The 55,047-nt window shown below is 60.0% G+C and carries 61 protein-coding genes, 1 tRNA gene and 2 pseudogenes (2 of these 64 running past the window's edge); 36 read left to right on the top strand and 28 right to left on the bottom strand.

Annotated features, from left to right (window positions below; all coding sequences use genetic code 11):
• Positions 1 to 576, bottom strand: the start of a protein-coding gene (locus IPP03_10600) for an ABC transporter ATP-binding protein/permease (protein ID MBL0353077.1). Its footprint begins 1,233 nt before the window's first position; only the first 576 of its 1,809 coding nucleotides appear in the window; it begins with the start codon at positions 574 to 576; its stop codon lies beyond the left edge, outside the window.
• 89 nt (positions 577 to 665) lie between these two features.
• Between IPP03_10600 and IPP03_10595 the strand changes: the two genes are divergently transcribed.
• Entirely contained in the window at positions 666 to 1,067 is a 402-nt protein-coding gene (locus IPP03_10595; GenBank protein ID MBL0353076.1) for an acyl-CoA thioesterase, read from the top strand.
• 41 nt (positions 1,068 to 1,108) lie between these two features.
• Positions 1,109 to 2,338: an outer membrane protein transport protein gene (locus tag IPP03_10590; GenBank protein ID MBL0353075.1), complete on the top strand. Its 1,230-nt coding sequence runs from the start codon at positions 1,109 to 1,111 to the stop codon at positions 2,336 to 2,338.
• A 9-nt stretch (positions 2,339 to 2,347) separates the two neighbouring features.
• On the opposite strand, the gene IPP03_10585 is transcribed toward IPP03_10590, so the two are convergent.
• Positions 2,348 to 2,674 (bottom strand): hypothetical protein, encoded by a 327-nt coding sequence (locus tag IPP03_10585; GenBank protein ID MBL0353074.1) that lies wholly within the window; start codon positions 2,672 to 2,674, stop codon positions 2,348 to 2,350.
• 41 nt (positions 2,675 to 2,715) lie between these two features.
• Between IPP03_10585 and IPP03_10580 the strand changes: the two genes are divergently transcribed.
• Positions 2,716 to 3,099 carry a RidA family protein gene (locus IPP03_10580; protein MBL0353073.1) on the top strand — a complete coding sequence of 128 codons (384 nt, stop codon included), beginning with the start codon at positions 2,716 to 2,718 and terminating at the stop codon, positions 3,097 to 3,099.
• 7 nt (positions 3,100 to 3,106) lie between these two features.
• Positions 3,107 to 5,146: an ATP-dependent DNA helicase RecG gene (gene recG / locus IPP03_10575; protein ID MBL0353072.1), complete on the top strand. Its 2,040-nt coding sequence runs from the start codon at positions 3,107 to 3,109 to the stop codon at positions 5,144 to 5,146.
• Between the two features lie 48 nt (positions 5,147 to 5,194).
• Here the strand turns inward: recG and IPP03_10570 are convergent, their stop codons facing one another.
• A complete protein-coding gene (locus IPP03_10570) occupies positions 5,195 to 6,409 on the bottom strand; it encodes an IS4 family transposase (protein MBL0353071.1) in 1,215 nt (404 codons plus the stop codon).
• A gap of 235 nt (positions 6,410 to 6,644) precedes the next feature.
• Positions 6,645 to 7,841: an acetate kinase gene (locus IPP03_10565; protein ID MBL0353070.1), complete on the bottom strand. Its 1,197-nt coding sequence runs from the start codon at positions 7,839 to 7,841 to the stop codon at positions 6,645 to 6,647.
• A gap of 711 nt (positions 7,842 to 8,552) precedes the next feature.
• Between IPP03_10565 and IPP03_10560 the strand changes: the two are divergent.
• The 3 genes and pseudogenes from IPP03_10560 to IPP03_10550 all read left to right on the top strand — a co-directional run bounded on the left by IPP03_10560 (position 8,553) and on the right by IPP03_10550 (position 10,554).
• Positions 8,553 to 9,769: pseudogene (locus IPP03_10560) on the top strand (IS256 family transposase).
• A 212-nt stretch (positions 9,770 to 9,981) separates the two neighbouring features.
• A complete protein-coding gene (locus IPP03_10555) occupies positions 9,982 to 10,275 on the top strand; it encodes a hypothetical protein (GenBank protein MBL0353069.1) in 294 nt (97 codons plus the stop codon).
• Between the two features lie 24 nt (positions 10,276 to 10,299).
• Positions 10,300 to 10,554 carry a hypothetical protein gene (locus IPP03_10550; protein MBL0353068.1) on the top strand — a complete coding sequence of 85 codons (255 nt, stop codon included), beginning with the start codon at positions 10,300 to 10,302 and terminating at the stop codon, positions 10,552 to 10,554.
• 31 nt (positions 10,555 to 10,585) lie between these two features.
• Here the strand turns inward: IPP03_10550 and IPP03_10545 are convergent, their stop codons facing one another.
• Positions 10,586 to 11,128 carry a flavin reductase family protein gene (locus tag IPP03_10545; GenBank protein ID MBL0353067.1) on the bottom strand — a complete coding sequence of 181 codons (543 nt, stop codon included), beginning with the start codon at positions 11,126 to 11,128 and terminating at the stop codon, positions 10,586 to 10,588.
• Between the two features lie 162 nt (positions 11,129 to 11,290).
• On the opposite strand from IPP03_10545, the gene wrbA reads away from it, so the two are divergent.
• Entirely contained in the window at positions 11,291 to 11,893 is a 603-nt protein-coding gene (wrbA, locus tag IPP03_10540) for an NAD(P)H:quinone oxidoreductase (protein MBL0353066.1), read from the top strand.
• Between the two features lie 184 nt (positions 11,894 to 12,077).
• Positions 12,078 to 13,169 carry an FUSC family protein gene (locus IPP03_10535; protein ID MBL0353065.1) on the top strand — a complete coding sequence of 364 codons (1,092 nt, stop codon included), beginning with the start codon at positions 12,078 to 12,080 and terminating at the stop codon, positions 13,167 to 13,169.
• 237 nt (positions 13,170 to 13,406) lie between these two features.
• On the opposite strand, the gene IPP03_10530 is transcribed toward IPP03_10535, so the two are convergent.
• The 6 genes and pseudogenes from IPP03_10530 to IPP03_10505 form a co-directional block, all read right to left on the bottom strand.
• Positions 13,407 to 14,486 (bottom strand): ADP-ribosylglycohydrolase family protein, encoded by a 1,080-nt coding sequence (locus IPP03_10530; GenBank protein MBL0353064.1) that lies wholly within the window; start codon positions 14,484 to 14,486, stop codon positions 13,407 to 13,409.
• Between the two features lie 93 nt (positions 14,487 to 14,579).
• Positions 14,580 to 15,455, bottom strand: coding sequence for a glutathione-dependent disulfide-bond oxidoreductase (yghU, locus tag IPP03_10525; GenBank protein MBL0353063.1), 876 nt, complete (start codon positions 15,453 to 15,455; stop codon positions 14,580 to 14,582).
• A 37-nt stretch (positions 15,456 to 15,492) separates the two neighbouring features.
• Positions 15,493 to 16,357 (bottom strand): annotated as a pseudogene (locus tag IPP03_10520) (IS30 family transposase).
• Between the two features lie 115 nt (positions 16,358 to 16,472).
• Positions 16,473 to 17,690 (bottom strand): IS256 family transposase, encoded by a 1,218-nt coding sequence (locus IPP03_10515; protein MBL0353062.1) that lies wholly within the window; start codon positions 17,688 to 17,690, stop codon positions 16,473 to 16,475.
• 496 nt (positions 17,691 to 18,186) lie between these two features.
• Complete coding sequence (locus IPP03_10510) at positions 18,187 to 19,572, bottom strand: IS4 family transposase (GenBank protein ID MBL0353061.1); 1,386 nt, start codon at positions 19,570 to 19,572, stop codon at positions 18,187 to 18,189.
• Positions 19,573 to 20,547: 975 nt separating this feature from the next.
• Positions 20,548 to 21,897 (bottom strand): hypothetical protein, encoded by a 1,350-nt coding sequence (locus tag IPP03_10505; protein MBL0353060.1) that lies wholly within the window; start codon positions 21,895 to 21,897, stop codon positions 20,548 to 20,550.
• Between the two features lie 289 nt (positions 21,898 to 22,186).
• On the opposite strand from IPP03_10505, the gene IPP03_10500 reads away from it, so the two are divergent.
• The 3 genes from IPP03_10500 (at position 22,187) to IPP03_10490 (ending at position 24,143) form a co-directional block, all read left to right on the top strand.
• Positions 22,187 to 23,326, top strand: a complete 1,140-nt coding sequence (locus IPP03_10500; protein MBL0353059.1) for an IS630 family transposase — start codon at positions 22,187 to 22,189, stop codon at positions 23,324 to 23,326.
• 45 nt (positions 23,327 to 23,371) lie between these two features.
• Positions 23,372 to 23,644 (top strand): hypothetical protein, encoded by a 273-nt coding sequence (locus tag IPP03_10495; GenBank protein MBL0353058.1) that lies wholly within the window; start codon positions 23,372 to 23,374, stop codon positions 23,642 to 23,644.
• A gap of 94 nt (positions 23,645 to 23,738) precedes the next feature.
• A complete protein-coding gene (locus tag IPP03_10490; GenBank protein MBL0353057.1) occupies positions 23,739 to 24,143 on the top strand; it encodes a hypothetical protein in 405 nt (134 codons plus the stop codon).
• Positions 24,144 to 24,347: 204 nt separating this feature from the next.
• Here the strand turns inward: IPP03_10490 and IPP03_10485 are convergent, their stop codons facing one another.
• The 8 genes from IPP03_10485 to IPP03_10450 form a co-directional block, all read right to left on the bottom strand.
• Positions 24,348 to 24,986, bottom strand: a complete 639-nt coding sequence (locus tag IPP03_10485) for a hypothetical protein (GenBank protein ID MBL0353056.1) — start codon at positions 24,984 to 24,986, stop codon at positions 24,348 to 24,350.
• A 42-nt stretch (positions 24,987 to 25,028) separates the two neighbouring features.
• A complete protein-coding gene (locus IPP03_10480) occupies positions 25,029 to 25,565 on the bottom strand; it encodes a hypothetical protein (GenBank protein ID MBL0353055.1) in 537 nt (178 codons plus the stop codon).
• Positions 25,566 to 25,569: 4 nt separating this feature from the next.
• Entirely contained in the window at positions 25,570 to 25,713 is a 144-nt protein-coding gene (locus tag IPP03_10475; protein MBL0353054.1) for a hypothetical protein, read from the bottom strand.
• Positions 25,714 to 25,716: 3 nt separating this feature from the next.
• On the bottom strand, positions 25,717 to 26,004 hold the full coding sequence (locus IPP03_10470) for a helix-turn-helix domain-containing protein (protein ID MBL0353053.1): 288 nt from the start codon (positions 26,002 to 26,004) through the stop codon (positions 25,717 to 25,719).
• Positions 26,005 to 26,014: 10 nt separating this feature from the next.
• A complete protein-coding gene (locus IPP03_10465; protein ID MBL0353052.1) occupies positions 26,015 to 26,215 on the bottom strand; it encodes an AlpA family phage regulatory protein in 201 nt (66 codons plus the stop codon).
• A gap of 197 nt (positions 26,216 to 26,412) precedes the next feature.
• Positions 26,413 to 27,018: a hypothetical protein gene (locus IPP03_10460; protein ID MBL0353051.1), complete on the bottom strand. Its 606-nt coding sequence runs from the start codon at positions 27,016 to 27,018 to the stop codon at positions 26,413 to 26,415.
• A gap of 96 nt (positions 27,019 to 27,114) precedes the next feature.
• The gene (locus IPP03_10455) at positions 27,115 to 28,329 is read right to left on the bottom strand and encodes an integrase arm-type DNA-binding domain-containing protein (protein MBL0353050.1); all 1,215 of its coding nucleotides are present in this window, start codon (positions 28,327 to 28,329) and stop codon (positions 27,115 to 27,117) included.
• 162 nt (positions 28,330 to 28,491) lie between these two features.
• Positions 28,492 to 28,567: transfer RNA gene (locus IPP03_10450), tRNA-Ala, on the bottom strand.
• 249 nt (positions 28,568 to 28,816) lie between these two features.
• On the opposite strand from IPP03_10450, the gene IPP03_10445 reads away from it, so the two are divergent.
• On the top strand, positions 28,817 to 29,434 hold the full coding sequence (locus IPP03_10445) for a hemolysin III family protein (GenBank protein MBL0353049.1): 618 nt from the start codon (positions 28,817 to 28,819) through the stop codon (positions 29,432 to 29,434).
• Positions 29,435 to 29,685: 251 nt separating this feature from the next.
• Here the strand turns inward: IPP03_10445 and IPP03_10440 are convergent, their stop codons facing one another.
• Positions 29,686 to 29,973, bottom strand: a complete 288-nt coding sequence (locus tag IPP03_10440) for a hypothetical protein (protein MBL0353048.1) — start codon at positions 29,971 to 29,973, stop codon at positions 29,686 to 29,688.
• A 102-nt stretch (positions 29,974 to 30,075) separates the two neighbouring features.
• On the bottom strand, positions 30,076 to 30,369 hold the full coding sequence (locus IPP03_10435) for a hypothetical protein (protein MBL0353047.1): 294 nt from the start codon (positions 30,367 to 30,369) through the stop codon (positions 30,076 to 30,078).
• Positions 30,370 to 30,487: 118 nt separating this feature from the next.
• Between IPP03_10435 and IPP03_10430 the strand changes: the two genes are divergently transcribed.
• Entirely contained in the window at positions 30,488 to 31,447 is a 960-nt protein-coding gene (locus IPP03_10430) for a LysR family transcriptional regulator (GenBank protein MBL0353046.1), read from the top strand.
• A 7-nt stretch (positions 31,448 to 31,454) separates the two neighbouring features.
• Here the strand turns inward: IPP03_10430 and IPP03_10425 are convergent, their stop codons facing one another.
• A complete protein-coding gene (locus IPP03_10425; protein ID MBL0353045.1) occupies positions 31,455 to 31,733 on the bottom strand; it encodes an ArsR family transcriptional regulator in 279 nt (92 codons plus the stop codon).
• Entirely contained in the window at positions 31,730 to 32,986 is a 1,257-nt protein-coding gene (locus tag IPP03_10420; protein ID MBL0353044.1) for a MarR family transcriptional regulator, read from the bottom strand. The genes IPP03_10425 and IPP03_10420 overlap by 4 nt, the downstream gene beginning before the upstream one ends.
• A gap of 297 nt (positions 32,987 to 33,283) precedes the next feature.
• On the opposite strand from IPP03_10420, the gene IPP03_10415 reads away from it, so the two are divergent.
• Positions 33,284 to 34,195, top strand: a complete 912-nt coding sequence (locus IPP03_10415; protein MBL0353043.1) for a hypothetical protein — start codon at positions 33,284 to 33,286, stop codon at positions 34,193 to 34,195.
• 96 nt (positions 34,196 to 34,291) lie between these two features.
• Here the strand turns inward: IPP03_10415 and crcB are convergent, their stop codons facing one another.
• Positions 34,292 to 34,699, bottom strand: a complete 408-nt coding sequence (gene crcB / locus IPP03_10410) for a fluoride efflux transporter CrcB (GenBank protein MBL0353042.1) — start codon at positions 34,697 to 34,699, stop codon at positions 34,292 to 34,294.
• 70 nt (positions 34,700 to 34,769) lie between these two features.
• On the opposite strand from crcB, the gene IPP03_10405 reads away from it, so the two are divergent.
• The 13 genes from IPP03_10405 (at position 34,770) to IPP03_10345 (ending at position 47,515) form a co-directional block, all read left to right on the top strand.
• Complete coding sequence (locus IPP03_10405; protein MBL0353041.1) at positions 34,770 to 36,569, top strand: glutamine--tRNA ligase/YqeY domain fusion protein; 1,800 nt, start codon at positions 34,770 to 34,772, stop codon at positions 36,567 to 36,569.
• The gene (locus tag IPP03_10400) at positions 36,569 to 37,153 is read left to right on the top strand and encodes a DUF924 domain-containing protein (GenBank protein ID MBL0353040.1); all 585 of its coding nucleotides are present in this window, start codon (positions 36,569 to 36,571) and stop codon (positions 37,151 to 37,153) included. Before IPP03_10405 ends, IPP03_10400 begins: the two co-directional genes overlap by 1 nt.
• A 4-nt stretch (positions 37,154 to 37,157) precedes the next feature.
• On the top strand, positions 37,158 to 38,342 hold the full coding sequence (locus tag IPP03_10395; protein MBL0353039.1) for a class I SAM-dependent methyltransferase: 1,185 nt from the start codon (positions 37,158 to 37,160) through the stop codon (positions 38,340 to 38,342).
• Positions 38,339 to 39,163: an orotidine-5'-phosphate decarboxylase gene (pyrF, locus tag IPP03_10390; protein MBL0353038.1), complete on the top strand. Its 825-nt coding sequence runs from the start codon at positions 38,339 to 38,341 to the stop codon at positions 39,161 to 39,163. The genes IPP03_10395 and pyrF overlap by 4 nt, the downstream gene beginning before the upstream one ends.
• 11 nt (positions 39,164 to 39,174) lie before the next feature.
• Entirely contained in the window at positions 39,175 to 40,062 is an 888-nt protein-coding gene (locus IPP03_10385) for a zinc metallopeptidase (GenBank protein MBL0353037.1), read from the top strand.
• A gap of 41 nt (positions 40,063 to 40,103) precedes the next feature.
• Positions 40,104 to 40,619, top strand: coding sequence for a protein disulfide oxidoreductase (locus IPP03_10380; protein ID MBL0353036.1), 516 nt, complete (start codon positions 40,104 to 40,106; stop codon positions 40,617 to 40,619).
• Positions 40,616 to 41,434, top strand: coding sequence for a peptidoglycan DD-metalloendopeptidase family protein (locus IPP03_10375; protein ID MBL0353035.1), 819 nt, complete (start codon positions 40,616 to 40,618; stop codon positions 41,432 to 41,434). Before IPP03_10380 ends, IPP03_10375 begins: the two co-directional genes overlap by 4 nt.
• Before the next feature lie 357 nt (positions 41,435 to 41,791).
• The gene (locus IPP03_10370; GenBank protein MBL0353034.1) at positions 41,792 to 42,940 is read left to right on the top strand and encodes an efflux RND transporter periplasmic adaptor subunit; all 1,149 of its coding nucleotides are present in this window, start codon (positions 41,792 to 41,794) and stop codon (positions 42,938 to 42,940) included.
• 63 nt (positions 42,941 to 43,003) lie between these two features.
• Entirely contained in the window at positions 43,004 to 43,753 is a 750-nt protein-coding gene (locus IPP03_10365; GenBank protein ID MBL0353033.1) for a methyltransferase domain-containing protein, read from the top strand.
• Between the two features lie 120 nt (positions 43,754 to 43,873).
• Positions 43,874 to 44,563, top strand: a complete 690-nt coding sequence (locus IPP03_10360) for an ABC transporter ATP-binding protein (GenBank protein ID MBL0353032.1) — start codon at positions 43,874 to 43,876, stop codon at positions 44,561 to 44,563.
• On the top strand, positions 44,550 to 45,758 hold the full coding sequence (locus tag IPP03_10355) for an ABC transporter permease (protein MBL0353031.1): 1,209 nt from the start codon (positions 44,550 to 44,552) through the stop codon (positions 45,756 to 45,758). Before IPP03_10360 ends, IPP03_10355 begins: the two co-directional genes overlap by 14 nt.
• Position 45,759: 1 nt before the next feature.
• Positions 45,760 to 46,959: an ABC transporter permease gene (locus tag IPP03_10350; protein MBL0353030.1), complete on the top strand. Its 1,200-nt coding sequence runs from the start codon at positions 45,760 to 45,762 to the stop codon at positions 46,957 to 46,959.
• A gap of 118 nt (positions 46,960 to 47,077) precedes the next feature.
• Positions 47,078 to 47,515: a MaoC family dehydratase gene (locus IPP03_10345; GenBank protein MBL0353029.1), complete on the top strand. Its 438-nt coding sequence runs from the start codon at positions 47,078 to 47,080 to the stop codon at positions 47,513 to 47,515.
• Between the two features lie 60 nt (positions 47,516 to 47,575).
• Here IPP03_10345 and IPP03_10340 read toward each other — a convergent pair whose 3' ends face one another.
• Both IPP03_10340 and IPP03_10335 read right to left on the bottom strand, forming a co-directional pair.
• Positions 47,576 to 48,637 carry a pseudouridine synthase gene (locus IPP03_10340; GenBank protein ID MBL0353028.1) on the bottom strand — a complete coding sequence of 354 codons (1,062 nt, stop codon included), beginning with the start codon at positions 48,635 to 48,637 and terminating at the stop codon, positions 47,576 to 47,578.
• Complete coding sequence (locus IPP03_10335; protein MBL0353027.1) at positions 48,634 to 48,978, bottom strand: FKBP-type peptidyl-prolyl cis-trans isomerase; 345 nt, start codon at positions 48,976 to 48,978, stop codon at positions 48,634 to 48,636. The genes IPP03_10340 and IPP03_10335 overlap by 4 nt, the downstream gene beginning before the upstream one ends.
• A gap of 126 nt (positions 48,979 to 49,104) precedes the next feature.
• On the opposite strand from IPP03_10335, the gene rplU reads away from it, so the two are divergent.
• From rplU to IPP03_10295, 8 genes are all read left to right on the top strand, one after another.
• Positions 49,105 to 49,416 (top strand): 50S ribosomal protein L21, encoded by a 312-nt coding sequence (rplU, locus tag IPP03_10330; GenBank protein MBL0353026.1) that lies wholly within the window; start codon positions 49,105 to 49,107, stop codon positions 49,414 to 49,416.
• A 20-nt stretch (positions 49,417 to 49,436) separates the two neighbouring features.
• Positions 49,437 to 49,700, top strand: coding sequence for a 50S ribosomal protein L27 (gene rpmA, locus IPP03_10325; GenBank protein ID MBL0353025.1), 264 nt, complete (start codon positions 49,437 to 49,439; stop codon positions 49,698 to 49,700).
• A gap of 65 nt (positions 49,701 to 49,765) precedes the next feature.
• The gene (gene obgE, locus IPP03_10320) at positions 49,766 to 50,830 is read left to right on the top strand and encodes a GTPase ObgE (GenBank protein ID MBL0353024.1); all 1,065 of its coding nucleotides are present in this window, start codon (positions 49,766 to 49,768) and stop codon (positions 50,828 to 50,830) included.
• An 18-nt stretch (positions 50,831 to 50,848) separates the two neighbouring features.
• Entirely contained in the window at positions 50,849 to 51,139 is a 291-nt protein-coding gene (locus IPP03_10315; protein MBL0353023.1) for a nucleotidyltransferase family protein, read from the top strand.
• On the top strand, positions 51,136 to 51,483 hold the full coding sequence (locus IPP03_10310) for a DUF86 domain-containing protein (protein ID MBL0353022.1): 348 nt from the start codon (positions 51,136 to 51,138) through the stop codon (positions 51,481 to 51,483). The genes IPP03_10315 and IPP03_10310 overlap by 4 nt, the downstream gene beginning before the upstream one ends.
• Positions 51,480 to 52,595, top strand: a complete 1,116-nt coding sequence (locus IPP03_10305) for a glutamate 5-kinase (protein ID MBL0353021.1) — start codon at positions 51,480 to 51,482, stop codon at positions 52,593 to 52,595. Before IPP03_10310 ends, IPP03_10305 begins: the two co-directional genes overlap by 4 nt.
• A 99-nt stretch (positions 52,596 to 52,694) precedes the next feature.
• Positions 52,695 to 52,961: a type II toxin-antitoxin system RelB/DinJ family antitoxin gene (locus IPP03_10300; protein ID MBL0353020.1), complete on the top strand. Its 267-nt coding sequence runs from the start codon at positions 52,695 to 52,697 to the stop codon at positions 52,959 to 52,961.
• Positions 52,948 to 53,229: a type II toxin-antitoxin system YafQ family toxin gene (locus IPP03_10295; GenBank protein MBL0353019.1), complete on the top strand. Its 282-nt coding sequence runs from the start codon at positions 52,948 to 52,950 to the stop codon at positions 53,227 to 53,229. Before IPP03_10300 ends, IPP03_10295 begins: the two co-directional genes overlap by 14 nt.
• A gap of 142 nt (positions 53,230 to 53,371) precedes the next feature.
• Here the strand turns inward: IPP03_10295 and IPP03_10290 are convergent, their stop codons facing one another.
• Both IPP03_10290 and IPP03_10285 read right to left on the bottom strand, forming a co-directional pair.
• The gene (locus IPP03_10290; protein MBL0353018.1) at positions 53,372 to 54,766 is read right to left on the bottom strand and encodes a porin; all 1,395 of its coding nucleotides are present in this window, start codon (positions 54,764 to 54,766) and stop codon (positions 53,372 to 53,374) included.
• A gap of 199 nt (positions 54,767 to 54,965) precedes the next feature.
• On the bottom strand, positions 54,966 to 55,047 hold the final stretch of the coding sequence (locus tag IPP03_10285; protein ID MBL0353017.1) for a tRNA (cytidine(34)-2'-O)-methyltransferase. The gene runs 383 nt beyond the window's last position; only the last 82 of its 465 coding nucleotides appear in the window; its start codon lies off the right edge, out of view; it ends in the stop codon at positions 54,966 to 54,968.

Below are 55,047 nucleotides of genomic sequence, written 5' to 3'. Positions count from 1 at the left end.
GTAGGTGACCAGCGAGACCACCGTGATCAGCACGAAGCCGAAGTCGTATTTGACGAACAGAATGCCAAGCACAAGACCCATCTCGACGAGGGTCGGCAATATCGAATACAGCGTGTAGGAGATCAGGCTGGAAATCGACCGGGTGCCGCGCTCGATGTCGCGTGACACGCCACCGGTCTGCCGCTCGAGATGAAAGCGCAGGCTCAGTGCGTGCAGGTGGCGGAAAACTTCGAGCGCCACTTGACGTACGGCGCGCTGCGTGACGCGGGCAAAGAGAAATTCGCGAAGTTCGGTGAACAAAGCGGTTGAAAACCGGAGGGCGCCGTAGAGAATGAGCAGCATCACCGGCAGCGCCAATACCTGGTCGGTAAGCGAAAGCTCGTCGATCATCTCCTTGAAGACAACGGGAACGCTGACATTGGCGACCTTGGCGCCGATCAGGCAGCCGAGCGCCACCATCACGCGCAGGCGATAGGTCCAGAGATACGGGAAGAGGAGGCGCAGCGTCGGCCAGACGTGAACTTCGGACACGGGGTGGCCAGGCGGCGGCTTGGGGAGGGTGCTTGCGCGACGCATGTTGGGGGGTACCTTGATTGTGTTTCCGTCAGTATATGAAAACCTGCCGCTTTCCGCGAAAATCAGCGTTATTTGAAATTGGGTGAAACATGGGTATCGGTCTCGTCAATCCTCCGCAAAAGCAGCCGGTTCTGCGCACTGTGCCGATGCCGGCGGATCTCAACCAGAACGGCGATGTCTTCGGCGGCTGGGTCATGGCCCAGGTCGACGTGGCGGGGGCGATACCTGCCATGCGCCGTGCACGCGGTCGAGTGACAACTGTTTCGGTCAATTCTTTCCAATTCAAACAGCCGATTTCGGTGGGTGACCTGATCAGCCTCTACGCCGAAGTCGTCCATGTCGGGAACACGTCGATCACCGTCAATGTCGAGGTCTATGCCGAGCGGAACTATGCCAACCCGGTGACGGTCAAGGTGACGGAAGCGCAACTAACCTACGTTGCCATCGACGGAGCCGGTAAAAAGCGTGCCGTCCCGTCGGAAAATACGTAAAATCAGAGAAATGCAAAACTCTGTACGAGTCGGGTGAGAGAATGAACAATATAACCATGCGTACCGTGCCGGCGCTGCTTCTGCTTGCATTCTCCGGCGCCACTTCGGCGGCCGGCTTCCAGCTCTGGGAGCAGAACGCGAGCGGCATCGCCACTTCCTACGCCGGATCCGCGGCTGTCGCCGACAACGCCAGTACGATCTACTTCAATCCGGCCGGCATGACCCGGCTTCCCGGGATTCAGCTCTCGGCCGGTGTTGTTGGGGTCAGGCCGAGCTTCAAGTTCAGCAACGAAGGTTCCAGCGGTCTGCTGGGATCAGGTGGCAACGGCGGCGATGCCGGCGGCTGGTCGGCGGTGCCCAACGCCTATCTCTCCTGGCAAGTCGCGCCGGACTGGTTCATCGGCCTGGGCATTTCCTCGCCGTTCGGGCTGGCCACCGAATACGACAATAACTGGATCGGCGGCTACCAGGCGATCAAATCCGAAATCACGACGGTCAATTACAACCCGTCGCTGGCCTGGAAGGTGAACGACAAGGTCTCGCTCGGCCTGGGGTTGAGTTATCAGACCATCGATGCCGAAATGACCAACATGACGCCCGTAGGCCTCTACCGGCTCAAGGGTGACGATGGGGCCTGGGGCTGGAATGCCGGGGCGCTATTCACACTGTCGCCGGCGATGCGCGTCGGGGTTTCCTATCGCTCGACGATGAGTTACACGCTGGACGGCAATCGCACGCTCGGCGCGGCGCCTTCAACTTCGGCCAGTGCCGACCTCAAGTTGCCGGATACCGTCATCCTCTCGGTCTGGCAACAGGTTTCGGATCGCTGGGAGGCGATGGGCGATTTGTCCTTTACCCGCTGGAATACGCTCGACAAGTTGAACGTTCGTTCCGTCACAGGCACCGAAACCGAGTCCTTCAATTATGACAACTCGTGGCGTATTGCCTGGGGTGCCGCCTACAAGGCCAGTGACGCATGGAAGGTAAAGTTCGGCATCGCCTACGATCGAACCCCGACGTCGGACGACAACCGTACGGCCCGCACGCCTGATAACGACCGTCTCTGGTTCTCGTTCGGCGGTCAGTGGAACGGCGGAGTTTACGGCCGGATCGATGCCGGCTACGCCTACCTGTATATGAAGGATCCGAGCATCAACCAGACCCGGACGTTCACGACACCAGCCGGTGCCCCGGTCGGCATCAGCAACCTTCGCGGCTCCTACAACGACAGCGCCCATGTGCTGGGCATACAGTATTCGAACGGTTTCTAGGACTCCCGTTCAGGCGCCTGGCGCCTTGCGCAGGCGCCTGGCGAAAACCTTCATTTCCTTCGCCGCCTGGATGTCGCCCCTGGCCTCGGCCACGGCGATGCCGCGTTCGTAAGCGGCAAGCGCCCCGCATTTTTCGCCAGCTTCGGCGAGCGCCTTGCCGAGTGCCTTCCACGCCGCCGAATACTGGCTGTCGCGGTCGACCGCTTCTTGGAAGCATTTTCCGGCTTTGGCTGGATCGCCCGCCTTCAGGTATTCGTTGCCGAGCGAGAAACGGAGCAGGGCGCCGTCGCGCGGGCCGTCAAGCATTTTTTCCAGGGATTCGATGCGTGGGTTCATCTAGAATTCAGGCTTCGTTCCAAGTTAAGGGAAAACAATCCATGGCCAAGACTATCATCGCCACCCCCAAAGCCCCGGTCGCCATCGGCACCTATTCGCAAGCCGTGCGCGTTGGCGGCACCGTGTACTTGTCGGGGCAGATCGGTCTCGATCCGGCTTCCATGCAGATGGTAGACGGTATCGACGCACAAATCGTTTGCGTCTTCGAAAATCTCAAGGCCGTCGCCGAAGCTGCTGGCGGCTCGCTGGCCGACATCGTCAAGCTCAACGTCTTCCTGACCGACCTCGGCAATTTCGCCAGGGTCAATGAAACGATGGCCCGCTACTTCAGCGAACCCTACCCGGCGCGCGCCGCCGTCGGCGTCAAGGAACTGCCACGTGGCGCGCTGGTCGAGGCCGATGCGGTGATGTTCATCGGCAATTAAGCGGCCGATGGCGGCCAGCGAGACATCCGGCTCGATCCGCGCCTCCGAGGCGCTACGCAAGAAACTCGCCAGGATCGGCCTCCATCGCGAGGCCGATTTGCTGGTGCACCTGCCGCTGCGCTACGAAGACGAAACCCGCATCACGCCGGTGGCTCGGGCGCCGTGGGGCGAGCCGGTGCAGGTCGAGGTCGTCGTTACTTCCTGTGAGGTGCAGTTCCGGCCGCGCCGGCAGATGGTCATCCGTGCGCTCGATGACAGCGGCGAGCTCACCATGCGCTTCTTCAGCGTCTACCCGATGCAGCAGGCAGCGCTGAGCGAAGGATCACGCGTGCGCGCCTTCGGCGAGGTGCGCGGCGGCTTCTTCGGCGCCGAGATGGTCCATCCGCGCTTCCACAAGGTGGCCGAGGGCGAGCCGCTGGCGACGGAATTGACCCCGATTTACCCGTCGACCGCGGGCGTTGCCAATTCAGGACTGCAGAAACTGATCGGCAAGGCGCTGGAGACGGCCGAGCTTGCTGACACCCTGCCCGACGACCTGCGACAGCAGCTCAAGCTGCCCGGCTTCGCCCGCAGCCTGCATTTCCTGCACACGCCGCCGCCGGGCACCGATCTCGACACCCTGCACTCACGCAACCATCCCGCCTGGCGACGCCTCAAGTTCGACGAAGTTCTGGCGCAGCAACTGTCCTTGCGCCGCGCCTACCTTGCAAGACGCGAAAAGGGGGCGCCGGTGCTGGTGGCTCGCGACGATCTCGGCGCACTCCTGCTCGACCGCCTGTCGTTTGGTCTCACCGGCGCCCAGTTGCGGGCGATGGCCGAAATCGGCGGTGATCTCGCCCAGCCCTATCCGATGCAGCGCCTGCTGCAGGGCGACGTCGGCGCTGGCAAGACCATCGTCGCCGCGTTCGCCGCCTGTCAGGCGATTTCGGCCGGCTGGCAGGCCGCCTTCATGGCGCCGACCGAAATCCTCGCCGAGCAGCATTATCTGAAGTTGAAGGACTGGCTTGAACCGCTCGGCGTTCGCGTGGCCTGGCTGTCCGGCAGCCTGAAAACCAAGGCCAAGCGCGAGCAACTGGCGGCGACGGCGGCCGACGCGCAACTGGTCGTCGGCACCCACGCGCTGATCCAGGAGGGCGTCGATTTCGCCAGACTCGGCCTGGCCATCGTCGACGAACAACATCGCTTCGGTGTCGCCCAGCGCCTCGCCCTGCGCAAGAAAGGTAACAATCCGCACCAGTTGATGATGTCGGCGACGCCCATTCCGCGCACGCTGGCCATGAGCTACTACGCCGACCTTGACGTCACCGTGCTCGACGAACTGCCGCCCGGCCGGACCCCGGTCAAGACCCGGTTGATCGCCGACAACCGGCGCGAGGATGTCGTCGGCTTCGTCAAAAAACACGTCGATGAAGGCCGCCAGGCGTACTGGGTCTGCCCGCTGATCGAGGAATCGGAAGCCCTGCAGTTGCAGACCGCGCAGGAAACCTTCACCTCACTTTCAGAAGAACTTTCCGGGTTGACCGTGGGGCTCGTCCACGGCCGTCTGAAGGCCGATGAAAAGCAGGCGGTGATGGCCGCCTTCGCCGCCGGCGAGATCAACGTGCTGGTGGCGACGACGGTCATCGAGGTCGGCGTCGATGTGCCGAACGCCAGCCTGATGGTCATCGAGCACGCCGAGCGTTTCGGTCTCGCGCAACTGCACCAGTTGCGCGGTCGCGTCGGGCGCGGCCAGTACGAATCGAGCTGCGTCCTGATCTACGCCGGCCCGCTCGGCGAAATTGCCCGCCAGCGCCTGAAGATCATCTACGAGAACAGCGACGGCTTCGAGATCGCCCGCCAGGACCTGCAGATCCGCGGCCCCGGCGAATTCGTCGGCAGCCGGCAAAGCGGGGTGCCCCTACTGCGCTACGCCGATCTGGAAATGGATGCCGATCTGGTCGAGATGGCGCGTAACGTTGCCGAGAAAATGCTGACTGGGCATCCCGATCTCGCCGAACGTCACCTGCAACGCTGGCTCGGGTCGCGGGAGGAGTTGCTAAAATCGTGATGGAAGGCGACTGCGGTCGCCGGGCAATCCTCTCAACTTAGTCCATAGTCATACGGCGGGTTTGTAAGCAAAGGACAGGTGAGGCTTTCGCTGGTTTGGCCGAGGTCGAGCACGATCAGGGATAAATTTCTGAAGGTTTTTGACGATTTCCGAGAAGATTTCCTTGGTAACTCGGGTGGTGATTTGCTGCACACCCGCCAAGACTCGGGGCAAGATACGACGTACGGTATTGAAGGCCATCGTCCGATTCACTCGCCATGGCGAATCGCTGGGCAGCCGCTCTTCCGCAGCCAGGTAGGTGGCCAGGGCATTGAGATTGTCACACACCATCTTGGCCCCAACATCCTGGCAGGCGGCCAGCCAAGTCAGGCCGGACGTGTGCTCCAGATTGAGCCGGTGTTTGATGCGCTTGAACGCCTCCTCGATACGCCAACGGCTGTGATAAAGGGCTGAGAAGCTTGTGGCCGGATACCGCGCGGTATCAAGCAAGGAGGTCATCAAGACCCGTACCTTGCCAGTCGGCGTCACCTGACGAATCAGGCGAACCATAGAAGGCAGACGCGGACACTCGTAATCAATGGCATCCTGACGATGCGGTGGCGGCAATGTCACCTGCGCCTCATCTTCTCCGGATCGCATGAACTGGGTGATGGCAGAAAAGGAAGCGGACGAATCACAGCGTATGCAAAAGGGGATACCTCGATGCAACAGCGCCGCGACCAACCAGGCACCCGGATACCCGCGATCAAGCACCAGCATGTCCTGAGCACCGAGTCGGTCAAGCCGCTCAAACAACATCTGACGTTCGCCGACCAGCGAACTGTGCAAAATCAGCGAGTCGAACAATTCGATCCCTGGCCGAAACAAACCGAAGATGGCCGCTTCTCGAATATGGCGGCGCCCTTCCAGGTCAAGCAAGGTCAGACGTACCTTCGATGCATCCGCCGCCAAGACCCGCAAGCCTTGCCAGTCCGGCTGCTGCGGAACGACCTCATCGACCAGGCGCAGCAATTCTGTATTGAGCGGCTCAAAGAGATTGGCGACCAGATGGCTGCGCGCCTTTGAGAAGGCACTGGCCGTGATCGCCCGACAAAGGCGGGTTCTTCCGGCAAGCAGGGCAAAGCAGGAATCAAGCTCCGCCTGAACTGCGCCGCGAATGCCGGTGAGCAGGAAAGCGATCAGATTCGTGAATGGCAATTCACGGTTTCGGGTGAAAAACCGAGGCTCGCGGCGGGCGGCGGCAAGGAAATTGGCGCCATGAATGTAGTCCGTTAGCCGTGAAACGATATTGGCATATTTAGGCCGTCATATAACGCCTATTTATATCAATTGGTTACATGCTCGATTATATCTTGGCGCGGCCAGATGGCAAAGTTGCCAAAATTAGATGACAGACCGCTAAGTCAAGAGGATTGGACCGCCACCCACCTGAGACGGATGGAAAAAACAAAACGGGCCGCTATAGTGGCCCGTTTTTCTTGCTGACAGTGAGGAAATGTTAGAACGACATCGGGACCCGCAATCCGAGTGTCACGTCCGGGCTGTCCCGCGTGACGCCGACGCCGACCGTAAGACCGACCGAAGTTGCAGGGCTCACCCGCTGGGAGTAACCGAGAAGCAGCGTTCCAAGCTGGACGCGCGTCGACAAGGTCTCCTGCTTGCTGATCTTGGTCTTGCCCACTGAAGCGCCATCGTAGCCGATGCTGAACGACGATTTTTCATTGAGCGCCAACCCCATCCCGAAGTTGTAGCCGATAACATCGCCCGGATCCACGGTACCCAGATCAATTGGCCCATTGCTCGTGTTCATTGTCACCCCGGAGCGCGAGAAATTGTACTGATAATTCAGGCCGCCAAAAAAGACCGCGGGGTCCGTCGGGTAAAGCACGGTCAATCCCGGTTGCAGCGTGTAGAAGCCCGAACCCGTTGGCAACTCGGCCTCGATCCGGTTGGTGCTCAACTCGGGCGACAAGATCTGGTTCGACAATACCTCGAAGGGGTCCTTGCCGGTGCGACCCTTGAAGCGCAAGGTACCGATATAGACCGGCTTGTCAACGCTGGTTTCGTTGAACTGGTAACGCGCCGTCGCCTCGATATCGCCCAGGCCATGACCGGTGCTATGGTCAAGTGTGTCATCAAAGGCAGAGCCTGTATTCCAGGCGCGTGCAATCTGATCGTCCGAGCGATAGACATACGGCACCCTGGCCTCGAGTTCCAGGCGGTTGGTCACGCCCCAGCGACCCGTCAAGTTGGCGGTAGTTGTATTGCGCTTGACTTCGCGCACATCGATAACGCCAATCGTAATAGCCGGAATGATGGTGTAGCCAACGAGGGATACCCGATTGTTCGACGAGTACGAGTACTGCAATCCGGCCTCAAACGAGAACTGTCCGGCAGGCGTTAGCACCCCCGGCTGTTCGAAGATCTGTGCTATCTGCTGGACACGCTCCGGGCGACTCTCCCCGACCGTAGCCGGCGGTTGCGCGGCTGCGGCAGCCTGCGGAACCGGCGCTACCTGGGCCACCTGCGTGGGCTGGGTGTCCTTGCCCTTAACCGGTGTGGCGGCGACTACGGTCTTGGCCGGAACGTCGACACCGAGAGCTTGCTGGATTCCCTGCAACTTGGCATCGGTGTCCGCCAGTTGCTTCTTGAGTGATTCCAGACGCTTGGCCTGCTCATTGACCTTGGCCTTCAAAGCCTTGGCCTCGGCAGCCGAGATCTCCGCCCCTTGGGCAAATCCGCTGAAGGCAATCGCCAAAGCTGCGGCGACGCCGGTTGCCCGGGACGGAATATGGGAATGAAGATTAACTTTCATTCTTAACCTTATTTATTTAATGGATAAATCAGGATACTCCCAATAATGCTGGCCTTTATCTGGTTTTATCTTTTCTTGGGGCTATGGTGTTGTAAATACAACAGTTATAGTCAAACTCATGTGTACCAGCACGTCATCCTCGGCATCATCAATTAGGCGGGTAATCTTCAAGGTACCGTGGTTGCTGACGGAGCTTGGCGACGAGTGTGAAACCTTTCTGGCCGAAGTGCATGTGGATCGGACGATCTATTTGAGTGATCCGCGCCCCGGAGTACCGGTGCGCACTTCCGCCAAGGGCAAGGCACCCACATGACGGCAAACGCAAGTAGCCGCGCCGACGGTGACGGCTTGGGCGCTGGCGCAACCGACTGCGGCCTGGTGTCGCCTGTCGGTACGCGAGGGTGAAACGGGTGGGGTCATTGCCGATTATCTGACGTGTCGGGTCTTTGTCTGGGATGGTCAAGCGGCACCGGCCCGGCGTTGGCATTTGGATTGAGTCCCTAAACTGCTGTAAATCGGGTGGCAGGTAGCCACCGCTTCGATTCGGTAAACTGACGTTGCGAGACGATCGATAACCGAAGGAGAGAAGCGATGACTGGGTATGAGGTTAGCGTAGGAACGGATTTGCTGCCAGGGCTTTTAAACGGGCAGGACGGGCTGGCGAAACTGGTGGAAGCGGTGCTCAATCAAGTACTGGAGGCGCAGGTGACGGAAACGCTGGGGGCGACGCGGCACGAGCGCACGGACGAACGGGCCGGCTATCGCAACGGCTACCGGCCCGCACCCTTTACACGCGGGTTGGGCCGGTGACGCTGCTGGTGCCGCAGACGCGGGACGGCAGCTTTTCGACGGACATCTTCAAGCGCTACCAGCGGAGCGAGCAGGCCTTCGTTCTGGCGCTCATGGAAATGGTCGTGCACGGTGTCTCGACGCGCAAGGTCTCGGCGATCACCGAAGAGCTGTGCGGCGCCAGCTTCTCCAAATCGATGGTGAGCGCACTGTGCGCCGGACTGGAACCGCGGGTCAGCGCGTTCAACGAACGGCGGCTGGACGGCGAGTATCCCTTCGTGCTGGTCGATGCCCTGTTCATCAAGAGTCGGCAAGAAGATCGTGGGGTTTCGCGTGCCGTGCTGACCGTCTCAGGCATCCGCTCCGATGGCTTCCGGGAGATTCTGGGCGTGCGGATCGGCGACACCGAGAGCTTCGCCACCTGGGACGAGACCTTCCGCTGGCTCAGAGGGCGCGGCCTCAAGGGCACGCAGTTCATCATCTCGGACGACCACGGCGGCCTGCGTGAAGCGGCAGCGCGGCACTTTCAGGGGGCCAGCTGGCAACGCTGTCAGGTGCATCTGATGCGCAACATTCTGGGCCAATGCAACACCCGCCACCGCGCCGAGGTGGCAGCTGCCGTCAAGCTCGTGCTGCAGGCGCCCGATTTGGTCGAGGCCAAGCGCCGCCTGGCGGAATTCACCGAGCGCTTCGCCAAGAGCGCCCCCAAAGCGGTGGCCTGCCTCGAAGCAGGATTCGAGGATGCCATGGCGGTAATGGTCTTGCCCGAGAAGTATCGCAAGCGGCTACGCACAACGAACATGCAGGAGCGGCTCAACGAGGAAATTCGCCGGCGGGAGCGCGTGATCCGCATCTTCCCCAACGACGAGTCAGCCTTGCGCCTGATCGGCGCTCTGCTGGCCGAACAGAACGAGGCTTGGCAGGAACGGAAGTACCTCGACATGGATGAATTCAAGGAGTGGGCGGCTTCCCGCGCCGCAGCTAGCGAGGGCAACAACGTTGTTGCCCTCGCTAGCTGAAAACCATTCGTCATTCATCGGATCGAAGAGTATTTACAGCAGATTTTGGACTTGACTGGCATTTGCTGGTTCGTCGGGAAATTGATGGCACGAAGCTGAAGTTCTGCCTATCGAATGCCAAGCCCCAGAGTTCGCTACGCCGCTTGGCCGATATGCAGGTGGCCCGCCACTTGGTCGAACGCGCCTTCGAGGATGCCAAGGGCGCCTGCGGGATGGCCGATTATCAGGTCAGGAGTTGGCAGGCCTGGCATCATCACATGGCGCTCGTCATGGTGGCGCTGATGTTTCTGGCCAAGGAACGACTGGCTAATCGTGAGACGGCTACGCTGCTTTCCTGCAATGACCTGGTCGATATCTTGCGCCACAAGCTACCGTCCAGGATCGAGACAGATGCTGACCTCGCCACCATGATCGCAAATCGCCATCGACGGCGCCAGAAAGCCATGGATTTCGCTTATCAAAAACAGGCCGCTACCCTGAAGGCATTACGTTGTTATGGAATCTGACAAAGTAGAACTATGCAAGCACGATTGGACGCCTCGAAAGTCGCCCCTGACGTATACAAGGCAATGCCTGCTCTGGAGATCTGCGATAACCAAAGCGGCCTAGAATCGTTGCTATTGGAATTGGTTAAAGCCTGCGCTTCGCAGATTAACAACTATGCCTTCTGCCTCACCATGCAGACCAAAGTCACTCTTGCGGACTTTCAGACAGAGCAGCGCCTTTACAGTTCCGGTCATGGCGGCAGAATCAACAGGTTTTCGATTGGAATGATGGCTGACTGACTGATTTCTTCGGCGGTCCGGTCCATGAACACTAAACGTCCGGCGGGAGCTTGGACGCCATCATCTTCTTCCGGTCAATTTTGCGTCCGTCGACAATAAATGTTCCGTCACCAACCGCGTGAACCGTACGTTTCTCTTTGCGTGCGCTATCGATGTATGCGGCAACCGCTTCTAACACAACAATATTGTGCTTTTTGACGATGTCGATGACCTTGCATTCGATGTTGGCGAGGCACTCCTTGATCAAGGGCGGCTTGACGAGCTTGGACTGCACTGGCGTGAGATTGAACTTGGCAAACTTGTCCGTATCGGCCCCAGAGCACGTCCCTATTCCAACCACCTTATCCAGTAGCTCGACGGTGGGAATTGCAATGACACACTCTCGATTCTTTCGCAATGCCGCGAAGGAGTAATTCCATGCACCTGTGGTGATCGCAAATACCGGAGTGAATTCCATCACCATGGTCCAGGAGATAGTCATGATGTTGGCCTTTTTCCCATCACGAGTTGTTACGAGGATCACAGGCCCTGATTCCATCAGAGTAAAGGCCTTGCTCAGTTTCAACTGATGCATGAAATTCCTCCGAGAACCATGCCTAGGTTGCAGGCTAGATGTTACACGCGAAACAATTGAATTTTCTCCCCTCGATTGGCACAAATCATTACCATTTGATACTTTCAATATCGCGATGCTGCCGGCGACTCAATTGGCGCAACCCTCGTCGTAGGAGTTCATATGTCAAAAATTCTGGTGTTGTATTACTCAACCTATGGGCACATCGAAACCATGGCGCAAGCTATTGCAGAGGGGGTCCGTTCAACCGGTGCAACAGCCGATATCAAGCGGGTGCCAGAGACCGTTCCGAACGAAATAGCCACGTCGGCTCATTTCAAGCTTGATCAGGCGGCGTCTGTGGCAACGGTAGCGGAATTGGAAACTTACGATGCCATTATCATTGGTTGTCCAACACGGTTTGGCCGGATGCCATCACAGATGGCAAGCTTTTTGGATCAGGCCGGTGGCCTGTGGGCGCGTGGCGCGCTTCACGGTAAGGTAGGGGGTGCCTTTACATCGACTGCGACACAGCATGGAGGGCAAGAAGTCACCTTGTTCTCTGTCATTACGAATCTTCTCCATTTCGGCATGATTGTCGTTGGCTTGCCCTACAGCCACCAAGGCCAGATGACCCTGGACGAGATCGTCGGGGGCAGCCCTTACGGTGCGACGACGATTGCCGGAGGCCAAGGCCAACGCCAACCGAGTGCCATTGAGCTGGAGGGCGCCCGTCACCAAGGCAAGCTCATCGCCGCAACGGCCAACAAGCTCTTCGATCAGTAAGCGGGTGTAGCCTTGGCCTGATCGTCAAGGCTGTAATCGACAGCATCTCGCAAAAACTGAACACAAACCGCAAAATTGCCATCGTCGGTACAGGCGTCACTGGCACGGGTTGAGCGTTACACTTTTTGGCCTATGGATTAAGGGTATTGACGACTGACGGCGATCTGCGGAGGGCTGCTGGTCAATGAACTGGCGAGGTTGGGAGCGATTTCAGGCACTGTTGCGACGGGAAATACTCCACCTGACGACCGTCAACCGCAGCGATCGGCGCTGGCAGATGCCGTTCTGTGCCGGGCTGGCTATTGGTCTGCCGCTCTTGGTCGGCGCCTATTTCGATCATCTCGAATACGGTCTTGTCTCGTCGCTCGGTGGCTTGGTCTTCCTTTACGTTCCCAACACACCGCTGCCGCACCGCATGGTGTCGCTGATGGTCTCTTCCTTTGGCATGAGCGCCTGCTACACCCTCGGCGTGATGTGCCACTTCCTGCCGCTGTTGCTCGTCCCAGTGCTGACTTTCATCGCTGTCGTGGTCGTGATGGTTTGCCGTTTCTTTGCGCTTGCGCCGCCGGGGAGCGTATTTTTCATTATGGCCGCGGCGATCGGCGCTTTTACGCCAATTGGTGTGTTGCAGGTGCCACTTTTCGTCGGTTTGCTGACGATGGGCGGTTTGCTCGCTTGCCTGATTGCTTTTTTCTACAGCCTTTACATCTTGCGTCTGCAGGCGCCGCAACCGGTCAATCCATTGCCGCCGCCAACCTTCGACTTTGTTGTTTTCGACTCGATAGTGATCGGCTTGTTCGTCGGTATTTCGCTGGCTTTGGCCCAGGCATTGCAACTGGAGCGGCCCTACTGGGTACCGGTGAGCTGCCTGGCGGTGATCCAGGGCGCCTCGTTGCGCGCCGTCTGGACCAAGCAGGTGCACCGGATTGCCGGCACTGCGGTCGGCCTGCTGCTGGCGTGGGGCTTGTTGCTCATGCCGCTCGACGAATGGAGTTTCTCGCTGCTGCTGATGCTGCTGGCCTTCATCACCGAGACGCTGGTGGTCCGCCATTACGGCCTGGCGGTGATTTTCATCACCCCGCTGGCCCTCCTGCTCGCCGAGGCCACCCATCTTGGCCATGGTTCCCCTGATGCGATGCTGCAGGCGCGCTTGTTCGATACCGTGCTCGGCTCGGTCGTCGGTCTGCTGGGCGGGGTTTGTCTGCATAGTCCCAGCTTTCGCTTGCATCTGGGGCGGCTGATTCGCCGACTGTTGCCGGCACGTCTCCCGTTATAACAGCATGCCGCCGACGTGATGGGCGGCACTCAGGTCACCACGAATTTCGCTGGCAAGATCGTGGCCAGCAGCCCGGTGCTCTGTTCGGAAAAGCACAGGAGCAGTTTCGGTTCGATCAACTCCAGTTCCGTCAGGCAGTCGCTTCTTCGGCCAAAGCGGAAACGACCGGAACGGCAAAGCCGTCATGCAGTAATGACGGCCACAATGCTGACAGTAATCGGGAGTTTTAACGACTGGCTAGTGAATAATCTGTTTAGCCAGTCGCCCTGCCAAATCCAGCAACTCGCCACTATTCTCCAGGCCACTAAGGAAGCGCTGAGGAATCCCCGAGAGTCCGGTTTGAGCTCCGGTAAGGGCGCCGGCCAGAATGGCGCGGGCCTGATTCTGACCGCCACCATTGACCGCATGGAGCACAGCAGACTCGAAGTCATCATGAAACCGGGCAGCAAGATAGTAAGCGGCTGGAAACTGATGATAGACAGCACAGGGCATGCCATACACAAGAGAAACCTTCCAGGCGGGCTCAATACGAATATCGGGATCGAGCGCTGCGAGGGCAATCGAGGATTGGCTAAGCAGGGCGTCCGGCGAAGGAAAACGACCGGCAGTTGGTGCTTCCGCCTGATCTGGTTGCGGTGCTTGCAAATTGCCACTGGTGACCGCGTGGAATGGCAGTTCCCCCGAATTGACCCGTGCCATCAGTTTGCCCGAGATGCTTGAATCGAAGGGCTGCCCTTCAACCAGCATGCCAAGTAGCGCGCCGAAGGCGACGGTCATTGCGACTACCGTGCCATCTGTCTGCGTCAGCAGCGTATTGCGGGTGATGGCCAACGCGAGTTCAGCCGGCTGCATCGCGTAACGGATAGCGATGGCGAGAATGCGCTCAGCGGCTTCGGTGGTATCGGCGTTTCCTGCCACCTGCCCCCACGGCAATCCGGCGCCAACCCGCTTGCGCCACGCCTCCCGGATTGACTGGCTGGTGTAGCCACCTGGTCCGTTCATCGGTGTCCCGTCAAGCAGCGGGAAGAATTCCGTGTCCATACGACGGCAAAAGTCGGCTTCATCGTAGCTGCCGCAATCGACCAGTGACTGCACGGTCAGGCGCAGCAGGAATCCTGATTGTGACAGTTGCCCTGCCTTCATGTCGGCATGATAGCGCCCCGGTTTGGGTGTGCTGTAGTCGTTGATCCACGCTCCATAATCGGCATGAAGTCGATCCAGGTCGTAGTACCAATGAGGGCCAAGCGCGAGGGCATCACCAATGAAGCCACCCATCAAGGCCCCCATTGCGCGATCTTCAAGAGAGTGTGCGGGCATCATGGCTCCGTTCGAATTTGGGAATTAACTTTTCGATCGACAGGTTGCATTTGCTACGGGAACTGGGCACTGTTACTCAGTCGCCGCGTGGGATCATGACCCGGCCTGCAGTTTGTCTTGTGTGCTGATCTCGAAGTCTCTCGCATCGTGGCGCTCCTGCAGTTGGCTTTCCAGCGGTCCCGTCACCCGGTTGACCATGCGGCCCCGTTGCACTGCCGGGCGCTGACCAATTTCATCAGCCCAGCGAATCACGTGGGTGTACTCGTTTACCTGTAGAAACTCACCCGCCTCGTACAGCTGACCTTTGGCCAAGGCTCCGTACCATGGCCAAATGGCCATGTCGGCGATCGAGTACTCATCTCCACCGACGTAGGGGCTTTCGGCTAGCCGTCGGTTGAGCACATCCATCTGGCGTTTGACCTCCATGGCAAAGCGGTCAATCGCGTATTCGATTTTTGTTGGCGCATAAGCGTAGAAGTGGCCGAAGCCACCACCCAGAAAAGGCGTACTGCCCATCTGCCAAAACAACCACGACAGGCATTCGGCGCGTCGGGCCGGTTCGGTAGGCACAAAGGCCCCAAATTTCTCGGCCAGATAGAGAAGAATCGATCCCGATTCAAACACCCTTACGGGTTTCGGGCCGCTGCAGTCCAGTAGCGCTGGAATCTTGGAATTGGGGTTAACCTCGATAAAGCCGCTACCGAACTGATCTCCCTCGTTGATTCGGATTAGCCAGGCATCGTATTCAGCGCCGGTCTGACCGAGTGCCAGCAACTCTTCCAGCATGATCGTAACTTTGACACCATTGGGCGTAGCCAGCGAATGCAGCTGTAGCGGGTGCTTGCCACGGGGCAGCGCGTGCTCATGGGTTGACCCGGCGATGGGCCGGTTGATGTTCGCAAACTGGCCACCATTGGCCTTATTCCAGACCCAGATTTTTGGGAGTAGATAACTGTTCGCGTCAGACATAAACGGGCCTCCTGCTGATTTCTATTGGTGGGCGGTTTCAAGTTCGAAGTGCAACAAGCTGATAATGATGCGCAAAGAAGTCGAAGGATTCTGGCATAAATAGTTCAGTGGGGCAGCGAAAGTTGAGGCTCTTTCGAGGTCGCGTATTGAGTTGCCAGGCAACGGCATCGAGTTCGGCCTGAGAGAATCCAGAGAGATCGGAACTCTTGGGGAAATACTGGCGAAGTAGGCTATTGGTATTCTCATTGATGCCGCGCTGCCAAGGGCTGTGCGGATCGGTGAAATACACGGCAACGCCGGTGATTTCGGAAAGCCGCGCATGCTGCGCCATCTCACGCCCTTGCTCGTAGGTCAGGGAAAGACGTCGTTGCGCATCGATCCGATTGAGGACAGCGCCAAAGGCAGCGGCCGCCGTTTCGGCGGTTGCGTTTGCCATTTTGACCAAGGTGACGAAGAGCGTGGTCCGCTCGACCAGCGTGCCGATGGACGAGGCATTGCGTGCTCCCTTGATCAGATCGCCCTCCCAGTGGCCTGGAATGAAGCGCTTATCGATATCCGGTGGGCGCAGATGGATGCTGGTCATATCAGGAATCTGGCCCTGGCGATCTTCGCCTTGGGCGCGCAGCAGGCGTTCGACATGCGCCCAGAGCGGACCGTCCTGGGCCAGCCGAGAGGGACAAACGTGCGGTCCTCGCCAACGTACTGGCGCGCTGCTGCGCGAGCGGCACTCGATAGCCGCCTGCGACCAACGGACGCCCGCGTTTCCTGGGTGCTGTGGCCGGATTGCTCCAGCCGTTGCGGTTCAATTCACGACTGATCGAACTTGGCGTGCAGCTCTGCTCAAGCCCCAACTGGATCATCGTGCGCTCTTCACGACTCAGGTGTTCGTATTTCCTTCCCATCGCAACGCATTACCTCCCGGAAAGTGATGCACTTTAGATTTGGGCGCAGCCTTGCTTAAGTCAAGTCCAAAATCTGCTGTAAATACTCTTCGATCCGATGAATGACGAATGGTTTTCAGCTAGCGAGGGCAACAACGTTGTTGCCCTCGCTAGCTGCGGCGCGGGAAGCCGCCCACTCCTTGAATTCATCCATGTCGAGGTACTTCCGTTCCTGCCAAGCCTCGTTCTGTTCGGCCAGCAGAGCGCCGATCAGGCGCAAGGCTGACTCGTCGTTGGGGAAGATGCGGATCACGCGCTCCCGCCGGCGAATTTCCTCGTTGAGCCGCTCCTGCATGTTCGTTGTGCGTAGCCGCTTGCGATACTTCTCGGGCAAGACCATTACCGCCATGGCATCCTCGAATCCTGCTTCGAGGCAGGCCACCGCTTTGGGGGCGCTCTTGGCGAAGCGCTCGGTGAATTCCGCCAGGCGGCGCTTGGCCTCGACCAAATCGGGCGCCTGCAGCACGAGCTTGACGGCAGCTGCCACCTCGGCGCGGTGGCGGGTGTTGCATTGGCCCAGAATGTTGCGCATCAGATGCACCTGACAGCGTTGCCAGCTGGCCCCCTGAAAGTGCCGCGCTGCCGCTTCACGCAGGCCGCCGTGGTCGTCCGAGATGATGAACTGCGTGCCCTTGAGGCCGCGCCCTCTGAGCCAGCGGAAGGTCTCGTCCCAGGTGGCGAAGCTCTCGGTGTCGCCGATCCGCACGCCCAGAATCTCCCGGAAGCCATCGGAGCGGATGCCTGAGACGGTCAGCACGGCACGCGAAACCACACGATCTTCTTGCCGACTCTTGATGAACAGGGCATCGACCAGCACGAAGGGATACTCGCCGTCCAGCCGCCGTTCGTTGAACGCGCTGACCCGCGGTTCCAGTCCGGCGCACAGTGCGCTCACCGTCGATTTGGAGAAGCTGGCGCCGCACAGCTCTTCGGTGATCGCCGAGACCTTGCGCGTCGAGACACCGTGCACGACCATTTCCATGAGCGCCAGAACGAAGGCCTGCTCGCTCCGCTGGTAGCGCTTGAAGATGTCCGTCGAAAAGCTGCCGTCCCGCGTCTGCGGCACCAGCAGCGTCACCGGCCCAACCCGCGTGTAAAGGGTGCGTGGCCGGTAGCCGTTGCGATAGCCGGCCCGTTCGTCCGTGCGCTCGTGCCGCGTCGCCCCCAGCGTTTCCGTCACCTGCGCCTCCAGTACTTGATTGAGCACCGCTTCCACCAGTTTCGCCAGCCCGTCCTGCCCGTTTAAAAGCCCTGGCAGCAAGTCCGTTCCTACGCTAACCTCATACCCAGTCATCGCTTCTCTCCTTCGGTTATCGATCGTCTCGCAACGTCAGTTTACCGAATCGAAGCGGTGGCTACCTGCCACCCGATTTACAGCAGTTTAGGGACTCAATCCTTGCTTACGGATCGACTTGTCACTAGTTAATAAAACATTCCTAGTTCCACTACCCCCCAATAGACGAACAATACGAAATAGTCCGCCGTGTCGAACAGCTGTTCACCTCGCCGACCGCCTTGAACCTCGTCTCGCCACCGCTCGCCAGCAGGCTGGACAGCTAACGCCAGCCCTACTCGCCAAGGTTTTTCGCGGCGAACTCGTGCCGCAAGACCCGGCCGACGAGCCGGCGACAGAATTGATCAAACGACTGGCTGCAAGCAATCCACCAAAGGAAAAGGCGAAGCGGCAAAAAAAGGCTGGGGTGCCGGCCCAATAGGAAAAGTCGAGGCTGCATTCACAGTCTCGGCTTTTTCATATAAAGCTTGGAAGCGTATCCTTGCCCGAATGGCACTTACTTAAGCTTTTTTGGGTGCCCATGGCGCTGGATATCCTCCCGTGCCATAGGGCGTGGTCTCATCAATAATGGGTAGGCATTGCGGCGTCGCTTGAGGGCACGAGGCTCGATGCGGCCTGGGCGATTGCCGACGGTTTGCTGGGCAATGAGGGCGAAGAGTTGGCTGGGGTGTGCGATGCCACCATGATAGGCATGAGGCGCCCAGGCGAGCCAGACTTGCACGGCATGCTTGAAGCTCAACTGACGGGGCAAGAGGCCGCTTTGTAGCGCCGCTTGAGCCATCATCAAGCGGATCAAATTGTAGGCGAGCAGATAGACCCAGATTTCCTTCACGGCCATGGCTGGCGTTTGGCAGCCCAGTTGCTCCATGCCCAAGGTGGTCTTGATGTTGCGCAGATCAAGTTCAACATGCCAGCGATCCCGATACAGGCGTTTGATGGCCTCCTTGGATGTTTGCTTTGGACACAGAAAGGTCGTGACGAGTGTCTTGCCCCCCGCCCGAAGCTCGCGAACCGTGACACTGGCCGGTGCCTGCGCGTAATCCTCCTGAGACATCCAGTCTGGCTTGATGCCTGGTTTGGATAAAACCAGCAGGTGGTCACGCTCCCCCAGTCGCTGGCCGAGGCAAAAATCGGTGGTGCGTTGGCGTGATCCGTGTTGTTCAAAGACGGCATCAACCCCTCGCTCGATCAGCGCGCAGAGCAGGAAGTAGGTGGCAAAGAACGCATCGCCCACCAGCACATCGCCGCGCACCAAGGTGTCGATCTGGCGGCGCAGCAAGGACTGCTCGTCGCTGCCTTTGCCGCGACAGGCGCTGATCGCGGCATTGAGCACAGCACCGCTGCCCAGGCAGATCAGGCCGACGATCCGGCATTGCGGGAATCCCAATCCAGCCTTCTGGCTACCGGGCTGCGGGAAGTCGGCCTGATTGGCGTCAGTATCGGGCATGATCACCGTGGCCCCATCCACCAATCGTACCGGACGCCCCCGCCAGTGCCATGCCGCCGGGGCATGGGCCGTTAGCCATTGCCCGGTCTGATGGGTCAAGGTACTGACCATCGACGTCGGCACGCGTTGGCGAGCCCGGCAGTAGGCGCCGGTATGGGTGCTGCAGGGCGTGAGTCCGGCGATCAGGCGCTTGATCGCCCCTTCATTGACGGCGCGTTGGCAGGAGCGGTCGGCGCTGAGGGCTTGCGCCAAAAACATCGATAGCGTTTCAGTGGGCGGAAACAGTCGCTCTCGGTGCGGCGGCAAGGCCAACTCCACGGCATCGAAGAGTTCCGGCCCAGTCAATAGATCGAAAAACGCGTGGGCATCTACGCTGTTGGCCTTCGCCGAAATCGCGTGACGTTGCCGGGTGATGGCTTTGTGAGTAGCATGCATTGGGGCTGATTCCTCGGGTGACAGTCGGGTGTTTGGCGACTCCAACTTATCACGCGTCGATTCAGCCTGCTTTATCAATTACATCAGTATGTTGGGGCTTAAGTAAGTGCCATTCTATCCTTGCCCCACTTAATTGGAATCATATTCTTGCCAAAGCGGCAAGGTTTTGCTTCGCGGGACACTGGGAAGGGTTGGGCGTTGAATTTTGGTGGGAGGAGGTCTATCGAACTAACCGCCGAATCGATTGCGCTGCAACGATCTGTGATTTTTACATTTTCAAGTTACCGCCAAAGTTACTGTCATCCGTGCGATGCTGCCCTTCTGAAAAAGAAAACCCCGCCTCGGGGGCGGGTCTGATCGACGTCGGTCGGCGATGGGAATCGAACTAACCGCAGAATCGATTGTGCTGCAATGATCTGTGTTTTTGCAATTCCTGATATGCCCCCAAATATGCCCCCAGCCGATTGCTGCTGCCTCTATAGTTCGCCGTAGATTCACCGTGTCCAGAAATTCAAATATCTGACAATTTTAATTCCTACATTCTCGAACAGACCGCCAAAGACAAGGCTCTTGCAAGACTATTTGGAGAGTTTGGCTCCCAAGGTAGAGGGTTCGATCCTGTGTACACCACGGGGCCGTCACCCATTCTGCCTGCGTGCCAAGTGAAGAATACGGTTCGACTTTTTTCGCCGATGCAATCGACTTCTTGTTGCCCCTTCTGAGAGGCGTATCGACGGCCGCTGCGCTCTGAATGCTGCTCGGATTTGTAGTCGTACATTACCCATACGAGCAAACCCTCGGCATTGTTCGATGTAACCGGCTCGTAGTACGCAATCAAACGGTCATTCTCTGCGAACTTGATCCAAGCGGAAAATGCAGATGTGCTGAGGCTTGCCAGTGACGTAACAAGAAGAACTCGAAGAATTAGGTGCATACGAAGGGGGTGATGGCTTCCAAGTTGAAAAACAAATATTTCTAGGGAGTCAATTCATAGCATTCACGGAAAAGTGTAAATCCTTTTCCTTGGCCTTTAACTAAAAGGCCGTCATGCCTAGATAAATCCGGGCGGCATATCTTGCCATCGTTGATGTCAGCTATTTGGTACATAAACCCCAAGAAAAGCGCGTATCCATCTGGCCATCCTGCTTTGGAAACCAATAGATACCTCCAATTCTCAACACCATTCATTGCCTTTGGATAGTCATCTAATTTGCGTAAAAGAGCGACTAGCCTTCCTTCCCCCCATGCGCGAACGTCTGGCTCACTTTGTGTTCCACCAACGCCGGCATCACGCATGATTCGAGCCTGATCAATTAGGTCGTCGAACGCTCCAGTTTTTTTCTCCGTCCCGGCTGGTATTAGGTCGTCGAACGCTCCAGTTTTTTTCTCCGTCCCGGCGGGGGTGAATTGTGACCAATCAACGGGTGGAGAAGAACGCTGTTCCGTAGGCGCTACCGGTGAAGCTACAGAAGCTTGTGCCGCTTTTTCCTTCGCAACCTGTAGCTGCGACATGATAGCGATGGCAAAAAACAACCCCGTTACAACATAAGAGGCGGTCTTGAGTCGCTGCGCGTCATCCCTGCGCATAGTCCAAGCGAACGCCACCAGGGCTGGAATAGCGCATACACCGAGACTTCTGGCAAAAGCGGTCATCGAGAACCCGTACTTCGATGACATTGCAAAAACACTGACTACGTACAGGGCGCCTATCAGCAGGTTGGGAAGTGCCAGTATTGATTTTGATACCGTGGCACTTGGTTGCTGCTGTTGTGAAAGGGGCGGGCGCTGGGCTGCACCCTGTAACTTCTCAACCCGCAACCGAACGTAATGGGCCTTGGTCTTCGCCGTATCCCCGTTTTCAAGGGCGAAGGCTTTCATCCATAGTGCCTCATCCTTCTGGTTCGCAGCTAACTCCCGCGCTACCCGAAGAAACACCTGATCATCTATAGAAGTCTCCGTCACTGACGGCAGGGTTTCCTCCGCAAACTTGCTGGCTGATTTCTTGGCGAAATGCAGATAGATGACAGCCACGCATGCCGGGACTATGAGGAGGTAGAAGGCCATGGCCTCATTTGTCTTGAGGAATAATGCGCCAACCCCCGCAGAAGTATTCATGGCAACAATGCGAAAAAGCGCACCCCCGAGAAGCGCGACCGCACATCCAAATGCATGGGACGCCTTGGGAATTTCGGGTATCTGCCCATCCTTTAGCCGGTAAATCAGCAAAGCGAAACCATAGGCGAGTACGGCTGCAGGAAGGGCTTGAATGATTAGCTCGCCAAAATAAACCCCAAACATTGCCATCTCCCATTTTCGATTGCCCATGCAAATCTTAGAGCATAATGTGAGCCACAGAGGGGGATTTATGAAAGCCAGTCTGTTGTTACTTCTCACGCTTGTCACACTATCAGAATCAGCCCACGCCGACGCGATCAAGTGCCGGATGCCAAATGGCAAGGTTGTTATCACTGATGGTGCTTGTTCTGGGGGAGCAAGCGTGGAACAGGTTCGCCCAAGCGAATATCCGACATGACTAGTAGTACGTTCCATTAATATATTTACAAACGTGCCGTTAATTGCCATGATTGTCTTAGCATTTGACGTGGAGGTGATCATGGGACGGACAAGCGGGCGAGCAGCACTGTTGCTGACAGACGAGCAGAGGTCCAGGTTGTCTGAATTGGCGGCGTCGCGAACGGCGCCGTTGCGCGAAGTGGAGCGTGCCGGCGTGCTGCTCAAATACGCGCAGGGCGTATCGATCACCGAGATTCAGCGGCAGCTGGGCGTCAGCCGGCCGATGATCTACAAATGCATCGACAAGGCACTTGCGGCGGGCATTCAAGCCGGATTGAAGGATACCTACCACCGGCCTCACGCCCCGGAGATTACTGAGGAGGCCAAGGCTTGGGTGGTCAGCGTAGCGTGCACCAAACCAAGGGAGCTTGGACTGGCTGCGGAGTTGTGGAGCATCTCGGCGCTGGCCCGCCATGTGGCCAAACAGGCAGCGGCATCGGGCTTCCCACGGCTTGCCGGTGCGGGCAAGAGCACGGTCTGGCGGATTCTTGATGCAAACCAACTCAAACCCCACAAGATCACCTACTACCTGGAGAAACGGGATCCCGACTTCGACCGGAAGATGCATGAGGTGCTGATGGTCCACCGGGACGTTTCCCTCTACACCGAAGGCGCCGTTCATGATGGACGGCCGAACCCGATTTACACGGTCAGTGTCGATGAAAAGCCCGGCGTTCAAGCGATTGGCTTGACGGCGCCTGACCGGCCACCGGTTCCCGGCAAAGCGCCGACGGTGAGTCGGGATTACGAGTACGTCCGCCATGGAACCGTATCGATCCTGGCCGGCATCGACTTGCACGCCGGCCATGTGTTTGCCCAAGTCGAAGACCGGCACCGCAGCTGCGAATTCATCGGTTTGCTCCGTTCAATCGATGCGTACTACCCGCCGGAGGCCATTATCCGTGTCGTCCTCGACAATCACTCGGCCCACATCTCGAAAGAGACGATGGCTTACTTGGCGACGCGACCCGGACGTTTCGAGTATGTTCATACACCCAAGCATGGTTCTTGGCTCAACTTGATCGAATGCGCTTTCTCGAAAATGGCCCGGACCTTCCTCCGCCATATCCGCGTCGCCTCGATTCATGAACTCAAAGCGCGCATCCTGAAAGGTATCGATGAAATGAACGCCACCCCAGTTGTCTTTCGCTGGAAGAAATTCGACCTTGAAATCGCATAATACGTAATTATATTGATGGAACGATATACTAGTCTCGAACAAGTATTGGCCGAAGTTCAAAAAAACAAACGGGTTTGCCCACAGCCGCAAAGATGGCTGCAACTCTTCGACATGCTGCCTGACAAAAAGCTCAGTGGAGCAGGCCGGGAGCCGTCCCTTCCACTCATACTCGCCGCATGGTGGGACACTCCTGCCATGTCAAAAATGCTCCGCCTGCGCGAGCACATTGAGTGGGCTGCTTCTCACGGCTGCCTTGAAGAGGTCAATATGTTCTTGCGTGGGCTGCCGGAGGATCAGTGGCACCACATTGGCGAGTAGTACGCGACGCCCAAGTCATTGTTCCAAGGGACGCTGCGCGATGAAGTCGCGGAGCGCCAATTATGTCAGGCGTTTGGCCTCAAAGGAGGAGAGGATGAATGCGTTTTTAGGACGAATAATTTGTGCGTTGTTGCTTTTAAACTGCGCTCATCCCGCGTGGGCAGCCGACTCCATAGAAACACAGCTCAAAAAAATCGCGGATCAAACAAGAAAGAGTCTTCCCATGATGGTGAGCGAAAATGTACAGGCTACGAACATAGCGGCAGTCGGCAAGATTCTGATGAACCGCTATAGTTTCACAAAACCAAAATCGGCAATTGGAAACGTGAACGGTTTGAAAGCGGAGTACTACAACAACAGCGTGAATGCCGCGTGTACAAATCCAGACACGTTGAGGGCGCTTAACAACGGTGTTTCTTTTGACTACCAGTACTTCGACTCAACCAACCAATTCGTTATGCAGTACGCCGTTGATGCGAGCACATGTCGAGGTAGGTAGCCAAATGAAATGAGGTGTAGAAGTTGCAACTTGATCTGACAGTTCTCCGTCTCGCCAGCGCCGACTTTCTACTCGATGCGCTTCAACGTCTCGACTTGCTCTCGCAGCACCTTCACCAGTTCCCGGAGCATGGGCCGCGTACCGCCTTTGTCGGGGTTCCGTGCCACCTTCGCCTTACCTGCGTCCGACTTCGGCCCGGTCGACTTATCCCACGGTCGCCATTGCCGAATCAGCGCCGATTGTCGTGCCCTGCGTTCCGCTGTCCAGCCGTTGCTCATGTTGTTGCTCCAAAAGTTTGTTTGGCTCGATTGCGTTTTTCTCGCCTGCGGGGGCGGGCAGGGTACCGTTATTCACCTGCTGCGGCCCGTGGGCGATGTTCGCCTGCTTGGCGTAGATCACGGGCGGGTTCTTGATCGCCGCCAGCGTTTCCAGAGTTGCCCGACATTGGCTCTGCGCCTTCAGCGCGAGCCGCAGGTACCGCTCGAAGGCATCCATGTACTCGCCCATGTTCGATGCTGCACGGCGTGCCAATTCGTTGAATATGGCGTCCAGAGTATTCGCCTGGGTCATCAGCAGACTATCGGTGCGTGACAGGTCGCCGCTTCTGACCTTTTTGTTTTCGTCGCTTAACAGGTGAATCAAGGCATTGAGATTCGTCTCGCCATAGGACTTGCTGAAAGCCTCCGTAGTGACGGCGCCGCGCACTGCCGGCGAGCAAGCGAGTTTTGCCGTGTACATTTCCTTTTCTTCGGCAGACTCAGCCTTGACCGCCAAGTTATCCGAGCCAGGATTTTTGGCCTTCGCCGCAGCCGGTGTTTTGCTTCGTGGTTTCGTTGCACTCATGTTCCATGTTCTCCGTTCATATCCGTTTCCGGCATCCATCCATCAGTAACCATTGCTGGCTCGTTCATAGTCAGTAAGCCAACCATCTTGAGCAGGAACAGAACCTTCTATTGATGGCTGGGTTTTACTGGGTTGAACTGAACTTGACTTAACTAAGGAGCCGCGAGATACCCGCGGGATACCCGAGTCATCGTCAAGCCCTTGTGCCACGGGCTTTTCAGGCGGGTTACGCTTGCGATTGGTGATTGCTGCACCACGTTTTCCACCTTCGGCTTTCTTGTCGTGAATCGCCTGCAAATGAGCGCGGTAATCTTCAAGCTCCGGGCAGATCAGGAAGCCATTCTCGATGACAAAAAACGGCATGATCGCGGGTAGTGCCTTCTTCACGTCGTCACCAGAAAACCCCAAGATTCTCCCAAGGGTCTCAGCATCCAACGGCAGCCGGATATTCACCCAGCACTCCAGGCGCATCGTCATCAGCAGGCCGCGCTGGGCCAGGTTGAGAATGCGGTAGTCGGTGCGTGCCATCATGCTTGCCGCGTATTCCTGAAATGCCGGGGGCGGTCGATTCTGCGACATGGCCTTAACCCTCCGCGATGCGCCGCAGGAAGCAGTAGACGCCCCATGCTTCGCAGATTGAAAGCGCCGCAAGGTCAGGTACTACACCAAGCCCTTGAAAGCGATAGGCGAGCGCGTAGAGGCTTTCCAGCCATTCATCGTTCGCCATGATTTACGCTCCCGTCAGTAGAACGTATTGCGCGATGCTGTGCAGCTTGCCGCAGTCCGTTTCCTGTCTCGTTCGCAAGGTCTGAATGTTGTACCCGTGCCGGTGCTTCAGTTCATGGACGCGAGCCGCAGGCATCAGGATGTCCAGATTACGCCGGGCCTCGATTGTCGTTATCGGGCCACAGCGCAGGGCATCGAGCAGGCGTTTGCGTTGAGCAGCAGCGGAAATGTCGGCATAATGCGAGGTGAGTGTTTTAGGGGCTGCCTTCGGGTGGCCTTTTTCTTTTTCCATGATCGCCCCCTTATCCGGCAATCAGGGCGCGAATGTCAGACACGCGCCATGCGGTTGTGCGAGGGCCGAGCTTTACAGGTTTTGGAAAGCGTCCAGACTTAACGCCTGCCCACCACGTTGAACGGGAAACAGGAAAAGCGGCTAGGATTTGTGGAAGGCGTGCGTAGCCTTCTGGGGGAAGCGTTGTTGCTTGCTGGATGGTGTTTGCCATGTTTGCACCTCTTGGGCGTTGTTTAACATGGCCGTATTAAATAGATCAGAGCGCGCCCAAAATAGCCGGGCGGGTTCGGATAACTCACCCTTAAAAATGGCGGTTGGGTGGGTAGGTTTTCTGAGGCAGGGTGGATGGGTTCAATGTGGAATTGATCTGAAAACCCTGCATTGGCAAGGATTTCTTGGGTGGGTAGGTTATTCGCCGGGTGTCTTGGGTGCTCCGCCGCTAGGCTGCCAGTTTGCAACCTTCGCCGTCTCCTCTATTCCGGTTTCGTTCGGCTTCCCCTCGTCATCAGTCATGCCGAACTCTGCTGCATGCTCCCTTAGCCATTTCGCAAGAGCCTGTTTCGGTGTCTTGCCGTTCAGATCGGTAACTACCTGCCACGCCCGTACCGCTGCCGCTAATTTTGGAGCGTACCGTGAATTATTAGGATCAAGGTAATCAGGGGCGTTCGTTCCATTCGGAAAGAAAAATCCGGCAGTTATCCCTCTGCTAAATAACCATTTCCGCAGCGATTCAACCTCGACTCTTGAATCAAGGCTCACAGTACCCTCGATTGGAAAGTCGTGGTCACACTCAGCAAATATATTGCCCTTTATCAAGTTACGCCGAAGTGCAGATTTTATAGCGGTCTGGGCGGCCTCAAGGTTGGTTATGTACTCGGCTTGCGCCCTCGGCAGTAACTCGCTTCCGTTTGCGGCCATTGCTTCAACTTCGCCTGGAACCATTCCGATTATTAGATGTGCAGCTTGGTCAATGCTTAATTCATCGCATAACCGCCAGTAGTCTAACTGTTCCATAGCGTCCCTTTCACGCTCCGCCCTCAATTCAGAAGCCACGCCAGCCGGGTAAGGGCACCCGGTCTTCGCTCCTTCGAGCTAGGCGCGGCAAACTCGTTACGCTACGTTTCCGTGCAGCGGTATGACTTCCGCCCCCACCTTCAGTTTGTCGAGATAGTCAGCCCACAACTGCATCATGGCCTTGCGCTCTTTCAGGAACTTGGTGCGGTTGTATGCCGTGCCAAGAGCATCGGAAACGCTATGTGCAAGCTGGTGCTCGATCACTTCCGGTTTCTGGTGCAACTCTTCGTGCAGAATCGTCCGCGCCATCGCCCGGAAGCCGTGCCCGGTGATTTCCGTTTTCGTGTCATATCCCATTCGACGCAGGGCGGCGTTCACGGCGGCTTCGCTCATGGGCTTCTGCGGATCGCGTCCGGGGAAGACGTAACGCCCGTGTCCGGTCAGGGCATGTAGCTCTTTCAGGGTCGCCACCGATTGCGATGCGAGTGGCACAAGGTGTTCCGTTTTTGTCTTTGTCACCAGATAGCGCCACTCGGCTTTGTCGAAGTCAAACCCTGCCCATTCCGCCTTGCGTAGCTCGCCAGGACGCACGAACAACAACGGGGCTAGGAGCAGCGCCGACTTGACTACGAACGTGCCCCTGAAGCCGTCTATGGCCCTCAGAAGCTCGGCAACCTGTACCGGGTCGGTGATGGCTGCAAAGTTCTCATGGCGCAGTGGTGGAAGCGCGCCACGTAGATCAGGGCAAGGGTCGCGCTCTGCTTTGCCGGTGGCGATGGCGTAGCGCATCACTTGGCTGATATTGCTCTTTGCCCGGTGCGCCGTGTCGAGTGTTCCGCGCTCGTCGATTCTGCGAATGACAGACAGCACGTCGGGGGCGGTAATCTCGGCAATGGCCTTGCCGCCAAGCCAGGGGAATACATCATTTTCCAGGCGTGCGATGATCTTGTCGGCATGGCTCGCTGCCCACGTCGGGCGCATCTTTGCAAACCACTCGCGGGCGATGACCTCAAAGGAGTTTGCAGCCCGCTCCACTTTTGCCGACTTCTGCACCTTCCGGTTCTCGCCGGGGTCAATGTCATTGGCCAGCAACTTGCGGGCAACGTCCCGACGTTCGCGGGCATCCTTCAGCCCGACGTCAGGGTAGACGCCCATCGATAGCGTTTTGCGCTTTCCGGCATAGCGATAGTCGAACCTCCACCACTTTGAGCCGTTGGTGTTGAGCAAGAGATAAAGCCCGCCATCGTCAGAGAGTCTTACCGGCTTATCGGTTGGCTTCGCCTTGCGGATGGTCGTATCGGATAGCGCCATGACAGTAACTCATTTCTGGAATTGGTCAGTTACTGTCAAAGTTACTGCTGTTTTGCGTGGATTGCAATAGCCTATATGGGACTACTATGGACGTAAAAAAGGCCAGAACCCTTGATTTTATTGGAGTTTCTGGCCTTCTTTGGACTTCAAAAAACTTGTTGTTGGTGGAGAGGAGGAGGATCGAACTCCCGACCTCCGCATTGCGAACGCGGCGCTCTCCCAGCTGAGCTACCCCCCCAAGGCCGGCCATAATATATCATACGGCGCCTTTGGCAACTCGCTGATTGTGAACGACTATTTCAGGCGGCGCACGAAGTTGGTATTCATGCGATTGTTCTGATGCAGTAAGCTTTGGCGCTTGGTGCGCTGATCCTTGATGTAAGCTACCTGGTCGGACCATTGACTCCGTAAACATCGATGGTTTCGGTTGTCCGCCGGAATGCTTCGTGGCGGGGCAGGGCAGAAACGAGAGGACGATCGGCAGCGCATGTACCACGGAGAAAAATTCAACGCCTGGACCCATCTGGTCGGTGCCTTGCTGGCTCTGGGTGGCGCGGTCTGGCTGCTGGTGCTTGCTGCGGCCAGCGGCGACTGGCTGAAGATTTTCGCCATCGCCGTTTATGGCACGACGCTGGTTCTGCTTTACAGCATTTCGACCATCTATCACAGTGTGCGCGGACGGGCCAAACGGGTGATGCGCAAGCTCGACCACCTGTCGATCTACCTGCTGATCGCCGGCAGCTATACGCCGTTCTGCCTGATAACGCTGCGCGGGCCGTGGGGCTGGTCGCTGTTCGGCATAGTGTGGACGCTGGCGCTGATCGGCATGCTGCAGGAAATCAAGCCGCGTTCGGAAGCACGGGTCATGTCGCTGGTCATCTACGCGGTCATGGGCTGGATCGTTCTCGTGGCGGTCAACCCCTTGCTGGCCAGCCTAGGCGCCGCCGGCTTCATCTGGCTGGCGGCGGGTGGTGTGTTGTACACGGTGGGGATCATATTCTTTGTCTTCGACGAGCGCTTCCGCCATTGGCACGGAATCTGGCACCTGTTCGTTATCGCCGGCAGCCTGATGCATTTCATCGCCATTCTGTTCTATGTGCTGTGAACGGGCGACAACGGCCAGGCTTCTTGAATGACAAACCCACTCGCCGCCATGCGCTGACGTGGGAGGATCCTCCTGATGAGGCCATGCCGGCCATCCGGAAGGCGGACTCCGCCTATTTCGCCTGAGTGTTCGATGCCGGTTTCGTGTTCCGAGTCATCTGCTTGCTGCTTCTGGTCCGACACGTCCGAACGCGCGCTGTAGAACTCCTGGAAATGCCGGTGATGTGAATACCGGCCGGGCCGGGTTTGTGATCAGGCCTTGTCGCCGGTCTGCTCGTTGGCCAGAGCCTTTTCGGTTATTTCCTTGTAGAGCCCCACCACCTTGCCCGCGATTTCCTGGTGTTCAGGATGTCGTTCGATCAATGGCTCGATTTCCTGAGAGTCGGTGAGGACTTCCTCCAGAAAAGCGAGATCAAAATCGTCGAGGCGTTCACCGCTGTCAACCTTTTCCTTGAGGGCCAGTGCTCGTGGCAGGCGCTGGGTTTCGAGGCGCTTGATTATTACGGCCAGCATACCTAAGTCTTGGTTCGGGTCCTTCATGGTTGTCTCCTCAAAACGGTGAATGAACTTCTTCCGGACAGAAGTCTATCATCCGCTGGAGTCTCGTGTGTCAGACCCCCGTGCTTTGTCGCAGCCTGCCTTTCAGAAGCGACGGTCCTGCGGGTTCCAGGAAAAGAGCGAGCGTGCGGCGTCGTTGAGGCGACTGGCTGCGGACGCGAAACTCGCCGACAGCGGTGCCGAACTCTCTTGGGGATTCCATGAGAACAGGGGGCGAAGTGTTTCACTGATGGCGCGCGCGCCGTCAAGGGTACTCATCATGGCGAGTCTCGTGAGTAGTCCGGTACGTTCGGCAAACAGGCCGTTCATACGCTGAATTTCCGCGGCGCGAAGCACGCGAGCCTGGCGTTCGATGGCGGGAATGTCGATCGGGTGCATCATTTACTCCATTCAGTTCAGTGCAACATGGCACAAGCAAACTTTAATTGCCTTCAGTGCACCTAACAATCCAGGATTTTGGCAAAACATTTGTGAATTTTGGTCCATAATCAGCGGTATGGATCGTTCGGCAGAAATGACCGCCTTTGTTCGCTCGGTCGATACCGGCGGGTTCTCGGCTGCCGCGCGCGAGATGGGCCTGACGCCCTCCGCTCTCTCCAAACTGGTGACCCGTCTCGAGGATCGGCTCGGTGCGCGCCTGCTGCAGAGAACGACGCGGCGTCTGCACCTTACCCCCGAGGGCGAGGCCTTCTACATGCGGTCGCGGCGCATCCTGGCGGAAATGGATGAGGCCGAGGCCGAGGTGCTTCAGGCCGGTGTGCGCCCGCAGGGGCTATTGCGCCTGCACTGCGGGTCGGCATTCGGCATGCACCAGCTGGCGCCGGCGATTCCGCTGTTTCTCGAACAGCACCCGGCGGTTGAGCTCGAAATCACGATCAGCGACGAGCCACTGCCGGCGGCGATGGAGGGTATCGATCTGGCGATCCGCAGCGGCCCGCTCGAAGAGTCGTCGCTGGTGGCGCGCCGCATCTGCAACCTCGAACGCGTCATCTGCGCCGCGCCGTCCTACCTGGCGCGACACGGAACGCCGCGCACGCCAGATGACCTGCAACAGCACAACTGCCTGTGGATCACCCGCCTGCCGGTCCTGCGGCGCTGGCCGTTCGCCACCGACGAGGGTATCCGCGTCGTCCATATCGGCGGCAATGTCGTTGCCAACAATGCGGAAGCCGTTCTCCAACTGGCGGTGGCCGGGGTCGGCATTACGCGCCTAACCGATGTGATCGTCGGCGATGCCATCCAGCGTGGCGAGCTGGTCCCGATCCTGCGCGACTGGCACCATGTCGCGCCGGTGCCGCTGTACGCGACTTATCCGAGTGGCCGCAATCTGTCGCCGAAAATTCGCGTTATGGTCGATTTTCTGGTCGAACAGTTCGGCAATGCTCCGTGGCGTCGCGGCGAGCACGCATCGTCAAGCAGTTTAGTCACTAACCAGTTCAATCATCACAAATCATGAGAAGAATTCAGGATGCGCAAGCCATGGTTGGCACTATGTTGAAGCGGGTCAATGAGCAGGCCGCAGCGACGACTGAACGTCCCAATCGAGTGAGGTAGTAGCGATAGGTATGAGTGACTTTCTTGATCAAGCCGAGCGTACGCAGTCGGGCAAGTTGGCGCGACATGGCGGACGGAGTGAGCTTCAGATAGCTGAGAAGATCGGCACGACGCCAACCGTGAATGTTGAACTCGCCGCGTTGCATGGTTTGCAGCAAGGCTTTCTCGGCAGGATCAAAGAAGTTCACCCTTTGACACCGGGAGCCGCCCCCAACCGTGGCATGCTCAATCGCTCCAAGTCACGCTCGCCGGCACTGGGGTCATCGAGGCTGGAGAGGAACGCCAGGTAACGTTGGTTGCAGCCGAGCAGGATGTCGCGCAGGTCGATCAGGCTATAGATTGTCTTCTTCAGGGGCGCCAATTCTCGGGTGGCGTGCCTGTCCTTGTGTTCCACCTTGCGGTGGTGTTTGAAGAAACTCACGTCATTGACGGTCGTTTCGACCCGCAGTACGCGGGAGAATTTGTCATACACCTTGACGCCAGCGGCGCCCATGGTGTGCTTGATGCAGCGCCCCTCGATACGGGTGGACAACCGGGAACCGATCTCCTGGGCCAGTTGTGGCGTGACCTTCTTGCCCAGAAAGCTGGAGACGCGTTCTGCGTTGGCGGCCAAGACCGCTTGGCGCGAAATGGCGTCATACAGTGGAACCAATATCTGCTCACTGCGAAACATCAGGTCGGTGGAGTATTCGACTTGGCGCAAGCTCCAGTGATACGAGGATCCAAAGACGTCAAGCACTGGGCACAACCACTGCGCATAGCGATCCAGTCGCGGGTGAAGTACGTCGGGACTGAACGCATCCGCCAGCGCCTGCGCCTGCGCGATGTCGGCGACACGCAGGAAGGCGTTGTCCTGCTGGAGGAAGTCGATCCTTTCTCGCGTCAGAGTTCTTGCCAGAGCGCTGTGACCATTACAGTAGAACTGCAACCCGAACGGTGCCCACGTCGGCACACGCAGGTAGCACAACCCCAGTTCCTCGTCGATGAAATAGAAGTAGTAGTGCAGGCACTTGCCTTGATCGGGGCGCAGGTAAGTCTTGCCACTGCCTTTGTCATGCCACGGTTTGTAGCTCGGACAGGCTTCCATGGCCGAGAGCACATGCACCAAACCCGGTGCGTCGCCGCGACCGGCGAGCACTCGCGCGACCAACTCTTCCTTGCGAATATGGCTTTTGCTGACGTGCTCGATTTCAATACCCGCCGCCAGACACACCTCCTGCGCACGCTCACGAATGCGATCTCGCAGCGGCTCGGCAAATCGCGGGTAGTCGAATACCCGAATTCCGTGCGTGTACAAATAACTCGTCATTCCTGCCGCGTAGCACGCACCAGGCAGCGTGCCGGTGATAATGATCCGGTCAAAGCACGAAAGCACGCCATGCATGTTCGTCGCGTATCGTTCCGCCAGAGCCATCGCCAACATGATCGCCTCCTCGGTCATTCGTCAGGCTTCTATCGTAATACCTGTTTGGTTCCGGCTCGTCCGGCTTAGGGAACCGCTGATTTGTTCTTCACCTTGGCGCAGGCTCGGGTCCAGCCAGTTGATGTTCCAGGATTCCGGCCTGCGTCGAAATGATGAAACGCAAAAAAATCGGCGGACACTGGTGTGGCGCAGGGAACACAGGAGGGTTGGCGCGGCAGCTGCAACCGGGGTAACGCGCATGGCGCCATCGACTTTCCGGTAGCTGAGGACCGGTGTTACCATTGTCCTTCGATACTGACGGAGAAGGGGGCTTCCATGAGTTGGTGTTCACAGCGTATATCAACATGCACGGCGCTCGGCGCCTTGTTGGCGGTTGCCGGTTCCGCGCTGGGCGCCGAATCGAGTCCGTGGCAATCTTTCGCATCGGCCACGCCGGTATATCAAGGCGGCGCCGACCTCGATCGAGGTGGGGATTTCAGCATGAGTGGCCTGATTCTCCGCGGCGGAACAGCTTACGATTTCGGTGGCGGGAACCGCGCTGGAGTCACGCTCAGCTACGATTACCTGAACTATTCGTTCTCCAATGCCAGCGCCTTCGGTTCGGTTGCGCCGTGGAACATCATACAGCGTTACGGCGTGGCGGTGCCGCTTTCCTTCAGGGTGGGAGATGACTGGAGCCTCGGGTTCGCGCCGTCGGCTGACTGGGTCAAGGAAAACGGGGCGAATGCTGGAGATTCTCTGGTCTGGGGCGCGACGTTCTCCGGGGTGAAACAGTTTGAGGGGGGCAATCTTCTTGGTCTGGGTGCGGGTGTGTTTTACCGTATCGAGAAAACCAGCGCATTCCCGTTTCTGATTGTGGACTGGCGCATCGACGACCGTTGGCGTCTGGTCAATCCCTTGTCCAGCGGTCCGACAGGCCCGGCCGGTCTTGAGCTCAACTATCGATTCGACGGCAACTGGACGGCGGGTATCGGCGCGGCTTACCGGAGCCTGCGTTTTCGTCTAAGCGATACTGGCCCCGTGCGCAACGGTGTCGGTGAGGAGCGTGGCGTACCCGTTTTTGTCCATGTCACTCGCAGTCTGGGCAACGAAATGGCCCTGCATTTCTATGGTGGCGTCGTCGCTGGCGGTAGCTTGCGGGTCGAGAATTCGTCGGGCGATCAGGTACAAAAGGAAGATTTCGATCCGGCACCGCTGCTTGGCCTGACCCTCAGCGGCCGCTTCTAGACAGCATTGTCCCGGCGCCGGTCAGGATACGCAAGGCTGAATTTGCTCGGTTTTTAGGCCATTTCCGGCGTCGACCGCAACAGAAGCTTTCGGGCTTCAGCCCCAGATCCGGGTCGCCCCGACCGTCAGCAGGCCGAGCCAGGTTGCCGTCAGCGAACCGGCTAGGTGCAGCGAGGCGAGGCCGATGGCCCAGGCCGGCTGGCCGGCGAGCAGACGCTCGACGACCTCGGCTGAGAAGGTTGAGAAGGTCGTCAGTCCGCCGAGAAAGCCGGTGATGGCAAACAGTTTCCAGGCCAGCGGAAAATGCGTGTTGATATGAAACAGGCCGACCGCCAGTCCGACAAGGTAGCCGCCGGTCACGTTGGCGGCCAGCGTGCCGAGCGGCACCGCGATGAGCAGCGGATTGAGCGCCAAGCCGAGCAGCCAGCGTGCCCAGGCGCCGAAAGCGGCACCGGCGCCGACAGCGAGAAAATTCAAGGCGGTGAGGTTGTGATGGACGGACATGAGAGGGAATTGTAGCGGTTTGATCGTTCCTGCCGGTTAAAATGGCGTAATCGAGAACCGAGGTTTTACCGTGAGCAGCCCCATCAGACTAGAAGTTGCCCCTGCGGCCAATTTTATAAGAAACATCGTCGAAGCCGACCTCGCTGCCGGCAAGCATGCACAGCGCCATTGGGCGGGGCAGCCCGGTACCGCGGCCGACCACGCCGGAGGGCCGCTCGACCCGGCGAAAATCCGCACGCGCTTCCCGCCCGAGCCGAACGGCTACCTGCACTTCGGCCACGCCAAATCGATCCTGCTCAACTTCGGCCTTGCCGAGCAATACGGCGGCCGCTGCCATCTGCGCTTCGACGACACTAACCCGGAAAAGGAAGAGCGGGAGTACGTCGATTCGATCGTCGATTCGGTGAAGTGGCTGGGCTGCTCGTGGGAACAGTGCGGCGAGAACAACCTTTACTACGCGTCCAACTATTTCGACTGGATGGTCGCCTTTGCCGAATACCTGATTTCGGCCGGCCATGCCTATGTCGACAGCCAGTCAGCCGACGAAATGCGCGCCAACCGCGGCACGCTGACCCAGCCCGGCAAGGATTCGTCCTTCCGTAGCCGCAGCGCTGCCGAGAACATGGAACTCTTCAAGCGCATGCAGGCCGGCGAATTCGCCGACGGCACGCATGTCCTGCGGGCGAAGATCGACATGGTGGCGCCCAACATCAATCTGCGCGACCCGGCCATCTACCGCATCCGCCACGCCACCCACCACAACACCGGCGACACGTGGTGCGTGTACCCGATGTACACCTTCGCCCACCCGATCGAGGATGCGCTGGAGAACATCACGCACTCGATTTGCACGCTGGAGTTCGAGGACCAACGCCCGTTCTACGACTGGCTGCTTGAGCGCTTGGCCGAAGGCGGCCTGCTGCAGCGCCCGCTGCCACAGCAGATCGAATTCTCACGCTTGAACCTGACCTACCTCGTTCTGAGCAAGCGCAAGCTGATCCAGTTGGTCGATGAAAAGCACGTCGACGGCTGGGATGACCCACGCATGCCAACGCTGGTCGGCGCTCGTCGCCGCGGCTACTCGGCCGCAGGTTTCCGCCTGTTTGCCGAGCGTATTGGCGTCTCCAAGAACGATTCGCTGATCGACTACGCGCTGTTCGAGGATGCCATGCGCGAAGTCATGAACGAGTCCGACCAGCGCCGCATCGCCGTGCTCGACCCGGTCAGGCTGGTCATCGATAACTATCCGATTGGCCAGGTCGAGGAGTGTTTCGCGCCGAACCACCCGCTGCACCCGGAACTCGGCCAGCGTTCGCTGCCGTTCAGCCGCGAACTGTGGATCGAAGGCGAAGACTTCATGGAAGTACCGAGCAAGGGTTTCCGCCGCCTCTACCCCGGCAACATGGTACGGCTGCGCTACGGCTATGTCGTTGAATGTACCGGCTGCGACAAGGACGCCAACGGCAAGACTGTTGCGGTCCACTGCAATTATCTGCCGGAAACCAAATCCGGCACGCTGGGTGCCGACAGCGTCAAGGTCAAGGGCAACCTGCACTGGGTTTCGGTGGCGCATGCCTGCCCGGCCGAGGTTCGGCTGTTCGACCGCCTGTTCAGCGTACCTGCCCCCGGCGCCCGCCGCGAAGGCGATGCTCCGGAGCTTGAGCGGGACTTTCTCGACGATCTGAACCCCGAGTCCCGCCAGACCATCACCGCCCAGCTCGAACCCTGCATGCGCGATACCCGGCCAGACGAGCGTTTCCAGTTCGAGCGTCATGGCTACTTTGTTGTCGATCCGCTCGATTCGCGGGATGGTCAGCCGGTCTTCAACCGCGCCGTGACGCTGCGGGATTCGTGGGGCAAGGTCGGCTGATGGATACCGTGACGCCGGACGCAATTCTCGCCTTCTGGTTCGGCCAGCCCGGAACAGCGGAGCACGGCCAGCCGCGGATGGTCTGGTTCCGCAAGGATACGGCATTCGATGACGAAATCCGCAGGCGGTTTCTGGTGGCGACCGAAGCCGCGTTGGCCGGCGAACTGAGCGACTGGGCAGCCGAGCCTCCTGGCCTCCTGGCCCTGCTCATCCTGCTTGACCAGTTCCCGCGCAACCTGTTTCGCGGCGAGGCGAGTGCCTTCGCCGGTGACGAGCAGGCCCGCCAGCTGGCGGCGAAGGCACTCGAACACGGCTGGGACGAGGCCCTGAGTGCCGTCGAAAAACTGTTCATCTACCTGCCTCTCGAACACAGTGAGTCACTGGCCGATCAGGAGCAGTCGGTTCGCTTGTTCACCGCGCTGGCCGCGCAGCACTCCGGTTGCGAGGGCTTTCTCGACTATGCCCGGCGCCACCACGAAGTGATCGCCCGCTTTGGCCGCTTCCCGCATCGCAATGCCGCACTCGGCCGCGCTTCGACAGCGGACGAAGCCGCCTACCTGGCCCAGCCGGACAGCGGCTTCTGACCCCATGTCGGTGCGCAACGTCGAACAACTCGGGCAGGTCTTCACGCCGCCCAAAGTCGTGGAGTTCATGCTCGACCTTTGCCGGAACAAGGGGCGGGCGCTGGAACCGTCGGCCGGCGATGGCGCCTTCTTTCAGCGCTTGAAGGAGCGACATTCCGATTGCGTCGGCATCGAGATCGACCCGCGCGTTGCGCCTGAAGGTGCTGAGGTTAGCGATTTCTTCGATTATCCGCTCAGCGAGCAATTCGACACCATCGTCGGTAACCCGCCTTACGTCCGCTTTCAGGATGTTGCGGTCGACACGAAAAAACGCCTGAAATCCGAACTGTTCGACGCGCGCAGCAACCTGTTTCTGTTCTTCATCGAAAAGTCCATCCGCCACCTGAAGCCGGGCGGCGAACTGGTCTTCATCGTGCCGCGCGAGTTCATCAAGCTAACTGCCGCCAAAAAGCTCAACGCCTGGCTTTACGAGCAGGGCAGCATCACGCATATCTACGAAACCGGCGACACCCGCATCTTTGGCGAGCACTCACCGAACTGCGCCATCTTCCGCTTCGAGAAAGATCGCATGGATCGTCAGATGGACGACGGCCGGCGCTTCGTCGAGGTCGATGGCCAGTTGATGTTCCTGCGTGGCGAACACAGCGTGCGCTTTGCCGATGTATTCACCGTCAAGGTCGGCGCCGTGTCGGGGGCCGACAGCATTTTTACGCACCCCAAGGGCAACATGGAGTTCGTCTGCTCGAAAACTGTCGACACCGGCGAAACGCGGCGCATGCTTTACGGCGTCAAGCACCCACATCTCGACCAGTACAAGGACGAGTTGCTCGCCCGCCGCGTCAGGCCTTTCGACGAAAGCAACTGGTGGCAGTGGGGCCGTGGCTTCCCGATCAACCTGCAACCGCGCATTTACGTCAATGGCCGCACCCGCAAGCACGAGCCGTTTTTCCTGCACGACTGCAACGCCTTCGATGGTGCGGTGCTGGCGTTGTTTACCAATAATCGGCGCATGCCACGCCGCGAACTGATCGAATGCATGCTGATGCTGAACCGGAATGTCGACTGGCAGGAACTCGGTTTCGTTTGCGACGGTCGTTTTCTGTTTACCCAGCGCAGCCTGCAAACCTGCGTGCTGCCCGACAAATTCTCCCGATTCCTCCCGTCTGAAGCAAAAAGGGACGCCGCATGACCTTTATCGAACAACTGGCTGCCGCCTGGCGAAAGAACAATTCGCTGCTCTGCGTCGGCCTCGACCCCGATCCGGCCAAGTTCCCCGCTCACCTCAGGCGCGGCGGTGAGCGCGACGACAATGCCATCCTTGAATTCTGCACGGCCATCGTGGACGCCACCGCCGACCTGGTCTGTGCCTTCAAGCCGCAGATTGCCTACTTTGCTGCCCGCCGCGCCGAAGATCAGCTCGAAGCGCTGATCGCCCACATTCACGAGAAGCATCCAGGCATCCCGGTCATTCTCGACGCCAAGCGCGGCGACATTGGCGCCACTGCCGAGCAATACGCCAGCGAGGCCTTCGAGCGCTTTCAGGCCGACGCCGTCACGGTCAACCCCTATATGGGCCGCGATACGCTCGAGCCCTGGCTGGCGTACCGTGAAAAGGGCATCATCCTGCTTTGCCGCACCTCGAACCCAGGCGGTTCCGACCTGCAGTTCCTCGACGTTGGCGGCGAGAAACTCTACGAGCGCGTCGCCCGTCTGGCGGCCGGTGAATGGAATACTTCCGGTCAGATCGCGCTGGTCGTCGGCGCCACCTTCCCGAGCGAAATCGCCCGCGTCCGCGAAATCGTTGGCGACATGCCGCTGTTGGTGCCAGGCATCGGCGCCCAGGGTGGTGATATCGAAGCGACCGTCAGGGCCGGACGGACGGTGGCGGGAACGGGCTTGATGATCAATTCGTCGCGCGCCATTCTCTACGCCGGCAAGGACGAGAATTTCCACATCGCGGCCCGCGCCGCAGCGCAGGAAACCCGCAATGCCATCAATCTTTACCGCTAAGGAGTAACCCCATGCGCATGGATGACGAACGCGAAAGCGACAATATAGAGGACCGCCGTGGCGGTGGTTTCGGCGGTGGTGGCGGCCTGCGCTTGGGTGGCGGGCGCCTGGGACTGGGCACCATTGCCATTGCACTGGTCGCCAGCTATTTCCTCGGCATCAATCCGCTGACCGTACTCAGCATGCTGAGCGGTGGCGGTGGCATGCCGGCCATCGAGCAAAGCGCACCGCCGCCGGCCCACAAGCCGCCGGCCACCGACGAGACGGCGATCTTCGTCTCGAAGGTGCTGGCGTCAACTGAAGATACCTGGAACGAGGTGTTTCGTGCCAGCGGCAAAAAGTATGTCGAACCCAAGCTGGTGCTGTTCTCCGGCATGACGCCGACCGCCTGCGGCACCGGCCAGTCGGCGATGGGGCCGTTCTATTGTCCCGGCGACCAGAAGGTTTACATCGATCTGACTTTCTTCCGCGAACTCAAAAACCGCTTTCACGCGCCGGGCGAATTTGCCCAGGCCTATGTCGTCGCGCATGAGGTTGGCCATCACGTGCAGAACCAGCTCGGTATCGCCGACAAGGTCAATCAGGCACGGCAGCGGGCAAGCAAGGCCGAGGCCAATGCGCTGTCGGTACGGATGGAACTGCAGGCCGACTGTCTGGCCGGCGTCTGGGGCAAGCGCACCGACACGATGAAGAACGTGCTCGAACCGGGTGATCTCGAAGCGGCGTTGAGCGCCGCCTCGGCCATCGGCGACGACCGCCTGCAACAACAGTCACAAGGCCGCATTGTTCCCGAAAGCTTCACCCACGGCAGCTCCGAGCAGCGTGTGCGCTGGTTCAAGCGCGGTTTCGAGACGGGTGACATCAACCAGTGCAACACCTTCAAGGCAGCGACGCTGTAGTCCGATTGAACGATAACGCACCAACCCCGCAAGAAGCAAAGCTGCGGGCGCCGCGCTGGCGCCGCTGGGTGCTCGATGGGCTGCTGTTTTTCGCCATCGTCATCGGCGTCCAGCTCTGGCAGGCGCGCGACGCAACGCGCGGGCCGGCGCCGAACTTTGCCGGCCAGCGGGTCGATGGCCAGCCGTTCGAACTGGCCGCCTGGCGCGCCGCACATCCGGGACGGCCGGTACTGCTTTATTTCTGGGCCGAATGGTGCCCGATCTGCAAGACCACCGCCGGCAACGTCAGCAATATCAGCGCCGACTGGCCGGTAACCAGTATCGCCATCCAGTCGGGTTCGCCGGAGCAGGTTGCCTTTGTGATGCAGGAGAAGGGCTACCGCTGGTCAACCGTCGTCGACCCGAAGGCGGAAATTCTGCGGCGCTACGGCCTGCCCGGCACGCCGGCCTTCGCCATCATCGATCCAGCCGGCGACATCCGCTTCGTGTCGGTAGGCTACACCAGTGAAGTTGGCCTGCGCCTGCGTTTGTGGTGGGCGGGCCGGGGGAAATCATGAAACCGCCTTATTCCTTGCTTGCGGCACTAGCGCTCGGTTATTCCGTAGCGGCCAGCGCCTTGCCCAAAAACGCGCCGGTTCCCGGCGGCGTCGCTGTCATCGAACTTGGTCCGGCCAGCCAGCCGGCACCGACCGCCCGCTGGGGCGAGCAACCACTGGCCGTGATCGCCGACCAGGGGCGCTGGTTCGCGCTGCTCGGCATTCCGCTCGATACCCTGCCCGGTGATCTGGAAATCAACGTTTTTTCCGGGTCGACCGCAACGCTTAAAAATGTGCCTGTGCAGATCAAGAATTACCCGGAACAGCGCCTGACCATCAAGAACAAGCGCCAGGTCGACCCGGATCCGGACGATCTGGCGCGCATCGAACGCGAACAGGCGGTGACGGCCGAGGTCAAGCAGCGCTTCAGCGCGCCGGCGCCGCAAACGGATTTCGTGTTGCCGGCGAGCGGCCCGCTGTCGTCGCGCTTCGGCCTGCGCCGCTTCTTCAACGGCCAGCCGCGCAATCCGCATGCCGGACTCGATGTCGCGGTCGGCAGCGGCGCGCCGGTCAAGGCGCCGGCGGCCGGCGTCGTCGCCAATACCGGCGACTATTTCTTCAACGGCAACACGGTTTTCGTCGACCACGGCCAGGGTCTGATCACTGCCTACATGCACCTGTCGCGCATCGACGTGCGCGCCGGGCAAACTGTGAAGCAGGGCGAGGTTCTCGGCGCGGTCGGCGCCACCGGACGGGTTACCGGGCCGCACCTGCACTGGGCGGTTATCCTCAACAACACGCCGGTCGATCCCCAGATCTTTCTGGCGCGCCCGTAAACGCAAGAAAGGCAGCCTTGGCTGCCTTTCCTTCCCGCCTCGCCTCAGATCTTCGGTTTGGACGGCGTGCTTGTCTGCTTCTCGTCCTTGGCCTTGTCGCCGCAGGCCAGCGCGGAAACGCTGGACAGCACGAAAACGGCAGCGAGTAGTGCTGAAACCAATTTCTTCATGGGAATCTCCTTCGTGTCAAGACTGCCATGTGAGAGCGAATTTGCGAATTGGTTCCAAATTTGTGGCATACCGGCTCGCTGATTTTCGATTATGACCCGGGATAGGCGAAAATAGCGCGGTGCGCCGCCGCGCCGGGATGATTCAGTTTTTCGCGTTGGCCGGGCGGCTATTGTTAGAGGAATTCATATGCGTCGCATTGCGATCGTTGTCGTCGTCGTTGCCGTGCTCGGCCTGGCTTTCGCCTGGTTCAGCCGCCCCAAGCCGATTCCCGTCGCGCTCAAGGAAGTTGCCAACGGCATGGTCGAGGCGACCCTCGCCAACACGCGGGCTGGCACCGTCGAAGCCTGCCTGCGCACCAAGCTGTCGACCATCATCGGCGGCCGCATCGAATACCTGGGGGTCAAGGAGGGCGATCGCGTCAAGAAGGGGCAATTGCTGCTCAAGCTGTGGAACGACGACCAGCAGGCGCAGGCGGCGCTGGCCGAGACGCAGATCACGCTGGCCGGGCGGCGGGTGGAGGAAGCCTGCATCGCTGCGGTCAACGCCGAAAAAGAGGCAAAAAGGCAGTCCGAATTGCGTGCCAAAGGCTTCGTGTCGACCAGCAAGGAAGATGCAGCGCGGACCGAGGCCGAGGTGCGCCGCGCCAGTTGCAACACGGCCAAGGCCGATGTTGCCCAGGCCGAGGCCAAGTTCAAGGCGACCCGCGTCGAGCAGGGGCGCGTCGCACTCTATGCGCCATTCGACGGCACGGTGGCCAAGATCGTCGGCGAGCTTGGCGAATATTCGACACCATCGCCACCCGGCGTGCCGACGCCGCCGGCGATCGACCTGATCGACGATTCCTGCCTCTACGTCAAGGCGCCGATGGATGAAGTCGATGCGCCGAAGATCAAGATCGGCCAGCCGGTGCGCATCACGCTCGATGCCTTGCCGGGCAAGGTGCTGCCGGGCACCGTGCGGCGCGTCGCGCCCTACGTTTCGGCCGTCGAAAAACAGGCACGCACGGTCGATGTCGAGATTGAGTTCACGCAGCCGGAAAACACCGGCAAGTTGCTGGTCGGCTACAGCGCCGACGTCGAAATCATCCTCGACGGCCGCGACAATGTGCTGCGCATTCCGACGGCGGCGATCCAGGAAGGCGGCAAGGTGCTGCTGTTCAACCCCGACAGCGGCAAACTGGAGGAACGCAAGATCAGGACCGGGCTGGCCAACTGGGAATTTACCGAGGTGCTCGAAGGACTGGCCGCCGGCGACCGCATCGTTACCTCGCTCGAAAAGGAAGGTGTCAAGGCCGGCGCCACGGTAATGCCGGACGAAAAAGTGAAAACCAGATAGGCGATAACGGAAATCCCCTCACTGCTTCAGGAAGGCTTCTTACAGGCAGGTCCCATTGCTTCCATGAAATACTCGGACATAACAATACACGACCGCAACCCCGTCAAGCGCTGGTTGCAGCGACGCCGCTTCGCGGATGCCCTTGGCGTACTGCGAGATGTCCGGCCGGGAGATCGATTGCGCATTCTGGACTATGGAGCGGGGGATGGCGAACTTGTGCGGCAGATGGCCGGCCTGGCCGACATGGACGTGCTGGTTTTTGAACCGACTCCCGGCCTGATGGCCGAGGCGAGAGACAAACTGGCGGGCCTGGGTTCGGTGGCGTTTGCCGATAACCTCGATGCGGTCGAGTCCGGATGTTTTGATTATGTCTTTTGCCTTGAGGTTTTCGAGCATCTTCCCGAAACGGAAACGCTTGAAGCCATCGCCGAGATTCATCGACTGTTGAGGCCTGGCGGCCTCGCCGTCATTGGTGTGCCCCATGAACTGTTCATCCCGGCGTTGTTCAAGGGCCTTTTCCGCATGTCCCGTCGCTACGGTGACTTCGACGCGAGTCCCGGCAACGTTTTCGCGGCATTCCAGGGGCGTGTACCCACGCAGCGACCCGTTGCGGAGATGTCTCCAGGATTCCGGTATCACTTTCACCACCTTGGCTTCGACTATCGCAAGCTGGAGAAGAGGTTTCAGGGGCGACTTCAGCTTGTGGGGAAATGGTTCAGCCCATTTCCCGTTTTCGGCGCCGCGCTCAACTCGGAGGTCTACCTGCTGTTCAGGAATTCCCGACCGGTCCTTCCTTCGCGCGGACATGGCTGACGAGCCCTATCCGCACATGATCATTTTTTGCGGCAGCGCAGGAATTCGTCCGCAACACAGGGGAGGGCGCGAGTTCGATGTCCGTGTTTGAAAACCGATCCCGTTCCGCTGGTGGGTGACATGGCGCTGATCGAACTCAAGGGCATCGAGCGCGTTTTCCAGCTTGGCGATGCCACGGTCCACGCGCTGGCCGGGCTGGATTTGCGCATCGACAATGGCGAATACGTGGCGGTGATGGGGCCATCAGGCTCGGGCAAGTCGACGCTGCTCAACCTGCTCGGCCTGCTCGACCGCCCCAATGCCGGCGCCTACCTGCTCGAAGGGCGTGACGTGACGACCCTGTCGCCCGACGAGCAGGCGCGGGTGCGCAGCGAACGGATCGGCTTCGTCTTCCAGAGCTTCCATCTGGTGCCGCGCCTGACCGCCGCCGAGAACATCGCGTTGCCGATGACCCTTGCAGGCATCCCGGCCAAGGAACGCAATGCCCGCGTTGCTCAGGCGCTCGCCGGCTTCGGCCTCGAAAATCGTGCCGATCACCGGCCCGACCAGCTTTCCGGCGGCCAACGCCAGCGCGTGGCGATCGCCCGCGCCACCATCATGCAGCCAGCACTGATCCTCGCCGACGAGCCGACCGGCAACCTCGACCGCCATACTGGCGAAGAAGTCGTGAGCCTGCTCGAAGGCCTGAACGCCAGCGGCGTCACGCTGATTGTCGTCACCCACGACCAAGCGTTGGGCGCCCGCGCGCGCCGCCAATTGGGCATGGAAGATGGCCGCATCGAGCACGATAGCGCCCATGCGCCTGGCTGACACCCTGCGTTTCGCCCGCGACGCGGCGACCGGCTACCCGATGCGCACGACGCTGTCGGTGCTCGCCATGTCGATCGGCGTCGCCGCCGTCGTCATCCTGACGGCGCTTGGCGACGGGGCGCGGCGCTATGTCGTCGGCCAGTTTTCGTCGATCGGCACCAACCTCGTCATCGTCCTGCCCGGCCGCTCGGGTACCGGCGGCTTCAATCCGGCCAACGCCATCACGACGACGCCGCGTGACCTGACCATCGACGATGCCGCGGCGCTGCTCCGTGCCGCCGGGGTCCGGCGGGTCGCGCCGCTCGCTGTCGGCACCTCCGAGATCAGCTTCGGCGGGCGCCTGCGTGAAGTCATGGTCGCCGGCTCGGTCAGCGACTTCCTGCCGATCCGCAATTTCGAGCTCACCCAGGGCGGCGGTCTGCCGGATGAGGACTGGAACCGGGGTTCGTCGGTCGCCGTCATCGGCGCGACGATCCGCGACGAACTTTTCGGCGCCGAGCCGGCGGTCGGCAAATTGATCCGTATCGGCGACCGCCGCCTGCGGGTGGTCGGCGTCCTCAAGTCGATCGGTCAGGGGCTGGGAATGAATACCGACGAACTGGTTATCGTGCCGGTGGCGCTCGCCCAGGCCATGTTCAACTCCAACACGCTGTTCCGCATCCTGATCGAAGCCAGGAGCCGCGAGGCGATTCCCGAGGTCAAGGAACAGGTCATGGAAATCCTCAAGCAGCGCCATCGCGGCGAGGAAGACGTCACCGTCATCACCCAGGATGCCGTGCTCGCCACCTTTGACAAGCTGCTCGGCGCGCTGACCTTGGGCGTCGCCGGCATCGCCGCGATCAGCCTGGCGGTGGCCGGCATTCTGGTGATGAACGTCATGCTCGTCGCCGTCACCCAGCGTACCGGTGAAATCGGCCTGCTGAAGGCGCTCGGCGCGCCGGCGCGGACGATCCGCCTGGCCTTCCTGACCGAAGCGGCGATGCTGTCCACGGTCGGCGCGCTGGTCGGCTACCTGCTCGGCGAGTTCGGGGCGTTCGCCCTGCGCCAGTTTTTCCCGGTGTTTCCCGCCTATCCACCCGACTGGGCGGTCATCGCCGGCTTGGCGACCGCGCTGGTGACCGGACTGCTGTTCGGCGTCATGCCGGCGCGCCGGGCGGCGCAGCTTGATCCGGTACAGGCTCTCATGAAGCACTGACATGCTCTTCGCCGACGCCCTCCAGCTCGCCATTCGCGCCGTCACCGCGCAGCGCCTGCGCAGTTTCCTGACACTGCTCGGCATCGCCGTCGGCATCGCTGCGGTAATCCTGCTGACCTCGATCGGCGAGGGCATCCACCGCTTCGTCCTCGGCGAATTCACCCAGTTCGGCACCAACGTCATCACCGTGACGCCGGGCAAGACCAAGACCGGCGGCTCGTCGTCCGGCCTGCCGTCGAGCGCCCGCCCGTTGTCGCTCGAAGACGCCCGCTCGCTCGAACGCCTGCCGCACGTCGTCGCCGTGACCCCCAACGCGCGCGGCAATGCCGAAGTCGAGGGCAACGGCCGCACGCGGCGCACGCTGGTCTACGGCGTCAATGCCCATCTGCCGCAGGTGTTCCGGTCGACCGTGCAAAGCGGCCAGTTTTTGCCGGCCGACGACGAAAGCAGCGCCCGCGCCTTCGTCGTTCTCGGTTCCAAGCTCAGGGATGAACTGTTCGGCAGCGAGAATCCGCTCGGCCAGCGCCTGCGCATTGGCGGCCTGCACTTCCGGGTGATCGGCGTCATGGCGCCAAAAGGCCAGTTTCTCGGCATCGACCTCGACGACACCGCTTTCATTCCGGCGGCCCGCGCTCAGGAGTTGTTCAATCGCGAGGGCGTCGATGAAGTCAACGTTGCCGCCGAGGAAGGCGTTCCTTCGGCGATCGTCGCCAAGGCCATCAAGGAACGCCTGATCGCTCGCCACGGGCGTGAAGACTTCACGATCATTACCCAGGAGGAGATGCTGAAGACGCTGTCCAACATCCTCAACGTGCTGACCATGGCGGTTGGCGCGCTCGGCGGCATCTCGCTGCTGGTTGGCGGGGTCGGCATCGTCACCATCATGACCATCGCCGTTGCCGAGCGCACCGGCGAGATCGGCCTGCTGGTCGCTCTCGGCGCGCGCCGGCGCACCATCCTGCTGCTCTTTCTCGGCGAGGCGGTCGCGCTCTCGGCGCTCGGTGGATTTCTTGGCCTGCTGCTCGGCTTCGGGCTGGCGCAGGCGATTCATTTCGCCCTGCCGGCGCTGCCGGTGCATACCCCGCTCAGCTTTGTGCTGCTCGCCGAGGCCGTCGCCATCGTCATCGGTCTCGCTGCCGGCGTGCTGCCGGCGCGGCGCGCCGCCCGTCTCGACCCGGTCGAGGCCTTGCGTACCGAATGAGCGGGGATCCGGCTGCCACCTTATGCGCCGGACGCGCCCGGGAATCAAGGCGGGCAGATGCCCGTGCATCGCTGCCGTGGTAAAGTCCGCCCACCACGAATGACCCTCGGAGAATAGAATGACGCATCACATCGACCAGCTCCATCCCGGCATGAGCGCCAGCATTGCCAAGACCGTCACTGAAGCCGACATCGTCCTGTTCGCCGGCATCTCGACAGATGTCAATCCGGCGCATCTGGACGAGGAATACTGCAAGGACACCGTGTTTGGCGGGCGCATTGCCCACGGCATGCTGTCAGCCAGCTTCATCTCCGCCGTGCTCGCCAATCACCTGCCCGGTCCCGGCACCATCTACCTGTCGCAGACGCTGAAGTTCCGGGCGCCGGTTCGCCCCGGCGACACCGTCCGGGCCACGGTCACCGTCAAGGAAGTCAACGTCGCCAAGAACCGCGTCACGCTCGATACGGTGTGCACGGTCGCCGGCAAGATCGTCATCGAGGGCGACTGCCTGGTGATGCCCCCGGCGCGCGGGCAGGCGGTCGCCGGAACTGCCTGAGGCTCTTGGCGCTGCACAACCCGAAGACGCCGGCTCTCGCGGCCGGCGTTTTCCGTAGTTTCAGAAAGCCTCGTCGGCGCGCAGGAAGCGCCACTGCCCGAGCGCCAGGTCGCCGAGCTTGACCTTGCCGATGCGCACCCGCTTGAGGCCGGTCACGCGCAGTCCGACCAGTTCGCACATGCGGCGGATCTGGCGCTTCTTGCCTTCGCGCAGGATGAAGTGCAGTTGATCCTCGTTGATCTGCTTGACGCGCGCCGGCTTCAACGGCTTGTCGTCGAGCTCCAGACCGTGGTTGAGCAGCTTGAGGCCATCCTTGACCAGCTCACCGTTGACGCGCACCAGATACTCCTTTTCCGCTTCGCTGTCCTCGCCGATCAGCTTCTTCGCGATCCGGCCGTCCTGCGTCAGTACCAGCAGGCCGGTCGAATCGACGTCGAGGCGTCCGGCCGGCGCCAGTCCGCGCAGCATCCACGGCTTGAATTCCGGGTCACCCGACTGCCTGACCTGTGATGCCGCCGCAATCAGGGTCACCGCCGGCGTCGAGCCGGGCTCCGGCTGGCCGGATACATAACCCACCGGCTTGTTGAGCAGGATCGTCACCTGCTTCGCCTGATCCTGCTTCGCTTCCCTGGAAATCGAGATCTCGGCCTCGGGGTCGATGCGCGATCCCAGCTCAGAAATGCGCTCGCCAGCGACGAACACCCAGCCGCGCTCTATCCACAGGTCTGCCTCGCGCCGCGAGCACATGCCGCGCGCCGACATCACCTTGGACAGACGGACGCCTTCCGGCGGGGCGCCAGGTTCGCGCGCCGGCCGCGCTGCGTGCGGTGGGGCTGCTGGTGCACCAGGCGATTTCCTTGCGGGGGCGGTCGACGGCTTTTTGAACGGCTTTTTCGCTGCACCGCGCGCTGGCGCGGCGGATTTTATCGGGCTCAGTGTACCCGTTGGCCGCTCGCGCACCTTCGCGACCGGCGGCGGTTCAAGCTCGGGCGGCAAATTTACCCTTTTTTCGCCGTCGACTGCAGCAGGGGCCGCAGGTTGACGCCACCTGGCCCACGGATCATCGCTGTCCGCCGGGCTGGGAGGCCGTTTCGGCTTGCGCTCGTTGCCGGAATCACTCATTGGATGGCGAGCAGTTCAACCTCGAAAACCAGCGTCGCATTCGGGGGAATCGCGCCGCCAGCGCCGCGTGCGCCATAGCCGAGCTGCGGCGGAATGGTCAGCTTGCGCGTGCCGCCGATCTTCATTCCCTGGACGCCTTCATCCCAGCCGGAAATCACGTGGCGCTGGCCGAGTGGAAAAGAGAAGGGGTCGCTGCGATCCTTGCTCGAATCGAACTTGCTGCCGTTGGTCAGCCAGCCGGTGTAATGGACGACGACATGGTCGCCGGCCCGGGCTTCGGCGCCCTCGCCGAGGATGGTGTCTTCGTAGATCAGGCCCGAGGCGGTGGTCATTTCAGCCATGAAAAACTCCTTTGCGAAAGGCCGGCAGTCTACCACAAGGCACGACAAGGCTTTGACTTGCTGGAACTTTTCCGTATAATGCACGGTTCCCTGTAACACCCCTTGGTTCATTTTCGGAGTCCAACCATGTATGCGGTCATAAAAACCGGCGGCAAGCAGTATCGCGTTTGCGCTGGCCAAAAACTTAAAGTAGAACAGATACCGGCAGAAGTTGGCGCAGAAATCACCCTCGATCAGGTCCTCATGGTAGGCGAAGGCGAGTCGGTGAAGGTCGGCGCCCCCCTGGTTTCTGGCGCCATCGTCACGTGCACCGTAGTTTCCCACGGCCGCCACGACAAGATCAATATCTTCAAGATGCGCCGGCGCAAGCATTACCAGAAGCATCAGGGCCATCGTCAGAACTATACCGAGCTGCGCATCGACACGATCGCTGTCTGAGTCACAAAAGGAGCTAGCAAATGGCACACAAGAAGGCAGGCGGCAGTTCACGCAACGGCCGCGATTCAGAATCGAAACGGCTTGGCGTCAAGCGTTACGGCGGCCAGTTTGTACTCGCCGGCAACATCATCGTTCGCCAGCGCGGTACCGAGTTCCACCCGGGTGAAAACGTCGGCTGCGGCAAGGATCACACCCTGTTCGCACTCAAGGATGGTACGGTCAAGTTCGCCGTCAAGGGCGCCAGGAATCGCCGCACCGTTATTATCGTTCCGGCCGCCGCGTAAGTCGGCACGGCGGAGACCGAAAGCCCTATCCGCCGGATAGGGCTTTTTATTTGCAGGGGCGGATGATGAAATTCATCGACGAAGCGAAAATCTACGTCAAGGCCGGCGACGGCGGCAGCGGCGTGGCTTCGTTCCGCCGCGAGAAATACGTTCCCCGCGGCGGGCCGGACGGCGGCGACGGCGGCCGTGGCGGCAGCGTCTTCGCGGTCGCCGACCGCAACCTCAACACGCTGATCGACTACCGCTACGCACGCAAGTTCCTCGCCCAGCGCGGCGAGAACGGTCGCGGCGCCGATTGCTACGGTGCTGGCGGCAACGACATCGTGCTGCGGGTGCCGATCGGCACGGTCATTTTCGACCTCAACGGCGAACAGATTCTTGCCGACCTCGATCAGGACGGCACGAAGGTGCTGATCGCCAAGGGTGGCAAGGGAGGGCTCGGCAATATCCATTTCAAGTCGAGCACCAACCGCACTCCGCGCCAGTGCACCAAGGGCGAGCTGGGCGAGGAACTCGAGCTGCGGCTCGAGTTGCGCGTGCTCGCCGACGTTGGCCTGCTCGGCCTGCCGAACGCCGGCAAGAGCACGCTGATCCGCGCGGTTTCCGCCGCTCGTCCGAAGGTCGCCGATTACCCGTTCACCACGCTGCACCCCAATCTTGGCGTCGTTCGTGTCGACCCCGACAAGAGCTTCGTCATGGCCGACGTGCCGGGGTTGATCGAAGGCGCCGCCGATGGTGCCGGCCTCGGCCTGCGCTTCCTCAAGCACCTGCAGCGCACGCGCCTGTTGCTGCACGTCGTCGATATCGCGCCGCTCGACCCCGATGCCGACCCGTTGCGCGACGCGCGGGCGATCGTCAACGAACTGCTCCGGCACGACCCGGCGCTCGTCGCCAAGCCGCGCTGGCTCGTGCTCAACAAGATCGACCTGATTCCCGCAGGTGAGCGCGAAGCCGCCATCGCGAGCTTCGTCGAGGCCTACCGCAAGGAGACCGGCTATGACGGCCCGTGTTTCCCGATTGCCGCGATCAGCGGCGACGGCACGAAGCCGCTGATCTTCGCGGTCTATGAAGCGCTGGAACAGATGGCGCCGCGCGCGGAAGAGCCGTTGGAATCGGTAGCGGATGAATGACACTTCGGGACAGCAGACATGGTCACGCTAGAACAACTCCGTGCCAGAAGGGAAGAACTGATCGCGCTTGCCAGCCGGCACAAGGCTGAAAACATCCGTATCTTCGGCTCGGTTGCCCGCGGAGACGCCAACGAAAACAGCGATGTCGACATTCTCGTTCACTTTCGCGAAGGTGCTTCGCTGTTCGATCTGATCCACCTCATCGATGACACATCGTCCCTGATTCACACAAAAGTCGATGTCGTTTCGGATGGCGGGCTTTCTCCTTACCTCGCAAGGCGCATTCTTTCCGAAGCGGTGCCGTTATGAGCCGGAAAGACCCCAATGTCTTTCTCGCCCATGCCCGTGACTGCGCGGCCAGAATCATCGAATACACCCCAGACGGCGCCGCCAGCTTCCTTGCCGACCCGAAAACCCAGGATGCCGTTCTTCGCAACCTCGAAATCATTGGCCAGTGTTTCAAGGATGCCAATCTGTCCGCCCTGGAAAGCCAGTATCCAGCAGTCCCCTGGCGTGACGTTGCCGCCTTTCGCAACATCTTGGCGCATGCTTACCTAGGCATCGAAATGAGCATTGTCTGGGACATCGTCGCGACGCAGATTGCACCGCTCCACAGCCAACTCAAACAGATGCTCGAAAATTGGAACCCATGACCCGCCTCGCCAAAGCCAAGCGCCTGGTCGTCAAGGTCGGCTCGGCGCTGGTCACCGCCCACGGGTCCGGACTCGACCTCGCGGCGATTGACGACTGGGCGCGCCAGATCAGCGTCATCCGGCGCCAGGGAAGGGAAGTCGTTCTCGTTTCCTCCGGCGCCATCGCCTGCGGGATGCAGCGTCTCGGCTGGAGCAAGCGGCCACGGACGGTCCATGAGTTGCAGGCGGCGGCGGCCGTCGGCCAGATGGGGCTGGTCCAGGTCTACGAAGGCGCATTCTCGCGCTATGGTCTGCAGACCGCGCAGATCCTGCTCACCCATGACGATCTCGCCGACCGCAAGCGTTATCTGAACGCGCGGTCAACGCTGACGACGCTGCTTGACCTCGGCGTCGTGCCGATCATCAACGAAAATGATACCGTGATCACCGACGAGATCAAGTTCGGCGACAACGATACCCTCGGCGCGCTGGTCGCCAACCTAATCGAGGCCGATGCGCTGCTCATCCTGACCGACCAGACCGGGCTGTTTACCGCCGACCCACGCAAGGATCCGGCCGCCACGCTGATCCGCGAGGCGACAGCCGGCGACGAGATGCTGGAAGCCATGGCCGGCGGCGCCGGCAGCGCCATTGGCAAGGGTGGCATGATCACCAAGGTCATCGCCGCCAAGCGCGCCGCGCAGAGCGGGGCGCACACGGCGATCGCCAGCGGCCGCGAGAGCGATGTCATCGCACGCCTGGCCAATGGCGAAGCCGTCGGCACGCTGCTCGTGTCGCAGACCCAGCCGCTGGCGGCGCGCAAGCAATGGCTGGCCGACCACCTGCAACTGGCGGGCCGGCTGTTACTCGACGCGGGTGCGGTCAACGCGCTGAGAGGGGGCAAAAGCCTGTTGCCGATCGGCGTCGTCGCCGCCGAGGGCGATTTCGGGCGCGGCGCGGCGGTCGCCTGCATCGCCCCCGGCGGGGCCGAAGTCGCGCGCGGGCTGTGCAACTACGGTAGCGGCGAAGCCCGCCTGATCGCCCGCAAGTCGACGCTGGAAATTGAGACCCTGCTCGGCTACGTCGACGAGCCGGAAATCATCCACCGCGACAACCTGATCCTGCTTGGCTGAACCGGGAATTGACGGAAATGCGGTCTCCCCTGGTTCTTGTTGCGTAGTCACTTTGTGACTACAATTGGGGTCCGTTAACCGTATCCAGAGAGGCTACAGATGAGCACCGTCGATACCTATGTCCGCGCTCGTATTGACACCGACACCAAGGAGCGTGCCGCCGAGGCGTTGCAGGCGATGGGTCTGTCCATTTCGGACGCCATTCGTCTACTCATGTTGCGCATTGCCGATGAGCGGCGCATGCCTTTCGAAATCAAGGCGCCGAACGCAATGACGCGCAAGGCAATAGCCGAGCTCGAGGCTGGCAAGGGGAAAAGTTTCGTCAGTGTCAAGGCACTGATGGCGGACTTGCATGCGGACGATTGACCGTTCAACCGCGTTCAAGCACGACTACAAACGGGAAAACAAGGGCCGCCACAGGGCAACGCTTGACGCTGACCTGATGACCATACTCGTGGCTTTGGCCGAAGATCAGCCGCCGGACCCACGTTACCGCGATCATGACCTGAGCGGCGCTTGGGCGGGCTACCGCGAGTGTCATGTCAAGCCCGATCTACTTCTGATCTACCGCAAACCCGATGCCGATACCTTGCGCCTGGCTCGTCTTGGCTCGCACAGCGAGCTATTCGGATGAACACTGGCGGATTGTTCCGCGCCGGGAAAGGCGAAGGGCGCCCCGCGGGGCGCCTTTTCTTTTGCGCTGCCGATTCCAGCAACGCGGCAACAAAAAACGGGCGCCGAAGCGCCCGTTTTGATCTGCAACCGGTCAGACCGGATTAGAAGGAGTGACGAATACCAACCTGGACGCCCTGGTTCTTGCCGCCGAAGCCGGAAGCCACAGTCGAGGACTGAGAGAGGGTGGTGACGCCATCAGTTTGAACGCTTGCGGCTGTGTTATAGCTCTGGTTGCCGATGGCATTGACGCCGAAGTCGGCAGCGGAGCCGTCGTCGTTGTCGATCATCGCCCAGGTTGCCTTCAGCATCGTGCGCTTGGACATGTTGTACAGATAGCCGACTTCGTACAGGTTGGCCTTGGAGTTGGCGATGTCCTTAGCAGAGTTGGTGCCGTACCACTGCGCGAGCACGGTGCTCTTGCCGAAGCTGAAGGTGCCGCCGACGCCGAACTTCTGCTGATCGGTATTGTTGTAGACCAGGTTCTGGTTCAGGCTAGCCTTGGTCTTTTCCCACATGGCGCGGACGGACCAGTTGGGGGCGGTATACATGCCGCCGACGCGGAGGTTGTCGACCGACGTGTCAGCAAAGTCACCGAACTGAGCCCAGTTGTAGGTCACGCCACCCATGAAGCCCATGCCTTCCCACTTGATGCCGAGATCATAGCCATAGGCATTGGTTTTGGTAAGTTGGTTGGCAAAGTCGGCCGTGAGGACCGGAACGCCACCATTGGTAGTGGTAGCGACGTAGTTGGTGCCGTAATCCGGAGACTTGTTCTCGAGGTAGGCGGAGTAGACGCCGGCGAAGGAGAAGCCGCCCCAGTTTGGAGACATGTAGGCGACCGAGTTCTTCCAGCGGGTGTCGAAGATCGACGAGCAGGTGCTGCTGCGGCCGCAACCGTTGGCATCCCCATAACCAAGAGTGCCCCCCGCGATGGCAGAATTGGGAGTAGCGGAGAGTATGGAAACGGAGCTCTTGAGGGTCGAACCGGCGATCTTGCCGATAATGCCTTGATTGACGCCGATGCCGGTGGCACCCGGGTTGACGTCAAGGGCGGCGCCCAGGGCACGGGTCGGGCCGGTCAGGTTGCCGAGAACGATGGTGCCGGCCTTGTCGTGGTTGAGGCCGACGAACGAGTCACGGTTGGCAGTCGGGCCGGTGGCATTATCGAAGTTGACGGTCATCTCGTACTGGAACAGAGCCTTGAGGCCGTTGCCCAGATCTTCGCTGCCCTTGAAGCCGATGTAGGACGAGTTGGCGGAGACACGGTTCAATTTAACGTCGTTGGCCTGGCTCGAGGCAGTAAACTGCGAGGCGAGGATGTTGCCGGTAGCGTTGTCAGTGAGGACAGTGCTATTCACGGTGTTTAGCTTGCTGCCACTCTGCCAAACGTAGTCAAACGTGCCGTCGGCAACGCCGTAGACGACGACATTGGTCTGCGCGAAGGCTGCCGTCGAGGCCAGACCGGCGACTGCCAGGGCGATAATTTTCTTTTGCATCAGAATTTCTCCTTAGTGGTTAGTTTTTAATCTCTCTTGCGATTGATTAAGCTTTACCTCTCGATTCGAGAAGTTGAGCCGATTTTGGCAAAGAGCGGACGGGGGGGCAATCGATGTTTGGGGTAAAGGCAAGGTTTGGCGCCCCGTTGTTGTTCTGACGCAACAATCCCCGGCAGAGCGGGCGTAACGGGGATGCTGGTCAGGCCGCGCCGGTGAATCCGTTCCGGCGCCAGGCCTCGAAGACGGTGACGGCGACCGCGTTCGCCAGGTTGAGGCTGCGC

It is taken from the genome of Candidatus Dechloromonas phosphoritropha, from assembly GCA_016722705.1.
Taxonomy (GTDB): Bacteria; Pseudomonadota; Gammaproteobacteria; order Burkholderiales; family Rhodocyclaceae; genus Azonexus; species Azonexus phosphoritrophus.
This window is presented reverse-complemented; position numbering and strand designations above follow the sequence as displayed.

Bases quoted from the DNA above. Each gene is read 5' to 3' on its own strand.
- IPP03_10595 (MBL0353076.1), top strand. From the start codon at position 666: ATGGGTATCGGTCTCGTCAATCCTCCGCAAAAGCAGCCGGTTCTGCGC.
- IPP03_10590 (MBL0353075.1), top strand. From the start codon at position 1,109: ATGAACAATATAACCATGCGTACCGTGCCGGCGCTGCTTCTGCTTGCA.
- IPP03_10585 (MBL0353074.1), bottom strand. From the start codon at position 2,674: ATGAACCCACGCATCGAATCCCTGGAAAAAATGCTTGACGGCCCGCGC.
- IPP03_10580 (MBL0353073.1), top strand. From the start codon at position 2,716: ATGGCCAAGACTATCATCGCCACCCCCAAAGCCCCGGTCGCCATCGGC.
- recG (MBL0353072.1), top strand. From the start codon at position 3,107: ATGGCGGCCAGCGAGACATCCGGCTCGATCCGCGCCTCCGAGGCGCTA.
- IPP03_10555 (MBL0353069.1), top strand. From the start codon at position 9,982: ATGGCCGATTATCAGGTCAGGAGTTGGCAGGCCTGGCATCATCACATG.
- IPP03_10545 (MBL0353067.1), bottom strand. From the start codon at position 11,128: ATGCATCAGTTGAAACTGAGCAAGGCCTTTACTCTGATGGAATCAGGG.
- wrbA (MBL0353066.1), top strand. From the start codon at position 11,291: ATGTCAAAAATTCTGGTGTTGTATTACTCAACCTATGGGCACATCGAA.
- IPP03_10535 (MBL0353065.1), top strand. From the start codon at position 12,078: ATGAACTGGCGAGGTTGGGAGCGATTTCAGGCACTGTTGCGACGGGAA.
- IPP03_10530 (MBL0353064.1), bottom strand. From the start codon at position 14,486: ATGCCCGCACACTCTCTTGAAGATCGCGCAATGGGGGCCTTGATGGGT.
- yghU (MBL0353063.1), bottom strand. From the start codon at position 15,455: ATGTCTGACGCGAACAGTTATCTACTCCCAAAAATCTGGGTCTGGAAT.
- IPP03_10515 (MBL0353062.1), bottom strand. From the start codon at position 17,690: ATGACTGGGTATGAGGTTAGCGTAGGAACGGACTTGCTGCCAGGGCTT.
- IPP03_10510 (MBL0353061.1), bottom strand. From the start codon at position 19,572: ATGCATGCTACTCACAAAGCCATCACCCGGCAACGTCACGCGATTTCG.
- IPP03_10505 (MBL0353060.1), bottom strand. From the start codon at position 21,897: ATGGGCAATCGAAAATGGGAGATGGCAATGTTTGGGGTTTATTTTGGC.
- IPP03_10500 (MBL0353059.1), top strand. From the start codon at position 22,187: ATGGGACGGACAAGCGGGCGAGCAGCACTGTTGCTGACAGACGAGCAG.
- IPP03_10490 (MBL0353057.1), top strand. From the start codon at position 23,739: ATGAATGCGTTTTTAGGACGAATAATTTGTGCGTTGTTGCTTTTAAAC.
- IPP03_10485 (MBL0353056.1), bottom strand. From the start codon at position 24,986: ATGAGTGCAACGAAACCACGAAGCAAAACACCGGCTGCGGCGAAGGCC.
- IPP03_10480 (MBL0353055.1), bottom strand. From the start codon at position 25,565: ATGTCGCAGAATCGACCGCCCCCGGCATTTCAGGAATACGCGGCAAGC.
- IPP03_10475 (MBL0353054.1), bottom strand. From the start codon at position 25,713: ATGGCGAACGATGAATGGCTGGAAAGCCTCTACGCGCTCGCCTATCGC.
- IPP03_10470 (MBL0353053.1), bottom strand. From the start codon at position 26,004: ATGGAAAAAGAAAAAGGCCACCCGAAGGCAGCCCCTAAAACACTCACC.
- IPP03_10465 (MBL0353052.1), bottom strand. From the start codon at position 26,215: ATGGCAAACACCATCCAGCAAGCAACAACGCTTCCCCCAGAAGGCTAC.
- IPP03_10460 (MBL0353051.1), bottom strand. From the start codon at position 27,018: ATGGAACAGTTAGACTACTGGCGGTTATGCGATGAATTAAGCATTGAC.
- IPP03_10455 (MBL0353050.1), bottom strand. From the start codon at position 28,329: ATGGCGCTATCCGATACGACCATCCGCAAGGCGAAGCCAACCGATAAG.
- IPP03_10445 (MBL0353049.1), top strand. From the start codon at position 28,817: ATGTACCACGGAGAAAAATTCAACGCCTGGACCCATCTGGTCGGTGCC.
- IPP03_10440 (MBL0353048.1), bottom strand. From the start codon at position 29,973: ATGAAGGACCCGAACCAAGACTTAGGTATGCTGGCCGTAATAATCAAG.
- IPP03_10435 (MBL0353047.1), bottom strand. From the start codon at position 30,369: ATGCACCCGATCGACATTCCCGCCATCGAACGCCAGGCTCGCGTGCTT.
- IPP03_10430 (MBL0353046.1), top strand. From the start codon at position 30,488: ATGGATCGTTCGGCAGAAATGACCGCCTTTGTTCGCTCGGTCGATACC.
- IPP03_10420 (MBL0353044.1), bottom strand. From the start codon at position 32,986: ATGACCGAGGAGGCGATCATGTTGGCGATGGCTCTGGCGGAACGATAC.
- IPP03_10415 (MBL0353043.1), top strand. From the start codon at position 33,284: ATGAGTTGGTGTTCACAGCGTATATCAACATGCACGGCGCTCGGCGCC.
- crcB (MBL0353042.1), bottom strand. From the start codon at position 34,699: ATGTCCGTCCATCACAACCTCACCGCCTTGAATTTTCTCGCTGTCGGC.
- IPP03_10400 (MBL0353040.1), top strand. From the start codon at position 36,569: ATGGATACCGTGACGCCGGACGCAATTCTCGCCTTCTGGTTCGGCCAG.
- IPP03_10395 (MBL0353039.1), top strand. From the start codon at position 37,158: ATGTCGGTGCGCAACGTCGAACAACTCGGGCAGGTCTTCACGCCGCCC.
- pyrF (MBL0353038.1), top strand. From the start codon at position 38,339: ATGACCTTTATCGAACAACTGGCTGCCGCCTGGCGAAAGAACAATTCG.
- IPP03_10385 (MBL0353037.1), top strand. From the start codon at position 39,175: ATGCGCATGGATGACGAACGCGAAAGCGACAATATAGAGGACCGCCGT.
- IPP03_10375 (MBL0353035.1), top strand. From the start codon at position 40,616: ATGAAACCGCCTTATTCCTTGCTTGCGGCACTAGCGCTCGGTTATTCC.
- IPP03_10370 (MBL0353034.1), top strand. From the start codon at position 41,792: ATGCGTCGCATTGCGATCGTTGTCGTCGTCGTTGCCGTGCTCGGCCTG.
- IPP03_10365 (MBL0353033.1), top strand. From the start codon at position 43,004: ATGAAATACTCGGACATAACAATACACGACCGCAACCCCGTCAAGCGC.
- IPP03_10360 (MBL0353032.1), top strand. From the start codon at position 43,874: ATGGCGCTGATCGAACTCAAGGGCATCGAGCGCGTTTTCCAGCTTGGC.
- IPP03_10355 (MBL0353031.1), top strand. From the start codon at position 44,550: ATGCGCCTGGCTGACACCCTGCGTTTCGCCCGCGACGCGGCGACCGGC.
- IPP03_10350 (MBL0353030.1), top strand. From the start codon at position 45,760: ATGCTCTTCGCCGACGCCCTCCAGCTCGCCATTCGCGCCGTCACCGCG.
- IPP03_10345 (MBL0353029.1), top strand. From the start codon at position 47,078: ATGACGCATCACATCGACCAGCTCCATCCCGGCATGAGCGCCAGCATT.
- IPP03_10340 (MBL0353028.1), bottom strand. From the start codon at position 48,637: ATGAGTGATTCCGGCAACGAGCGCAAGCCGAAACGGCCTCCCAGCCCG.
- IPP03_10335 (MBL0353027.1), bottom strand. From the start codon at position 48,978: ATGGCTGAAATGACCACCGCCTCGGGCCTGATCTACGAAGACACCATC.
- rplU (MBL0353026.1), top strand. From the start codon at position 49,105: ATGTATGCGGTCATAAAAACCGGCGGCAAGCAGTATCGCGTTTGCGCT.
- rpmA (MBL0353025.1), top strand. From the start codon at position 49,437: ATGGCACACAAGAAGGCAGGCGGCAGTTCACGCAACGGCCGCGATTCA.
- obgE (MBL0353024.1), top strand. From the start codon at position 49,766: ATGAAATTCATCGACGAAGCGAAAATCTACGTCAAGGCCGGCGACGGC.
- IPP03_10315 (MBL0353023.1), top strand. From the start codon at position 50,849: ATGGTCACGCTAGAACAACTCCGTGCCAGAAGGGAAGAACTGATCGCG.
- IPP03_10310 (MBL0353022.1), top strand. From the start codon at position 51,136: ATGAGCCGGAAAGACCCCAATGTCTTTCTCGCCCATGCCCGTGACTGC.
- IPP03_10305 (MBL0353021.1), top strand. From the start codon at position 51,480: ATGACCCGCCTCGCCAAAGCCAAGCGCCTGGTCGTCAAGGTCGGCTCG.
- IPP03_10300 (MBL0353020.1), top strand. From the start codon at position 52,695: ATGAGCACCGTCGATACCTATGTCCGCGCTCGTATTGACACCGACACC.
- IPP03_10295 (MBL0353019.1), top strand. From the start codon at position 52,948: ATGCGGACGATTGACCGTTCAACCGCGTTCAAGCACGACTACAAACGG.
- IPP03_10290 (MBL0353018.1), bottom strand. From the start codon at position 54,766: ATGCAAAAGAAAATTATCGCCCTGGCAGTCGCCGGTCTGGCCTCGACG.